59 protein-coding genes, 1 tRNA gene and 1 pseudogene (2 of these 61 cut by a window edge) are annotated in these 54,904 nt (G+C 63.7%); 27 read left to right on the forward strand and 34 right to left on the reverse strand.

Annotated elements, in window-relative coordinates; translation table 11 throughout:
- On the reverse strand, nt 1–136 hold the start of the coding sequence (locus PCJ21_RS01345) for a DUF2059 domain-containing protein (RefSeq protein ID WP_269929579.1). 419 nt of this gene lie to the left of the window's left edge; 136 of the gene's 555 nt are visible here — the first part of the coding sequence; it begins with the start codon at nt 134–136; its stop codon lies beyond the left edge, outside the window.
- An 18-nt stretch (nt 137–154) separates the two neighbouring features.
- Nucleotides 155–853 (reverse strand): ribose-5-phosphate isomerase RpiA, encoded by a 699-nt coding sequence (rpiA, locus tag PCJ21_RS01350; protein ID WP_269929580.1) that lies wholly within the window; start codon nt 851–853, stop codon nt 155–157.
- A gap of 144 nt (nt 854–997) precedes the next feature.
- Here rpiA and PCJ21_RS01355 point away from each other — a divergent pair, with 144 nt between their 5' ends.
- The 4 genes from PCJ21_RS01355 (at nt 998) to PCJ21_RS01370 (ending at nt 2,562) form a co-directional block, all read left to right on the forward strand.
- Nucleotides 998–1,681: a phosphoglycolate phosphatase gene (locus PCJ21_RS01355; RefSeq protein ID WP_269929581.1), complete on the forward strand. Its 684-nt coding sequence runs from the start codon at nt 998–1,000 to the stop codon at nt 1,679–1,681.
- A 67-nt stretch (nt 1,682–1,748) separates the two neighbouring features.
- Nucleotides 1,749–1,823, forward strand: a tRNA-Val gene (locus PCJ21_RS01360).
- Between the two features lie 123 nt (nt 1,824–1,946).
- Nucleotides 1,947–2,228 (forward strand): DUF2218 domain-containing protein, encoded by a 282-nt coding sequence (locus PCJ21_RS01365; protein WP_269929582.1) that lies wholly within the window; start codon nt 1,947–1,949, stop codon nt 2,226–2,228.
- A gap of 136 nt (nt 2,229–2,364) precedes the next feature.
- Nucleotides 2,365–2,562, forward strand: a complete 198-nt coding sequence (locus tag PCJ21_RS01370) for a hypothetical protein (protein ID WP_269929583.1) — start codon at nt 2,365–2,367, stop codon at nt 2,560–2,562.
- Nucleotides 2,563–2,820: 258 nt separating this feature from the next.
- On the opposite strand, the gene PCJ21_RS01375 is transcribed toward PCJ21_RS01370, so the two are convergent.
- Entirely contained in the window at nt 2,821–4,692 is a 1,872-nt protein-coding gene (locus tag PCJ21_RS01375; RefSeq protein ID WP_269929584.1) for a L,D-transpeptidase family protein, read from the reverse strand.
- A gap of 270 nt (nt 4,693–4,962) precedes the next feature.
- Here PCJ21_RS01375 and PCJ21_RS01380 point away from each other — a divergent pair, with 270 nt between their 5' ends.
- A complete protein-coding gene (locus PCJ21_RS01380; RefSeq protein WP_269929585.1) occupies nt 4,963–5,358 on the forward strand; it encodes a rhodanese-like domain-containing protein in 396 nt (131 codons plus the stop codon).
- A gap of 6 nt (nt 5,359–5,364) precedes the next feature.
- On the opposite strand, the gene PCJ21_RS01385 is transcribed toward PCJ21_RS01380, so the two are convergent.
- Nucleotides 5,365–6,273, reverse strand: coding sequence for an alpha/beta hydrolase (locus PCJ21_RS01385; RefSeq protein ID WP_269929586.1), 909 nt, complete (start codon nt 6,271–6,273; stop codon nt 5,365–5,367).
- Between the two features lie 47 nt (nt 6,274–6,320).
- On the opposite strand from PCJ21_RS01385, the gene PCJ21_RS01390 reads away from it, so the two are divergent.
- Entirely contained in the window at nt 6,321–6,770 is a 450-nt protein-coding gene (locus tag PCJ21_RS01390) for a MarR family winged helix-turn-helix transcriptional regulator (protein ID WP_269929587.1), read from the forward strand.
- 51 nt (nt 6,771–6,821) lie between these two features.
- On the opposite strand, the gene PCJ21_RS01395 is transcribed toward PCJ21_RS01390, so the two are convergent.
- The 3 genes from PCJ21_RS01395 to PCJ21_RS01405 form a co-directional block, all read right to left on the reverse strand.
- Nucleotides 6,822–7,706: a sulfite oxidase heme-binding subunit YedZ gene (locus PCJ21_RS01395; RefSeq protein ID WP_269929588.1), complete on the reverse strand. Its 885-nt coding sequence runs from the start codon at nt 7,704–7,706 to the stop codon at nt 6,822–6,824.
- A 109-nt stretch (nt 7,707–7,815) separates the two neighbouring features.
- Nucleotides 7,816–8,427, reverse strand: a complete 612-nt coding sequence (locus PCJ21_RS01400) for a pyridoxamine 5'-phosphate oxidase family protein (protein WP_269929589.1) — start codon at nt 8,425–8,427, stop codon at nt 7,816–7,818.
- A 62-nt stretch (nt 8,428–8,489) separates the two neighbouring features.
- Entirely contained in the window at nt 8,490–8,843 is a 354-nt protein-coding gene (locus PCJ21_RS01405) for a DUF971 domain-containing protein (protein WP_269929590.1), read from the reverse strand.
- Between the two features lie 389 nt (nt 8,844–9,232).
- On the opposite strand from PCJ21_RS01405, the gene moaA reads away from it, so the two are divergent.
- From moaA to PCJ21_RS01455, 10 genes and pseudogenes are all read left to right on the forward strand, one after another.
- Complete coding sequence (gene moaA / locus PCJ21_RS01410) at nt 9,233–10,243, forward strand: GTP 3',8-cyclase MoaA (RefSeq protein WP_269929812.1); 1,011 nt, start codon at nt 9,233–9,235, stop codon at nt 10,241–10,243.
- A 52-nt stretch (nt 10,244–10,295) separates the two neighbouring features.
- Nucleotides 10,296–10,766, forward strand: coding sequence for a hypothetical protein (locus PCJ21_RS01415; RefSeq protein ID WP_269929591.1), 471 nt, complete (start codon nt 10,296–10,298; stop codon nt 10,764–10,766).
- A 93-nt stretch (nt 10,767–10,859) separates the two neighbouring features.
- Nucleotides 10,860–11,780, forward strand: coding sequence for a DMT family transporter (locus tag PCJ21_RS01420; RefSeq protein WP_269929592.1), 921 nt, complete (start codon nt 10,860–10,862; stop codon nt 11,778–11,780).
- On the forward strand, nt 11,780–12,391 hold the full coding sequence (gene mobA, locus PCJ21_RS01425) for a molybdenum cofactor guanylyltransferase MobA (protein WP_269929593.1): 612 nt from the start codon (nt 11,780–11,782) through the stop codon (nt 12,389–12,391). The genes PCJ21_RS01420 and mobA overlap by 1 nt, the downstream gene beginning before the upstream one ends.
- Nucleotides 12,391–12,948 carry a molybdopterin-guanine dinucleotide biosynthesis protein B gene (gene mobB / locus PCJ21_RS01430; RefSeq protein WP_269929594.1) on the forward strand — a complete coding sequence of 186 codons (558 nt, stop codon included), beginning with the start codon at nt 12,391–12,393 and terminating at the stop codon, nt 12,946–12,948. Before mobA ends, mobB begins: the two co-directional genes overlap by 1 nt.
- 118 nt (nt 12,949–13,066) lie before the next feature.
- A complete protein-coding gene (locus tag PCJ21_RS01435) occupies nt 13,067–13,843 on the forward strand; it encodes an ABC transporter substrate-binding protein (protein ID WP_269929595.1) in 777 nt (258 codons plus the stop codon).
- 133 nt (nt 13,844–13,976) lie between these two features.
- Complete coding sequence (locus PCJ21_RS01440; protein WP_269929596.1) at nt 13,977–14,690, forward strand: ABC transporter permease; 714 nt, start codon at nt 13,977–13,979, stop codon at nt 14,688–14,690.
- Nucleotides 14,687–15,517, forward strand: coding sequence for an ABC transporter permease (locus PCJ21_RS01445; protein WP_269929597.1), 831 nt, complete (start codon nt 14,687–14,689; stop codon nt 15,515–15,517). Before PCJ21_RS01440 ends, PCJ21_RS01445 begins: the two co-directional genes overlap by 4 nt.
- An 89-nt stretch (nt 15,518–15,606) precedes the next feature.
- Nucleotides 15,607–16,479 (forward strand): annotated as a pseudogene (locus PCJ21_RS01450) (NAD(P)-dependent oxidoreductase); the annotation flags it as partial.
- 6 nt (nt 16,480–16,485) lie between these two features.
- Nucleotides 16,486–17,184, forward strand: coding sequence for a DNA alkylation repair protein (locus PCJ21_RS01455; RefSeq protein ID WP_269929598.1), 699 nt, complete (start codon nt 16,486–16,488; stop codon nt 17,182–17,184).
- Here the strand turns inward: PCJ21_RS01455 and PCJ21_RS01460 are convergent, their stop codons facing one another.
- The 4 genes from PCJ21_RS01460 to PCJ21_RS01475 form a co-directional block, all read right to left on the reverse strand.
- The gene (locus tag PCJ21_RS01460; protein ID WP_067961212.1) at nt 17,185–17,676 is read right to left on the reverse strand and encodes an Lrp/AsnC family transcriptional regulator; all 492 of its coding nucleotides are present in this window, start codon (nt 17,674–17,676) and stop codon (nt 17,185–17,187) included.
- A gap of 110 nt (nt 17,677–17,786) precedes the next feature.
- Nucleotides 17,787–18,404, reverse strand: a complete 618-nt coding sequence (locus PCJ21_RS01465; RefSeq protein WP_442865945.1) for a uracil-DNA glycosylase family protein — start codon at nt 18,402–18,404, stop codon at nt 17,787–17,789.
- Entirely contained in the window at nt 18,404–19,015 is a 612-nt protein-coding gene (locus PCJ21_RS01470; protein WP_269929600.1) for a glutathione S-transferase, read from the reverse strand. Before PCJ21_RS01470 ends, PCJ21_RS01465 begins: the two co-directional genes overlap by 1 nt.
- Nucleotides 19,016–19,059: 44 nt before the next feature.
- A complete protein-coding gene (locus PCJ21_RS01475; RefSeq protein ID WP_269929601.1) occupies nt 19,060–19,677 on the reverse strand; it encodes a thermonuclease family protein in 618 nt (205 codons plus the stop codon).
- A 75-nt stretch (nt 19,678–19,752) separates the two neighbouring features.
- On the opposite strand from PCJ21_RS01475, the gene PCJ21_RS01480 reads away from it, so the two are divergent.
- Nucleotides 19,753–21,270, forward strand: coding sequence for a sensor histidine kinase (locus PCJ21_RS01480; RefSeq protein WP_269929602.1), 1,518 nt, complete (start codon nt 19,753–19,755; stop codon nt 21,268–21,270).
- Nucleotides 21,271–21,317: 47 nt separating this feature from the next.
- On the opposite strand, the gene PCJ21_RS01485 is transcribed toward PCJ21_RS01480, so the two are convergent.
- The gene (locus PCJ21_RS01485; protein ID WP_269929603.1) at nt 21,318–22,313 is read right to left on the reverse strand and encodes a nicotinate-nucleotide--dimethylbenzimidazole phosphoribosyltransferase; all 996 of its coding nucleotides are present in this window, start codon (nt 22,311–22,313) and stop codon (nt 21,318–21,320) included.
- A 187-nt stretch (nt 22,314–22,500) separates the two neighbouring features.
- Between PCJ21_RS01485 and PCJ21_RS01490 the strand changes: the two genes are divergently transcribed.
- The 3 genes from PCJ21_RS01490 (at nt 22,501) to PCJ21_RS01500 (ending at nt 24,270) form a co-directional block, all read left to right on the forward strand.
- On the forward strand, nt 22,501–22,731 hold the full coding sequence (locus PCJ21_RS01490) for a DUF1289 domain-containing protein (protein ID WP_269929604.1): 231 nt from the start codon (nt 22,501–22,503) through the stop codon (nt 22,729–22,731).
- Nucleotides 22,732–22,746: 15 nt separating this feature from the next.
- Nucleotides 22,747–23,448 (forward strand): TIGR02281 family clan AA aspartic protease, encoded by a 702-nt coding sequence (locus tag PCJ21_RS01495; protein WP_269929605.1) that lies wholly within the window; start codon nt 22,747–22,749, stop codon nt 23,446–23,448.
- 58 nt (nt 23,449–23,506) lie between these two features.
- Nucleotides 23,507–24,270, forward strand: a protein-coding gene (locus PCJ21_RS01500) for an IS5 family transposase (protein WP_269929606.1) whose coding sequence is annotated in 2 segments (ribosomal slippage) — nt 23,507–23,840 and nt 23,840–24,270 — 765 coding nt in all. Because the reading frame shifts where the segments join, the coding sequence is not laid out codon by codon here.
- A 53-nt stretch (nt 24,271–24,323) separates the two neighbouring features.
- Here PCJ21_RS01500 and dusA read toward each other — a convergent pair.
- The 7 genes from dusA to PCJ21_RS01535 form a co-directional block, all read right to left on the reverse strand.
- Nucleotides 24,324–25,328, reverse strand: a complete 1,005-nt coding sequence (gene dusA / locus PCJ21_RS01505; protein ID WP_269929607.1) for a tRNA dihydrouridine(20/20a) synthase DusA — start codon at nt 25,326–25,328, stop codon at nt 24,324–24,326.
- Nucleotides 25,329–25,457: 129 nt separating this feature from the next.
- Nucleotides 25,458–25,898: a YbaN family protein gene (locus PCJ21_RS01510; protein WP_269929608.1), complete on the reverse strand. Its 441-nt coding sequence runs from the start codon at nt 25,896–25,898 to the stop codon at nt 25,458–25,460.
- A gap of 76 nt (nt 25,899–25,974) precedes the next feature.
- Entirely contained in the window at nt 25,975–27,117 is a 1,143-nt protein-coding gene (locus PCJ21_RS01515; protein ID WP_269929609.1) for an alpha-hydroxy acid oxidase, read from the reverse strand.
- A 120-nt stretch (nt 27,118–27,237) separates the two neighbouring features.
- Entirely contained in the window at nt 27,238–27,591 is a 354-nt protein-coding gene (locus PCJ21_RS01520; RefSeq protein ID WP_269929610.1) for a VOC family protein, read from the reverse strand.
- Between the two features lie 83 nt (nt 27,592–27,674).
- Nucleotides 27,675–28,472 (reverse strand): FAD binding domain-containing protein, encoded by a 798-nt coding sequence (locus PCJ21_RS01525; protein WP_269929611.1) that lies wholly within the window; start codon nt 28,470–28,472, stop codon nt 27,675–27,677.
- Nucleotides 28,473–28,484: 12 nt separating this feature from the next.
- On the reverse strand, nt 28,485–30,836 hold the full coding sequence (locus PCJ21_RS01530) for a xanthine dehydrogenase family protein molybdopterin-binding subunit (protein WP_269929612.1): 2,352 nt from the start codon (nt 30,834–30,836) through the stop codon (nt 28,485–28,487).
- 115 nt (nt 30,837–30,951) lie between these two features.
- Entirely contained in the window at nt 30,952–31,452 is a 501-nt protein-coding gene (locus PCJ21_RS01535) for a (2Fe-2S)-binding protein (protein WP_269929613.1), read from the reverse strand.
- 263 nt (nt 31,453–31,715) lie between these two features.
- Here PCJ21_RS01535 and PCJ21_RS01540 point away from each other — a divergent pair, with 263 nt between their 5' ends.
- Nucleotides 31,716–32,414: a fumarylacetoacetate hydrolase family protein gene (locus PCJ21_RS01540; protein WP_442865936.1), complete on the forward strand. Its 699-nt coding sequence runs from the start codon at nt 31,716–31,718 to the stop codon at nt 32,412–32,414.
- A gap of 19 nt (nt 32,415–32,433) precedes the next feature.
- Here PCJ21_RS01540 and PCJ21_RS01545 read toward each other — a convergent pair whose 3' ends face one another.
- From PCJ21_RS01545 to PCJ21_RS01565, 5 genes are all read right to left on the reverse strand, one after another.
- Nucleotides 32,434–32,925, reverse strand: coding sequence for a MaoC family dehydratase (locus tag PCJ21_RS01545; RefSeq protein ID WP_269929614.1), 492 nt, complete (start codon nt 32,923–32,925; stop codon nt 32,434–32,436).
- Nucleotides 32,926–33,007: 82 nt separating this feature from the next.
- Nucleotides 33,008–34,516, reverse strand: a complete 1,509-nt coding sequence (locus tag PCJ21_RS01550) for an ATP-binding protein (protein ID WP_269929615.1) — start codon at nt 34,514–34,516, stop codon at nt 33,008–33,010.
- Nucleotides 34,517–34,749: 233 nt separating this feature from the next.
- The gene (locus PCJ21_RS01555) at nt 34,750–35,181 is read right to left on the reverse strand and encodes a phasin family protein (RefSeq protein WP_269929616.1); all 432 of its coding nucleotides are present in this window, start codon (nt 35,179–35,181) and stop codon (nt 34,750–34,752) included.
- Nucleotides 35,182–35,247: 66 nt separating this feature from the next.
- On the reverse strand, nt 35,248–36,570 hold the full coding sequence (locus PCJ21_RS01560) for a DUF445 domain-containing protein (RefSeq protein WP_269929617.1): 1,323 nt from the start codon (nt 36,568–36,570) through the stop codon (nt 35,248–35,250).
- Between the two features lie 88 nt (nt 36,571–36,658).
- Entirely contained in the window at nt 36,659–37,231 is a 573-nt protein-coding gene (locus PCJ21_RS01565; protein ID WP_269929618.1) for a GNAT family N-acetyltransferase, read from the reverse strand.
- A 245-nt stretch (nt 37,232–37,476) separates the two neighbouring features.
- Between PCJ21_RS01565 and rirA the strand changes: the two genes are divergently transcribed.
- Entirely contained in the window at nt 37,477–37,935 is a 459-nt protein-coding gene (gene rirA, locus PCJ21_RS01570; RefSeq protein WP_269929619.1) for an iron-responsive transcriptional regulator RirA, read from the forward strand.
- A 69-nt stretch (nt 37,936–38,004) separates the two neighbouring features.
- Here rirA and PCJ21_RS01575 read toward each other — a convergent pair whose 3' ends face one another.
- From PCJ21_RS01575 to hemP, 5 genes are read right to left on the reverse strand one after another with little or no spacing between them, the layout of a single operon-like run.
- The gene (locus tag PCJ21_RS01575) at nt 38,005–38,796 is read right to left on the reverse strand and encodes a heme ABC transporter ATP-binding protein (RefSeq protein ID WP_269929620.1); all 792 of its coding nucleotides are present in this window, start codon (nt 38,794–38,796) and stop codon (nt 38,005–38,007) included.
- Nucleotides 38,797–38,825: 29 nt separating this feature from the next.
- Nucleotides 38,826–39,956 (reverse strand): FecCD family ABC transporter permease, encoded by a 1,131-nt coding sequence (locus tag PCJ21_RS01580; RefSeq protein WP_442865937.1) that lies wholly within the window; start codon nt 39,954–39,956, stop codon nt 38,826–38,828.
- Nucleotides 39,940–40,839 (reverse strand): heme/hemin ABC transporter substrate-binding protein, encoded by a 900-nt coding sequence (locus tag PCJ21_RS01585; protein ID WP_269929622.1) that lies wholly within the window; start codon nt 40,837–40,839, stop codon nt 39,940–39,942. The genes PCJ21_RS01580 and PCJ21_RS01585 overlap by 17 nt, the downstream gene beginning before the upstream one ends.
- Before the next feature lie 11 nt (nt 40,840–40,850).
- On the reverse strand, nt 40,851–41,906 hold the full coding sequence (locus tag PCJ21_RS01590) for a hemin-degrading factor (RefSeq protein WP_269929623.1): 1,056 nt from the start codon (nt 41,904–41,906) through the stop codon (nt 40,851–40,853).
- Nucleotides 41,907–41,916: 10 nt separating this feature from the next.
- Nucleotides 41,917–42,141, reverse strand: coding sequence for a hemin uptake protein HemP (hemP, locus tag PCJ21_RS01595; RefSeq protein WP_269929624.1), 225 nt, complete (start codon nt 42,139–42,141; stop codon nt 41,917–41,919).
- Between the two features lie 206 nt (nt 42,142–42,347).
- On the opposite strand from hemP, the gene PCJ21_RS01600 reads away from it, so the two are divergent.
- Both PCJ21_RS01600 and PCJ21_RS01605 read left to right on the forward strand, forming a co-directional pair.
- Entirely contained in the window at nt 42,348–44,513 is a 2,166-nt protein-coding gene (locus PCJ21_RS01600; RefSeq protein WP_269929625.1) for a TonB-dependent hemoglobin/transferrin/lactoferrin family receptor, read from the forward strand.
- Nucleotides 44,514–44,767: 254 nt separating this feature from the next.
- The gene (locus PCJ21_RS01605; RefSeq protein WP_269929626.1) at nt 44,768–45,082 is read left to right on the forward strand and encodes an antibiotic biosynthesis monooxygenase family protein; all 315 of its coding nucleotides are present in this window, start codon (nt 44,768–44,770) and stop codon (nt 45,080–45,082) included.
- An 89-nt stretch (nt 45,083–45,171) separates the two neighbouring features.
- Here the strand turns inward: PCJ21_RS01605 and putA are convergent, their stop codons facing one another.
- The gene (gene putA, locus PCJ21_RS01610) at nt 45,172–48,777 is read right to left on the reverse strand and encodes a bifunctional proline dehydrogenase/L-glutamate gamma-semialdehyde dehydrogenase PutA (protein WP_269929627.1); all 3,606 of its coding nucleotides are present in this window, start codon (nt 48,775–48,777) and stop codon (nt 45,172–45,174) included.
- A 168-nt stretch (nt 48,778–48,945) separates the two neighbouring features.
- Here putA and PCJ21_RS01615 point away from each other — a divergent pair, with 168 nt between their 5' ends.
- On the forward strand, nt 48,946–49,398 hold the full coding sequence (locus tag PCJ21_RS01615; protein ID WP_269929628.1) for an Lrp/AsnC ligand binding domain-containing protein: 453 nt from the start codon (nt 48,946–48,948) through the stop codon (nt 49,396–49,398).
- A 3-nt stretch (nt 49,399–49,401) separates the two neighbouring features.
- Here PCJ21_RS01615 and PCJ21_RS01620 read toward each other — a convergent pair whose 3' ends face one another.
- From PCJ21_RS01620 to PCJ21_RS01635, 4 genes are all read right to left on the reverse strand, one after another.
- A complete protein-coding gene (locus PCJ21_RS01620; protein ID WP_269929814.1) occupies nt 49,402–50,595 on the reverse strand; it encodes a cytochrome-c peroxidase in 1,194 nt (397 codons plus the stop codon).
- A 19-nt stretch (nt 50,596–50,614) separates the two neighbouring features.
- Entirely contained in the window at nt 50,615–51,055 is a 441-nt protein-coding gene (locus PCJ21_RS01625) for a FixH family protein (protein WP_269929629.1), read from the reverse strand.
- 240 nt (nt 51,056–51,295) lie between these two features.
- Entirely contained in the window at nt 51,296–52,753 is a 1,458-nt protein-coding gene (locus PCJ21_RS01630; RefSeq protein WP_269929630.1) for an NAD-dependent succinate-semialdehyde dehydrogenase, read from the reverse strand.
- Nucleotides 52,754–52,937: 184 nt separating this feature from the next.
- Entirely contained in the window at nt 52,938–53,888 is a 951-nt protein-coding gene (locus tag PCJ21_RS01635; protein WP_269929631.1) for an AEC family transporter, read from the reverse strand.
- A gap of 167 nt (nt 53,889–54,055) precedes the next feature.
- Here PCJ21_RS01635 and PCJ21_RS01640 point away from each other — a divergent pair, with 167 nt between their 5' ends.
- Both PCJ21_RS01640 and PCJ21_RS01645 read left to right on the forward strand, forming a co-directional pair.
- Nucleotides 54,056–54,601 (forward strand): histidine phosphatase family protein, encoded by a 546-nt coding sequence (locus tag PCJ21_RS01640; RefSeq protein WP_269929632.1) that lies wholly within the window; start codon nt 54,056–54,058, stop codon nt 54,599–54,601.
- Between the two features lie 161 nt (nt 54,602–54,762).
- Nucleotides 54,763–54,904 carry the 5' portion of an acyl carrier protein gene (locus PCJ21_RS01645; protein ID WP_269929633.1) on the forward strand. 140 nt of this gene lie beyond the right edge of the window, so 142 of the gene's 282 nt are visible here — the first part of the coding sequence; the start codon lies at nt 54,763–54,765; the stop codon falls past the right edge of the window.

Consider the following 54,904-nt stretch of genomic DNA (forward strand, 5'->3'; position numbering starts at 1 on the left):
TCGCGGCGATCGCGTCATGCGCAGCCTTCAGGTGGGATGCGCCGATTTCCTGCGCCTGGGCCGAGAATGCGGTAAGCGCGAAAGCCGAAGCCGCCACCATGACGGAGAAGCCGCGAAGCCGGTTTGTCAAAATCATGATGAGTAAAACTCCTGTTTAGCGGGCCGGGTGAACGGTTGCGACACCGTCGGAGCCGGCAATGACGGCAACGGTGGCCAACCCCAGAAAGAGACCATGCTCTACGACGCCGGGAATGGCGTGCAGGGCATCCGAAAGCGCTCTTGTATCGGGAATACGGCCAAAAGATGCATCGATAATGAAATGTCCACCGTCCGTTACGAAGGTTTCGCCGCCGCTCTTGCGCAGCACAAGCGGACCGCTGAGACCGAGATCTTCAGCAGCCTTGGCAATGGCGATTTCAGTGGCCTTCAAACCGAACGGATTGACCTCGATCGGCAGCGGAAAACGCCCCAGCGTCTCCACCATCTTGGTCTGGTCGGCGATGACGACCATGCGCGTCGAGGCAGCCGCGACGATCTTCTCGCGCAGCAGCGCGCCGCCACCGCCCTTGACCAGGGAAAGTGCTGGATCGATCTCGTCGGCGCCATCGATGGTGAGGTCGAGTTCAGGCGTTTCGTCGAGCGTCGACAGCGGCACGCCGAGTTCACGGCACAGCGTAGCCGTGCGCTCGGACGTCGGCACGCCGATGACCTGCATGCCGGCGGCGACCTTCTCGGCCAGCAGGCGAACGAACTCCTCGGCGGTCGAACCCGTGCCGATGCCCAGGCGCATTCCGCTTTCGACATATTCCAAGGCGGCGCGCGCCGCCTCGATCTTCAAAGCCTTGGCATCCATGTTTGGTCGTAAAATCCTCGAATATCAGGCTTGGCTCCTAGCATTTTTGCCCGTTGGGTCAAAGGCTTTATGGCTGCCTGCTTGCGCCGCCCGCCCCCCGGGGCTATCGCCTGACGCAACATCTGAACGTTGGAAAGCAGAGCCATGGCCAAGCCGATCGTCGTTTTCGACCTTGACGGAACCCTCGTCGACACAGCCCCCGATCTGCTCGACAGCCTGAACCACACGCTCGTCGCCGGCGGCATGGCAAAAGTCGACGATACGGCGTTCCGCCGCTTCGTCGGCCAGGGCGGCAAGATCATGATCGAACGCGCCTATCTGGCGCAACAGCGGCAGCTTGCGGCTGCGGAGCACGAGCGCCTGCACGATGCCTTCCTCGAGCACTATACGCTCAACATTCCCGGCCGCTCGCAGCCCTACCCCGGCGTCATCGCCGCCATGGACCGGCTGGCAGCTGCCGGCTACACGCTTGCCATCTGCACCAACAAGTATGAAAGCCTCGCCCGCAACCTGATCCAGGGCCTGGGCCTCTCCGACCGCTTCGCCGCGATCACCGGTCCGGAAACCTTCGGCATTCGCAAGCCCGACCCCCGCCATCTCACCGAAACCATCGCGCTCGCCGGCGGCGATGTCGCGCGCGCCGTGATGGTCGGCGATTCGGTCACCGACATCGACACCGCCAAGGCTGCCGGCATTCCGGTCGTCGCCGTCGATTTCGGCTACACGGATCGCCACGTCCGCGAATTCGAACCGTCGGCGATCATCTCGCACTATGACGAACTGACGCTGGACCTCGCACAAAAGCTTATTGATGCGGCAAGTCGCTAAAGCCGCCTTGACACCGCCGCTCGGGCTCCACTATATCGCCGCTACGTTCGGCCTGCGGGCCTCGGACGGGCGATTAGCTCAGCGGGAGAGCACACCCTTCACACGGGTGGGGTCATAGGTTCAATCCCTATATCGCCCACCATTCTTTTCAAAGACTTAGCCAGATTTCTTAAGCAAAAAGCGCGGGCGCCTGGAATCCCGAACTGGAAATCTCCAGACAAGCCGAAGCGCGACAAGAGACAGCCAGATCCATCGGAGCAGCACCATGCCCAGGTCAAGAGCTACAGTCGCAACCGAACACGGCAGCCGCTATCTCCAGCAACTTTGCAAGCACTGGGGGCACAAGTTCGCGGTCGACTTCACGCCGACTGAAGGACGCATCGACCTCGGCGAAGGCCGGATCGTCGAACTGTCCGCAGATGACAAGGCACTGATGCTTGAGCTTGAGGCCGACGACATCGAGCGCCTGCAGCAGGTCGTGGTCGATCACATCGTCCGCTTCGCCTTCCGCGAAGAACTGGCCTTCGACTGGCGTCCCGCAGGCTGACCGTCGGCGCCACAGCCAACCGACAGCCGACATCCTTGATTCGACAGGGCCTTGGGTCCGCGAGTCATCGCGTGCCTGCTATCAACTTTGCTTCCCGGCCACTTGAAACGCCGTAGAACGAGAATAATTGAGGCGCATGGCTGTCGATGCGACCACATCAGCAATCATTGCCGAACTCTACACGGCCCTGGAAGAACTCGGCGCCGAGCCCGAGCTTCTGGCGACAGTACGCGAATGGGGGAAGACGCTCAGCGACGACGACGTCCTGACGCAACTCAGGGCGTTCAACCGCACAGGCACCATTTTCGAACGGATCATCTGGGATCTCGACTGATTCTTGCGATCGATCCCAGGCCAACAGGCGCAGTGTTCCAGAACGGTCACTCGACAAGTTTCCGCCCTCTCGAACTACCAGAATCACGAGTCGGCGGATTTCGGCTTCTACATCCAAAAAGGCACGTTCGAGGAATACGCCACCTTCGGTCGAGGCCACGGCCATGACCTTGGCGAGTTCGACCGCTATCACAAAGACCGGGACTTGGCCGGTGGTCAACGGCACCGACGAAAGCTCGCGGACGCCGATGCTGTAGGCTCAGATGCTCGGCGCGCGCACCGCTTCGGTCCTGGCGATCGCATCTTTCAGCCTGGCGTCGCGGTCGTAGACGTCGCCAAAATACTCGACCTTGCCGCCGAGTTCCGGCCAGGCCGTAAAGTAGGCGACGTAGACCGGGATCTTGCGCGATACCTTTTCGGACGAATGGCCCTGCTTGAGCTTGTCGGCGATGTGAGCGACGTCCGTGCCAAGAACCGCAGCAGCCATGCCGCGCGGATCGGACAGGCGGATGCAGCCATGACTGAAGGCGCGGCTGTCGCGGTCGAAAAGCGCCTTCTGCGGCGTGTCGTGCATGTAGATGGCGTGCTTGTTGGGGAACAGGATCTTGAGTTCGCCCAGCGCATTGGCCTCGCTCGGTGCCTGGCGCACGCTGTAGGGAACCTTGGCCCCGTACTGCCCCCAGTCGATCGCCGAGGACGGAATGCGCTTGCCACGCGAATCGGTGACCTCGTAGCCGGCCCGGTCGAGATAGCTGGGATCATTGCGCAGGCGCGGCAGCATCTCGTTGACGATGATCGACTGCGGCACGCCCCAATAGGGGTTGTAGTCGACCTGCTCGATTTCGTCCTGGAAGAAGCTGGTCTGGTTGGTGGTCTTGCCGATCACCGTTTTCATCTTCAGCTTCTCTGTACCGCCGTCGATGAAACTCGCGGTGTAGGCCGGCTGGTTGATGAACACCCGTGGACTGCCGAGATCCGATGGCAGCCAGCGGATCTGCTCGAGCGCCACCAGAACCTTGTCGAGCCTGTCGGCCCTCGACGTGCCGGCGAGCGTCGCCACCGTGCGCGGGCCGATGACGCCGTCCGGCTTCAGCCCTGCCCGCTTCTGTACCGCCTCCATCAGCGGCACGAGATCAGCGGTATAGACCTCGCTGTCGACCTGACGCGCCAGGAGTTCGCCGAACTCCCCGCCCAGCTCGTCATCGAGGTCGCGCGCGATCAGATGCAGCAGCTTGGGCAGCTCGGCGCTTGTCTCGCCCGGCTTCAGCAGCAGCTTCGGGTCGACGACGATATCGTTTTCCTCGCTCGCCCGCAGCGCCTCGAGTTCGACGCGCAGCGCCTGGTATTCCGGGTTCTTCGGGTGAAGGCCTTCAAGTGTGGCGCGCGCGTCCGAAGCAGCGCCCAACCCCTTCAGCAGCCCCACCATGTCGAGCGGCTTGGGCGCGAAGTCGTAGTAGCCGGAGATGCGGTTGGGGTCGATCCGGCCGTCCTGCGCGTCATGCGCGTAGCGCAGCACGCGCGCCGACAGGGCCATCTCGAAACGGATCAGCGCCTTCATGCGCGCAGTGGTATCGGCCATGTCGTAGCCGGCCGGCGGCACCGCAACGGCATAGTCGGCGCTGTGCAGACCGTGGCTCGCCGCGTCGCCCAGCACGCGGACGGAGTCTTCCGCGCGGCTGTTGGCCGACTGGCCGGTCACCCAGATGAAATCGGGGCTTGCCGAATAATGGTCGACAAGCGCCTTGGCGATGTCGCGCTCGGCAAGAAGGTCGAACTCTGTGAGCCCGGCCAGCGCCTCCCGAAATGCGGTGCCGGAAAGCGATGGCTCGAGCGACACCGACTGGGCGGCGGCGTTCAGCTTGGAAAAATCGACCGGCACCAGTTGGTCTGTCTTGTAGGTGTAGTAGGACGGAGCACTGATCTTCGCCGGCGCCGCGCGCTTCGGCGCCTTTTTCGGCGCCGGCGGGAACTCGCCGTGCGGCTGGCGCATCGGCCTGGAATTGCGGCTGTTGCCGCCAAACAGGATATCGAAGAGGTTTTGCGCGCTCGCATCGGGCGCGCCCATCGCAAGGATCGCGGCAAGCGCCACCAAGGGCAGCGAAACCGGCTTCTTCAGGAAAGCACTTTTCATAAAAACACCCGTCCCCGTCGGAAACATGGTCTGGAATCTCCCCATGCGCCGATCGAGGATTTCCTGTCGCCGAATGGCGGATGTAAGGCGCGACTGCATCGATTCATACTGATAACGTTAAGCTTCCATAAATTTCCCGGTCGCTGTTGCAGAACAGTTTCACATCAGCGTGAACTTGTGGACCATGCTGGCACAATTCGCGAAGGGTGACACCAGCGGCCTGTTCATGCGAAAGCTTGGTCGGGCAAGACGAGATGACGCGAGGTCAAGTTGAAGAAGGGCTACAGGCAACTGCTCGATGAAGCCAACGCGGTGGTCGAGGTCGTCTCTCCCGAGGCGGCGGCAACGCTGCTCGACGATCCCGGAACGGTGTTCGTCGACCTGCGCGACCCGCGCGAACTGCAGCGCGACGGCGCAATTCCCGGTGCCCAGCATTGCCCGCGCGGCATGCTGGAATTCTGGATCGACCCTGACAGCCCCTACCACAAGGCGTTCTTTTCCAGCGGCAAGAGCTTCGTTTTCTTTTGCGCCGGTGGCTGGCGTTCGGCGCTTGCGGCCAAGACCGCCGGCGACATGGGACTGGAGCCGGTGAAGCACGTCCTCGGCGGCTTCTCCGCCTGGCGCGACGCTGGCCTTCCCATTGTGCCCGCATCGAAGAAGGCATGAAGGAGACTACTGCACGTATTCAGGGACTAGCCGGTCGGTGACGAAATCGATGGCCGTGCGCACGACTGTCGCGTCGGACAGAATGCGCCGATGCCCGAGCCCGTCGGCCCAGAACATCCTGACATGATTGCCCGCAGCTGCCATCGCATGCGCCTCGGCCGCAGGCACCTCATGGTCGTCGGGCGCATGCATCACCATGACGGGGATCGGCAAGCGCGCCAGCAGGCGCGAACTGACGAACTGCGCGAGCGGTCGGCCGGTGACGCGCTCGACCTGCTGCTCCATCGCCTTCTGCGTGCGCGCGCCGAGATCGAGATAGCGGCCGAACTCCTCAAACAGCCGGGGCATCGAATTGGGCGCGGCGATCAGCACCAGCCGCTCGGCTGGAACAGCCGCGAAACCGCTCACGGTTCCGGCCGCCGCATTGACGGCGATGGCTCCGCCGAACGAATGGCCGACAATCGCTGCGAACGGTCCGAACCATTGCCCGGCGAGGCTGACGGCTTCGACGGCCTTGCCCATGTCCAGCGCCCTGCCCGGCGAGCCGCCATGGCCTGGCAGGTCGAGCGAAACAACCTTATGTCCGGCGCTGACATATCCCTCGATCAGTGCGCGCATGTACTCGGTTCGAGAGCGCCAGCCATGTATCATCAGGACGGTGCCCTTCGAGCGCATCTGCCGGGGCCGGAATTCGTGCACCGCGACACAACCGGCGGACGTCTTGATTCGGTGATGACGGGCCTCCGACATGAAGGCGGAGGCGCGACCGATGGCGCGCCTTTCGCCGTCCGACAGGCTTCGCTGCGGCGGCGTGCGTCGGAACAATTCGAATGCCGCCCGCCCGGCAAGCCGCGGCGAAACAACCTCGCCAACGCCGACAAGGCCGCGGATGACCTTAAGCCCGATTGATGCCATAGTGATCGTCCATCCATCAGTTCAATCATGAACATAATAGTTCAATCATGAACAATAAGCAAGATTTGTCGTGGGACAACCCGCGGTTCCGGAATTGGGTTGCGGTCGCGAAAGCGTGCCATTCGATGGAGCGCGCGCTGGCGCAGGCGCTGCAGCCCTTTGATCTCAAGCCGGCGCAGCTCGACGTGCTGATGAACCTCTACCGCCACCCCGACATGTCGCAGCACGACCTTGCCCGCAAGCTGCTGGTCGGGCGCTCGAACATCACCATGCTCCTGCCTCAACTCGAAAAGCGGGCGCTCGTCCACCGCGAGGCCGATGCCAAGGATCGACGTGTCATGCGGCTCAGGCTGAGCGCCGATGGCGAAGCGCTGCTCCTGCGGGCGCTGAAGGCCTATGGCGGGCTAATCGAAAAAGCGATGAGCGCTTCGACACCGGAACAATGCGACATGATTGGTGCGCATATGCAGCGCGTCGCCGAGGCGCTGAAGGAATAGGCCGCAATCGCCGCGAGCGACCTATCCAACGCCTTGAGAGCCAACGCTGCGCTAGGCCGTGACGTTGGCCGTCCGCCTGCCCCGCTGCGGCGCGGGCTTGGCAAGCGACCTGACGTAGCCGAGCGCGGCAGCGCCCAGGCCAGTAGCCAGCACCCACCACGCCGGGCGGATGGAGTAGGAAAACTGCAGATTGGCGTTGAGGACCCGGCTGACGGGAACGCCCGTCGCCAGGCCGTACCACGCAGCCTCCACGAGCACCGTCGCCAACGCCGCGCCAACCGCAAGCGCCACAAGGACCAGCGGCGAGGTCAGCGCATAGCCGCGCCAGTGCGCGAGACGATAGAGCATCAACAGCACGAACAAGCCGGCCATCAGCGTCGGCTGGTAGACATCGGCCTTGGATTGCATGAAGAAATGCAGCGCGGCCAGGATGCCGATGGCGTAGACGACCTTGTGCAGCCTGTTCCAGTTCGCGCCGAGCTTTCTGATCGCCGCATCGGTCGAGGTGGCGCCAAGCACGCCAAGGCCGAGCAGCGCAACGAAACCGATGGTCAGGTAAATGCGCAGGACGATCTCGCTCGCCACCCGGAGCACGTCCCAGTTCATGTCGAAAAAATACAGGGTCAGGTGCGCCAGCGCGTAGCAGAGCGCGGCGATGCCCAGCATGCGGCGGACCTGGATCAGCTTCGGCCATTGCCCGATGCGCCGCAGCGGCGTCACCGCCAGCGACAACAGCACGAACCGGATAGCCCAGTCGCCGGTGAAATGGATGGCGGCCGAATAAGGCCGCGGCCCGAGGATTCCGCCGGTCGGCGCCACCGATGGGAATCCTGTCGCGGCGTAATAGGCAAGCAAAAGCGCCGGCGTCAGCGTGCCCACCAGCACGGCAGCTTTCAGCGGCGAGAATTTTCCGGCGCGGTCAGTCCAGGGCTTCATGCGAAAACGGCTCCCAACTCTGTGCTGGTATACGTCGCCATCGCTGCCGAAGTTACATCGCGGCAATCACTTTGTTTTGAGGCCAGCGGCATCGACCGGTGGCCTGAGCCTACCACATCGATGTCTTGGCGCGCTCAGGCCACTCGCGGTCATAGGCCCCGCCATCGATATTGGCTCGGCTGGTCACGGCAAGGATTTGTCCTGGCGTCGGCAACGACTTTGGATCGGCGTGGCGTTCCGGGTTCCACAGTTCGGATCGGATGATGGCGCGGGCGCACTGGAAATAGACCGCGTCGACCTCGATCACCGTGACCGAGCGCGCCGGCTTGCCTTCGACGCTGAACGATGCACACAGCTCGGGGTCGACGGTGATATGAGCGCGCCCGTTGACGCGCAGCGTCGTACCCGACCCCGGCACCAGGAACAGAAGCGCCACCCTCGGATCCCTGATGATGTTCTTGAGCGAATCGGCCCGGTTGTTGCCGCGGCGGTCCGGCATCATCAACGTGCGTGGATCGTCGATGCGGACGAAACCGGCGAGATCGCCGCGCGGCGAGCAGTCCAGCCCTTCCGGGCCGCTGGTCGCCAGCGACACGAATGGCGATGCCTCGATGAAAGCCGCATATTCGGGAATGATGTGGTCGAGTTCCTTCACCAGCGACGTTTCGCCGGGAAGACCATAGAGCGCCTCGAGCTGTTCAACCGTCTCAATCACCGCCATCGTCCTGCCTTTCGCTGTTTGCGCGGTTCTTAGCCGACAAGTGTGAACTGGCGACGACGGCTCTATTTGTCGCGGGAAAGGCCTTTCTCAGCCAACTCGTCAAGATAACCCTGCCAGCGCACGCCTTGCTCGTGACCGAGCGTATGCAGGTAGTTCCAGGTGAAGATGCCGGTGTCGTGGAAATCGTCAAAGGTGATGCGCACGGCGTAGTTGCCCACCGGCTCGATCTTGAGGATCGCGACGTTGCGCTTGCCAGGCACCGTCACCCGCTGTTCGGGCGAATGACCCTGCACTTCCGCCGACGGCGACAGCACGCGAAGCAGCTCCGCCGGCAGCTCGAACGGAGCGTGGTTCGGGAAGGTCACAGTTAACAGCTTGCGATCCTTGGAGACCCTGAGTTCCTTTGGCGCCGACATATCCGCTCCCCTTGAAGACATCTCCGGTTACGCCGAAACCGCGCCAAATGGCAAGCATGCCCTGCCCTCGCCAGCGTATGGCCTGTGCCTCGCGGCGAGGACTCCCCTGCAGTGTCAGCGCTGGCGCTTGCGGCAATGACCGGCGCGCGCCATCGACGATTGCTCCAATGCCAGCAACTCGAATGCGACGGAGGCGACACCAGGTGCCCGGTTCCGGCCGCAAACTGACAGGCGCTCCGGTTCTGAAAAATGCAATACTGCTGACAATGAGGACGCGCATTGTCCAAATGTTGCCTGAAATCGCCCTTCGGGCTTGAAGGGGAAGGTTTTTTGAACGACATGAAAGAGTGCGGTCCGGGAAACCGCCTGCGGGAGTGAGCAAAGGCGAAATGGAAAAGCACGGCAGCAACATGATCGACCCGTTCGGGCGTGCGATTTCTTATCTGCGCGTGTCGGTGACCGACCGCTGCGATTTCCGCTGCACCTATTGCATGGCCGAGGACATGGCCTTCCTACCCAAGAAGGACCTGCTGTCGCTGGAAGAGCTCGACCGCCTCTGCACCGTGTTCATCGAAAAGGGCGTCAGGAAGCTGCGCCTCACTGGCGGCGAGCCACTGGTCCGCAAGAACATCATGCACCTGGTGCGCCAAATTTCCCGGCATCTCGACAGCGGCGCGCTGGAAGAGCTGACGCTGACGACCAACGGCTCGCAGCTGTCGCGTTTCGCGCGGGAATTGGCCGATTGCGGCGTCAAGCGCATCAACGTTTCGCTCGACACCCTCGACCCCGAGAAGTTTCACGCGATCACCCGCTGGGGTCAGCTTGCAAAGGTGCTGGAAGGCATCGACGCCGCCCAGGCAGCAGGGCTCCACGTCAAGATCAATGCGGTTGCCCTTAAGGGCTTCAACGACGCCGAAATCCCGGAAATGCTGCGCTGGGCTAACGGCCGCGGCATGGACCTGACCGTCATCGAAACCATGCCGATGGGTGAGATCGACGCCGATCGCACCGACCAGTACCTGCCGTTGTCGCTGCTCAGGGCCAGTCTCGAACGCCAGTTCACCCTCACCGATATTCCATTCAAGACGGGCGGGCCAGCGCGTTATGTCGATGTCGCCGAGACCGGCGGCAAGCTCGGCTTCATCACGCCGATGACGCATAATTTCTGCGAGAGCTGCAATCGCGTCCGCCTGACCTGCACCGGCACGCTCTACATGTGCCTCGGCCAGGACGATGCCGCCGATCTCAGAACGCCCTTGCGCGTCTCGGAAGGCAACGAACTGCTGGCAGCAGCGATCGACGAGGCGATCGGCCGCAAGCCCAAGGGACATGATTTCGTCATCGACCGCCGCACGAACCGACCGTCCGTGTCACGCCATATGAGCGTCACGGGAGGCTGAACGAAGCTGTTTTCGTTCGGCGGCCATGGCAGGATACCCAAGGAGGACTGGCATGGCTTATCGGCCTAGCATGTTTTTGCCCGCTGCAGTGCTCCTGTTGGCGATTGCCGCGCCTGCGGCGGCCAAGCCGTTCATCTACACCAATGCGCGCTTTGGCACTTCGGTGACCTTCCCCGCGGAAGTGTTCACCGGCAAGGCCGACGAACCGGCCAATGGCGACGGACTGACCTGGCTTGCGCCCGACGGTGCGAGCCTTGCGGCATACGGCTCCTACAACGCCCTCGAACAAACACCCGAACAGCTGGCGGATTTCAGTTCCGAAGGCTTGGACGTGAGCTTTCGCAAGGTGGGCAAGAATTGGGTGGTGCTGTCAGGTCGCGACGGCGCGAACATCTTCTATCAGCGTTTCGAATATGGCAGAAACGGCGTGATCCATGCCTTTCTGCTCAAGTATCCCGCGACGGCCAAGGCGAAATACGATCCACTTGTCCGCAGCATCGCCGAAAGCCTCAACGGCCCCTGAAGCGGAACGAGCAACGCTGGTCCATGCAATTGGGATTGCTGTTTTCGGCAGCCCTGCTTAAGCCTTGGGCAACACGCAGCATGGGATGCTCAATTGCCCCTTTCTTCCAACGTACGCGGCGCGATGTTCATGGTCGTCGCGATGGCAGCATTCACGTTCAATGACACGCTGAGCAAGCTGGCGTCACAAGCGATCAATCCGGGTCAGTTGATGCTCGTGCGCGGCCTGTTCGCGACCGTCCTGATTTGCCTCCTGGCCTGGCAGCAGGGCGCGTTCACGAACGCGCGCCAGAACATGCATCCCATGGTGTTCCTGCGCCTGTTTGGCGAAATCGGCGGAACCGTAACCTTCCTCGCCTCCTTGCCTCACCTGCCGCTGGCCAACATATCGGCGGTGCTGCAGGCGCTGCCCCTGGCGGTGACGATGGGAGCCGCCCTCTTCCTTGGCGAAGGTGTCGGCTGGCGGCGCTGGCTTGCCATTGCGATTGGCTTCAGCGGCGTGTTGATCATCGTGCGGCCGGGCATGGACGGGTTCAATGCGTTTTCCGTGCTCGCGCTGGTCTCGGTCGCATTTTGTGCGCTGCGCGACCTGGCAACCCGCAAGATCCCGAGCCACATCCCCTCGTTGTTCGTCTCCGCCGTAACGACCGTCATCATCACCCTGACCGGCGCCCTGACAGTCGTGCCCTTCGGCGGATGGCAGCCATTGTCGCTCGAGCTCATCTTCTACCTCGCCGGCGCAGCCGTTCTGGTATTGTTTGGCTATCAGTTCGTCATCATGGCGATGCGCGAGGGCGACGTCTCCTTCATCGCGCCGTTCCGCTACACGTCGTTGCTATGGGCCATCGCCATGACCATCGTTGTGTTCCATGACTTCCCCGACCTGGTGATGCTGGGCGGCGCAGCGATCATCGTCGCCTCCGGCCTCTATTCGCTGTACCGCGAGAGGGTCGTCGGCAAGGACCGGCCGGCGGCGGAAAGCACCAGCCCCTCGATGGCTCCGGACGGCGTGTGATGACGGTCGCCGGGCTCATTCTGGCTGGCGGGCGCTCAAGTCGCATGGCGGGCGCCGACAAGACGCTGATGCCGCTCGCGGGAAAACCTCTTGTGCGGCACGTGCTTGAACGTCTCGCACCCCAGGCTTCGCCCATCGCCATCAACACCAACGCCGCCGCCGCTTTGTTCTCGGGTTTCGGCGTCGCTGTCATCGGCGACACCATCGCCGGCTTTCAGGGCCCCCTTGCAGGCGTTCTCGCCGGACTGGAATGGGCGCCCCCGGGGGCAACGCATGTGTTCAGCGTCGCCGCCGACACACCATTCTTCCCCCTCGACCTGCGCCAGCGCCTGGAACTTGGCGCGAAACCCGGACGCATCACGGTAGCCGCTTCCGGTGGCCGGATACATCCGACATTTGCGCTCTGGCCTGTCGGTCTGCGCCAGGAGCTTGCGAGGTTTCTGGAAAGCGGCGATACCCGAAGGGTCATGACTTTCATTGAGCAGGCAGGCATGGACGTGGTTGAATTTCCAACGCAGCGCGTTGGCCGGACGGCGGTCGATCCGTTCTTCAATATCAACAGGCGCGAGGACCTGGCTGCCGCCGAAGACATGCTTGGCGGGGCAGACTGATGGCGCACCGCGTTTTTGGCATCACCGGCTGGAAGAACTCCGGCAAGACCACGCTGACCGAACGGCTGGTCACCGAACTGGTCGGGCGCGGCTGGCGCATTTCGACCATCAAGCATGCCCACCACGATTTCGACATCGACAAGCCGGGCGCCGACAGCTTTCGCCATCGCGAGGCCGGCGCCAGCGAAGTGGCGATCGTTTCGGGCCGACGCTGGGCGCTGATGCACGAATTGCGCGGCGAGGACGAACCGACGCTGCAGGACGTGCTGGGACGCATCGCCCCTTGCGATCTCGTGCTTGTCGAGGGCTACAAGCGCGAGGGCCACGCCAAGATCGAAGCGCGACGCCTCGAGGCCAAGGACCGTTCTCCACTGGCCGCCAACGATCCCGCAATCGTGGCGATTGCCTCCGACCATCCGATCGCGGGAGAGCGTCTGCCGGTCTTCGGCATAGACGACGTCGCCGCCATTGCCGACTTCATCGAGTTGCAGACGGGCATGAAAAACAATGACGCAGCGTCACCCGAAGGTGGCCGAAGCATCTCTGCAAAAAACTGAATCCCGATTGATTTCCAATGGAAAACAGTGGGAGTATCGCCGTCAGCAACGGGAGGAAACCTTCCGTCAGCCAGCCGACCTGAGAGGAATTGGCTGGTAGCCAACAGAGAGGAACACGATGAAGATTTCAACCCGTATCGCCCTCGCCGCGACGACGGCCCTGGCGCTGACCATCGGCGTGGCGCAGGCGCAGGAAAAGACGCTCAAGATCGCCACCGAAGGCGCTTACCCTCCCTACAACAACCTGACCTCCGACGGTAAGCTCGTGGGCTTCGACGTCGACATCGCCAACGCGCTTTGCGAAGAGATGAAGGCCAAGTGCGAAATCGTCGCCCAGGAATGGGACGGCATGATCCCGGCGCTTCAGGCCGGCAAGTTCGACGCCATCATCGCCCAGATGTCGATCACGCCGGAGCGCAAGGAGAAGATCGACTTCTCGAATAAGTACATCAACACGCCCGCCGTGATCGCCGCTGCAAAGGACAGCGACATCAAGGGCGTGACCAAGGAAGACCTCGCCGGCAAGACAATCGGCGTGCAGGGCTCGACCATCCACTACAACTACGCCGAGAAGGTCTTCACCGACAGCGAGATCAAGTCTTATCCGACCGCTGACGAATACAAGCTCGACATGGCCAACGGCCGTCTCGACGCGGTCAGCGACGACGCCGTGACCATGGGCGCCTGGCTGGAAACGGCTGATGGTGCGTGCTGCAAGATCGTCGGCATCATTCCGAACATGCCGGAAATCCACGGCGACGGCGCTGGCGTCGGCGTGCGCAAGGGCGATGCCCTGGCAGGCGAATTCACCGCTGCCATCGCGGCCATCCGCGCCAACGGCAAATACAAGGAAATCAACGACAGGTACTTCAAGTTCGACGCCTACGGCGAGTAAGCCCGTCAAGGCCCGAGCGATGCACAGGCGGCGGGACAAGTTCCCGCCGCCTGTCTAAAGTAGAAAGACAACGATAAGCCGCCACCAAGGCCGGCAGCCTCCGCAACGAGGGGCGAAAGGGGACAGGCGACCGATGCAGAGCATCTGGGGGCTTTTGAGTTTCGGACCTGACGGCTGGGGCGACGACCTGTTGCGCGGGGTGTTCGTTACCGTTTCCCTGGCCCTGGTGACACTGCCGCTGGGGTTGCTGATCGGCTTCTTCGTCGCGCTTTCCAAGCAATCCAGCGAGCCCTCGCTGCGGCTTGCCGGCAACATCTACACCACCATCTTTCGCGGCCTGCCCGAACTGCTGACGCTGTTCCTGGTCTTTTACGGCGCGCAGATCGGCATCCAGCAAGTCGTACGGTTCATAAGCCCGGACGCGACTGTCGAGATCAACAGCTTCGTCGCCGGTATGATTGCCTTGGGCGTGGTGTTTTCGTCCTACGCCAGCGAGGTGTTCCTGTCGGCCTTCCGCGCCATCCCAAAGGGCCAGTATGAAGGCGGCTACTCCGTTGGCCTGTCGCCGCGCCAGACGATGCGGCTCATCATCCTGCCCCAACTGGTGCGCATCGCCCTGCCCGGCCTTTCCAATCTCTGGCTGATCCTGCTCAAGGACACCGCGCTGGTCTCGGCCATCGGCTTGACCGACATCGTGCGCCAGGCAAGCATCGCGGCACGGGTGACCAAGCAGGCCTTCCTCTTCTTCGGCGTCGCCTGCCTGATCTATCTGGCCCTCGCCATCATTTCTTCATTCGGCATCGCGGCCATCGAGCGCCGGGTCGGCAAGCGCGAGGCAACACGATGAACGCCTCGGTGGAAACGGCGCAGAAGGCACAGCGCCCACCGGCCCCGCCACGTGGCTGGCCGCGCGCGCGCATTTTCGGCTCGGCCCTGGTCGCCTTCTGGATCTTGTTCGGCATCGGCATCGTCGCCTATCTGTTCAGCGCCTGGAACCCCGAGCTTTTCGCCAAGTACGCGCCCTCCTATATCTCCGGGCTGGGCGTCACGCTGTCGCTGGTCGCGATCTCGATCGTGCTTGGCGCGATCCTGTCGATACCGATCTGCTACGCGCGCATGTCGAGCAACCGCGTTCTCAACGCGATCTCCTACGGCTACGTCTATTTCTTCCGCGGCACGCCGCTCTTGGCGCAAACGTTCCTGATCTATTACGGCTTCGGCTCGTTCAAGCCGCAGATCGAGATGGTCGGCCTTTGGGGCTTCTTCCGCGAAGCCTGGTATTGCGCCATTTTCGCCTTTGCCCTCAACACGGCCGCCTATCAGGCGGAAATCCTGCGCGGCGCCATCGAAAGCGTCGGCAAGGGCCAGTGGGAGGCGGCTTCGGCGCTTGGCCTGACCAAACTCCAGACCATGTACAAGGTGATCCTGCCGCAGGCGCTGGTGGTTGCGCTGCGCCCTTACGGCAACGAGATCATCCTGATGATCAAGGGTTCGGCCATCGTCGCCATCATCACCGTCTACGACCTGATGGGCGAGACGCGCCGTGCCTTCTCGCGCACCTTCGACTTCCAGACCTACATCTGGGCAGCCCTGCTCTATCTCGCCCTGGTCGAAACGCTGCGCCACTTCGTCGACTGGATCGAACGCCGCATTACCCGCCACATGCATCGCTGATCCCGGTCCGGGATTGGTCACCGCGAAGCTTGACGAATCCGCTCCATGGCATAGACCTCTGACAACGATTTTCGGCGTTCAAAGGGTTTGCAATGGCATCTGTCGCGTTTCTGGGCCTCGGCGTCATGGGCTACCCCATGGCCGGCCATCTCAAGATCAAGGGCGGCCACGACGTCACCGTCTACAACCGGACCACGGCAAAGGCCGAGAAATGGGCGACAGAGCACGGCGGCAGCCGCGCCCCGACACCGGCCGAGGCGGTCCGGGGCAAGGACTTCGTCTTCGCCTGCGTCGGCAATGACGATGACCTGCGCGCCGTCACAATCGGCTCGGACGGCGCCTTCCAGACGATGAAGAAAGGCGCGATTTTCATCGACAACACCACCGCATCCGCCGAAGTCGCGCGTGAACTCGCCGCTGAGGCAGCCACACGCGGCATCCATTTCCTCGACGCGCCCGTCTCCGGTGGCCAGGCCGGCGCCGAAAATGGCGTTCTGACGGTCATGGTCGGTGGCGAGCAGGCTGTTTTCGACCAGGCACGGCCGGTCATCGACGCGTTTGCCCGCATGGTCGGCCTGATGGGGCCGACGGGCGCCGGCCAGCTCACCAAGATGATCAACCAAATCTGCATCGCCGGCCTCGTCCAGGGACTGGCTGAAGGCATCCATTTCGGCAAGAAGGCGGGGCTCGACATCGAAAAGGTCGTCGAGGTCATCTCCAAGGGAGCCGCCGGCTCCTGGCAGATGGAAAACCGCCACAAGACGATGAACGCGGGCAAATACGACTTCGGCTTCGCCATCGACTGGATGCGCAAGGATCTCGGCATCTGCCTCGCCGAGGCCGACCGCAATGGCGCCAAGCTGCCGGTGACCGCCCTTGTCGACCAGTTCTACAAGGACGTGCAGTCGATGGGCGGCAACCGCTGGGACACGTCGTCCCTGCTCGCCCGGCTGGAAAGGTAGCACGACATGGTCCTGGCGCCGGCATCGACCGCCGAGGAGATTGTCGCGCATCTGCGCACGCTTGCCTCGGACGAGAGCCGCGCCGGCATGGCCAGGTTCGGCATCGCCACCGATCGGGCGCTCGGCATCCCCAATGCGGTGATCAACCCGATCGCTCGGCAGGTGAAGCGCGATCACGGCAGGGCCCTGGCGCTGTGGGCGACCGGCATCCGCGAAGCGCGCCTTCTGGCGATCCTCACCGACGAACCGGCGAAAGTGAAGCGGGCGCAGATCGACGCCATGGCGGTGGACTTCGACAGCTGGGAAATCGTCGACCACGCGGCCCACCTGATCATCGGCGCCAAGCTGGCGCACGAGGTCGTCCCCGCCTATGCCGCCGACGAGCGCGAATTCGTCCGGCGCGAGGCGTTCGCGATCATCGCCACGGGCGCCGTGCACCTCAAGAAAGAACCGGACGAGACCTTCATCGCCTGGCTCGACCTGGTCGAGGCCCATGCCGAAGATGACAGGAACTTTGTCAAGAAGGCGGTCAACTGGGCACTGAGGCAGGTGGGCAAGCGCTCGCTTGCGCTTCATGGCCCTGCCCTCAGCTTGGCTGACAAGCTGGCCGCCTCGGACAGCAAGGCGGCGCGGTGGATCGGCAAGGACGCATCCCGCGAACTCGCCGATCCGAAGACGCTTGCGCGCCTTGAAGCCAAGCGATGATCAGGCGGCGCTGGCGCCGCTTTCCTTGTCGAGGATCATGTAGTCGAGCGGCATTTCGGTCGTGTACTTGATCTGCTCCATGGCGAACGAAGACGACACGTCGCGGATTTCGATCTTGGCGATCAGCCGCTTGTAGAAGGCGTCATAAGCGCCGATATCGGGCACCACCACGCGGAGCAGGTAATCGACATCGCCGCTCATGCGGTAGAACTCGATGACCTCGGGGAATTCCTGGATCACTTCGGAAAAGCGGCGCAGCCATTCGTGGCTATGCGAATTGGTGCGGATAGCCACGAAGACGGTGACGCGCGCATTGATCTTCTCGGGGTCGAGCAACGCCACGCGACGCTTGATCACGCCCTCTTCCTCGAGCTTCTGTATCCGCCGCCAGCAGGGCGTCGTGGAAAGCCCGACTTTCTTGGCGACATCGGCAACGGCCAGCGTTGCATCCTCCTGAAGGAGGCGAAGTATTTTCCTGTCGAGGCGGTCCATTTTTGGCTCCGTTAGAAAAGGTTCGCCATAATCCTGATATTGCCCCGACCATACAAGAAAGGAATTCTCCGCGCACCACGCATCTTCGGTATGGAATTCCAAATCGCCAGCTAGAGGCGATGCCGGATTTCTGCCTTGAGAAAAGGCAGCAATTCCATTTCGAACCAGGGATTGCGCTTGATCCAGCCGGTGTTGCGCCACGATGGATGCGGGAGGGGCAGCACATGCGGCGCAGATGAGCGCGCCCACACGGCGCGCCAGCCGGCCACGGTGTCTGTCAGCGACCCGGCCATGGCCGCCCCCATGTGCCATCGCTGCGCGTACTGGCCAACCGCCAAAACAAGGTCGATCTGCGGCATCGCGGCCATCAGCCCGGCGCGCCAGGCTGGCGCGCATTCGCGGCGCGGCGGCAGGTCGCCGCCCTTGGCGTCCTGCCCGGGAAAACAGAAGCCCATCGGCACGATGGCGAATTTCGACGGATCGTAAAACACGTCCGGCGTCACGCCGAGCCAGTCACGCAACCGATCGCCGGACGGATCGGTGAAGGGCGCGCCGCTGAGATGCACCCTGGTTCCGGGCGCCTGCCCGGCAATCAGGATGCGGGCCGTCCTCGACGGAACCACGACAGGCCGCGGCTCGTGCGGCAACGGCCTGCCCAGCGGGCGCTCGACGCAGATTCGGCACGCTTTGATTTCCTCCGCGAGCCTGTCGAGGTCATCGGCAATCATCAGGCGGCTGCACTCGGCCGCGACGACAGGTTGCGGTGCCATTCGAGCACGTTGGAAAATTCCTCAGGCACGACGATCTTGGCCGGCTTCATGAAGTCGAGAGCGATCAGCCCGGTGATGTCGGCAATGGAGAAATCGTCGCCGGCGACAAATTCCCGCAAGGCGAGTTCGCCGTCCAGGAAGTTCAGGAATTCGAGCGCCTTGGGGCGGTTGACCTCGCCCCACTCCGGCACCTGAGGCACTTCCCATTCCTTCATGGCAGGGTGCGTGTGGCGGAAGGCGAAGGCGACGGGCTGAAACAGGTTGAACTCGATCCGCCGCTGCCACATCTCGACCTTGGCCTTGCCGAGCCCGCCTCGGCCGAAAAGCGCTGGCTCCGGATAAAGCTCCTCGAAATAGCGGCAGATAGCGACGGATTCCGTCAGGATGGTGCCGTCGTCGAGTTCGAGCACCGGCAAGCGCCGCAACGGGTTGCGCAGGGCCACATCGCCGCCCTTGTGCTCAAGCGCGCCCATGTCGACGCTGACGATCGGCACATCGATGCCCTTTTCGGCGAGAAATACCCGAACACGTCGCGGATTGGGCGCGCGGCCGCCGTCAAACAGCTTCATGATGCCTCCTCGATCATTTCGTTGCTCAAAACATAGACCGCAAGCTACGAGAAACGAAAGATTTCTCGTAGCCAGTTGAGAATGCGGCCATATCCGTCATGCGGCGTCTCGCCCATGTCACCATGGGTGGCGCGCCAGTCGCGCGGCCTTTCGAATTCGCCCGCCCACATGCCGCTGCCGGCGCGGCGGGCGGCGAGTTCCTCGACCTGATAGCCTCCATACGAAACGGCCCAGCCGGCCTCGACCTGGGCACGATTGAGATCGATGTTGCCGGCCCTGCATTCGCCGAGCAAGCGATTGTATTTGTCGCGCTCCCGGCCGCTGCACACGACCGGCCGGCGGCCCACCAGCTTCGACAACGCTTCCCGCGACCGGCGCCCACACGGATAGTCTTCCCCATCCTTGCGGCAAGTCTGCGAGAACTCGGGCGCGTCGATACCGACGAGGCGTATGCGCTCGCCTCCGAGCGTGATGGAATCGCCGTCGTTGATGATTGCTGAGCCTTCGGTCGTACGCGTCTCGAAACGGTCGAGGCGCACCGACACCAGAACCAGAAGGCCAAAGATCGTAGCGGTGAGGAGATAGTCGAAGAACCTGCGCCAACCGCTGCGCGATCGTCGAATTCTCCGCTGTCGCGGCCTGCCCGACCACGAACGGCTCATATGGCAAACAATCCCTTAATCATTCGGACGTAGCGTGCAGGTGTAAGTAAAGCGCGCGCGAAATCGAAATATCACATGCCGTTGCAACGCTCTAATACGGCGGACAAGATCATTGTGGACCGCAGGAAACGCCATCGCAACAGCGATGTCGCCCGCGCTGTCCGCAAGACCCGCGACCAGCTGGCGCAACAGCCCGGCGGGATTGCGTTCGAGCGCGAGTTGCTCAAGCTCCATGCTCGCTCGATCGTCACCAATTCGGCCACCCTGCCGCTGCTGATCGTCATCTTCGCGGGCATCGGGGTCACGCTCGGCGCGAACAGCGAGATACTGATCTGGGCGCTGATTGCAATACTCGGCTATGTCGGGCTCGCCATCCTTGCCCGCCGCACCGACGGGGCCAGGCCGGAAACCGTCAAACCGCCCGCAATGCGCCGCAACTTCCTCGTCGGCCATTTCACCACGGGCCTGGCATGGGCATATCTGGCTGCCATGACTTGCGCCGGATGCGAACCGGCGCTGCTCTCGGTGATGAAGGGCATCTTCCTGCTGGTGGCCATGGCAACGACCGCGATCGTGGCTTCGTCGCTCAGCGGTTCGCTGCTCATCACCTTCGTGGTTCCGGTCGCGGCCTATGCCGCATTCGGCGCAAACCTGAACCAGCCGCTTGGCCTTGCCATGGTCGCGCTGCTGGTCGCGGCACTGCCGTTCTTTTCCGAGGTGGCGCGGATCAAGAACCGCTCGGCACTGATGCTGATGTCGTTTCGTTCCGAGATGGACGCCCTCATCGCCGAACTCGAAACGGCAAAGTCGATGTCCGACGAGGCACGGCGACGCGCCGAAGATGCCAATCTCGCCAAATCGCGCTTTCTCGCCACGATGAGCCACGAACTGCGCACGCCACTCAACGCGATCCTCGGGTTTTCCGAGGTGATGGCCGGTGAAGTTCTCGGGCCGATGAACAGCCCGACCTACCGCGAATACTCGCGCGACATTCACGAATCCGGCCAGCACCTGCTCGACCTGATCAACGAAATTCTCGATCTCTCGCGTATCGAGGCGGGCCGTTACCAGCTCAACGAAGAACCGCAATCGCTGCTCTCCATCGTCGAGGACTGTTGCCACATGATGGAGCTTAAGGCGCGCAACAAGGACCTGCGCATCGTCGAGCAATTCGAGCCGGGCCTGCCACGCCTTTTGGGCGACGAGCGCGCGATCCGCCAGATCACGCTCAACCTGTTGTCGAATGCGATCAAGTTTTCGCCGACAGGCGGCGAAATTCGCGTCCGGGTCGGCTGGACGGCCGGCGGCGGCCAGTACCTCTCGGTCAAGGACAACGGACCCGGTATTCCGCCGGAAGAAATCCCGATCGTGCTTTCCGCATTCGGACAGGGCTCGATAGCCATCAAGAGCGCCGAACAGGGAACGGGGCTTGGCCTGCCGATCGTCCAGGGCCTGCTAGCGCTGCATGGCGGCGAGTTCGATTTGCGTTCGAAGCTGCGCGAGGGCACCGAGGCCATTGGCATCTTTCCCGCCTCTCGTGTCATCGACGGCTTGTCCGAAGCGCCACTGCGCAGCGCTGGCGGCGGCCGCTAGCTCCGACCACACCGCCAATTCGACGCCTTTGGCCCCGAGCCGCAGCTTCACTTGACGGCGGCGGCCATGCCCGAGCTGATCTGCGCGGCTGTCTTGACCAGACCGGCGGCGATGCCGGCCCCCACCGCTTCGCCATGATCGATGCCCAATCCGAGCAGCGGGCGTACGCCGAGCTTGGCGAGCAGGCGAGCGTGACCCGGCTCGGTCGAGATGTGCGAGAACATGCAATGGTCGAGCGCGGTCGGGTTGATGGCATAGAGCACGGCCGCGGCCGCACTTGTCGAGTAGCCGTCGAGCAGGACCGGAATCTTCTCCATGCGGGCTGCCAGGATGGCGCCGGCGATCGCCGCGAACTCGCGGCCGCCGACGCGGCGCAGGGCCTCGAACGGATCCTTGAGATGATCGCCATGCAGCGCCAGCGCCTGATCGACGCAAGCCGCCTTGCACGCCTGCATGGCGGCGTCGGCCCCCGACCCTGGACCAACCCAGTCCGCGCCCTTGCCGCCGAACAGGGCGGCGCACAGGGCAGCCGCGATGGTGGTGTTGCCGACGCCAAGGTCGCCAATGCAAAACAGGTCGGTGCCGCCGGCGATCGCTTCCATGCCGAACGCCATCGTGGCCGCGCAGCCGCGCTCGTCCAACGCCGCCTCGACCGTGATGTCGGCGGTCGGCAGATGCAGGGCGAGATCGAACACCTTGAGCCCGAGATCGTTGGCGACGCAGACCTGGTTGATCGCGGCCCCGCCAGCTGCGCAAAGCTCGACCCGGGCCGCCGTTGCCTCCATGCCGCGCGGCGAAACGCCGTGAACGGCAACACCATGGTTGCCGGCGAAGATCGCCACCAGCGGCTTCAGCACGGACGGCGGCGCGCGGCCGGTCCAGCGCGCCAGCCAGGCGGCGATGTCCTCGATGCGGCCGAGCGACCCTTGCCGCTTGTCCGCCTTGGCCAGCAGCGACCAGACCTTGCCGGCCTGGGCCACGTCGCCCTCGGGCAAATGGGCAAATAGGTTGCGGAAATCGTCAAAGGGAGATGCGCTGGTCATGGGGGCCTGCCGTTCGAAATCGATGCCTGCGGCATACCCTCCCCGCGCCATGATGACAATCGCAGCGCAGCGCTCTTGGCCGAGACGAGAGGTCGCGGGAAAGCGCTTGCAATGACGCCTGCGCTACATCATCTGTGGTTGGCCCGGCATATACATCGCAGCTAAGCATAGCGGCCACGGACGACAGATGGACAAGATAGAAACACCCTGCATCATGGTGTGCTCGATTGACGACAAGAGCGGCTATTGTTTCGGCTGCGGCCGCACCCGCGACGAAGTATGGGCCTGGATCAAGATGACCCCGCAGGAGCGTCGCGCCGTCATGGCAATGCTTCCCGCCCGCCTCGAAACCGTCGAGCGCAAGCCGCGCCGCGAAACCCGGCGTGCGCGCATGGCGCGCGAATCCGCCTCGAACTGAAGGTATCCAGCCGACATGAGCCGCCTCTACTGGGTCGTCATTGCCTTGATGGGCGGCGGGCTGCTGCTGCTCTTGTTCAACAATTCCGACGGCCAGACATTCGGGCTTGCCAACGACCAGTTCGGCAGCCTGATTTATCTCGGCGCCCTGGTGCTTGTCGTCGGCGCCGGAGTGCTGGGCCGCCGGGCTTCCTGGGGCAACGGCCTGCGCAATTTCGCGCTGTGGCTGCTGATCATCCTGGTGCTCGTTGCCGGCTACCAGTATCGCTATGAGTTGCAGGACGTCGCCAGCCGGGTGACGGCCGGGCTCATTCCGGGCAGCCCGATGTCTTCGCTGGATGGCGACGGGCGCGCCACCGTCACGCTCGACAAGCTGTCGAACGGCCATTTCGGCGCCCGCCTGCTGATCAATGGCGCGCCGATCCAGGCCATGGTCGACACCGGCGCAACGACAACGGTGCTAACCAAGGCCGACGCCATCAAGGCGGGCTTCGACCCCGACAAGCTCAGTTTCACCATTCCGGTTTCGACGGCGAATGGCGTCGCCCATGCGGCCCGCATCACCGCCGGCACGATCCATCTTGGCGCAATCGAGCGCAAGAACATGCCGATGCTAGTCGCCGACCAGGGTCTGCAGCAGAGCCTGCTCGGCATGAACTTCATGGGATCGCTGTCGGGATACGACGTGCGCGGCGACCGGATGATTCTCCGCGACTAGGGTCAGGACCTATTAATCTGGATTGATTTGTGATTCAGATTCTCGCCTGGAGGATCTGATGGATGATTTGTTTTTGCTGAGCCCGTCCCAGATGGCGCGGCTGTCGCCTCATTTTCCGTTGGCCCATGGCGTGCCACGGGTCGATGACCGCCGCGTCGTGAGCGGAATTGTCTACGTGATCCGCAACGGCTTGCAGTGGAAGGATGCGCCCAAGGCCTATGGCCCGCACAAGACGCTCTACAACCGCTTCATGCGCTGGAGCCGATTGGGCGTGTTCGACAAAATCTTCGTCGCGCTCAGTCAGGCCGGTCCCAGACCGGAGCGGATCATGATCGATGCCACCCACCTGAAGGCCCACCGTACCGCGGCGAGCCTGCTTAAAAAGGGGATGTTCCCCGCCATATCGGACGCACCAAGGGCGGATTGAACTCCAAGCTCCATGCTGTCTGCGATCAAGCCGGGCGACCAATCATCCTCAAGCTCAGCGCCGGACAGGTCAGCGATCACAAGGGCGCAGCCATGGTGATCGATGCGCTGCCAATTGCCACCCACCTCATCGCCGACCGGGGCTATGACAGTGCCTGGTTCCGGCAGGCGCTCACCGACAGGGGCATCACCCCGTGTATCCCTTCAAGCCGAAGCCGGAAAATCCCCTTCGCCTACGACAAAGACATCTATCGGCAGCGCCACAAGGTCGAGAACCTGTTCGCCAAGCTCAAGGACTGGCGGCGCATCGCAACCAGATACGACCGATGCGCCCACACCTTCTTCTCGGCAATCTGCATCGCCGCAACCGTCATCTTCTGGATTAATGAGTCCTGACCCTAGGCGCCAAAGTCTCAGCGGACGCGCCGCTGTGGCTCCGGGATACCCCCCTAGGCCGCTTCGCTTTCATGGGCGGCCCCGACGGCTGCGAATGCAGTCCGCAAAACATCCGAACGGGCGCCAGGCTTGTTGGCGTCGGTCGACAATATCTGCCGGTAGCGCCGCGCTCCTGACAGGCCATGGAACAACCCGACCATGTGGCGGGTAATGTGTCCGAGACGACCGCCGGCAGCGATGTGGGCATCGGAATAGTCGGCCATCGCATCGATCAGGCCGGCGTGGTCGAGCTCCCCGGCCTCCTCGCCGCGCAGCAGCGCGTCCGCGCCCGCCAGCACCGCAGGCGTGTGATAGGCGGCCCGCCCGAGCATCACGCCATCGACATGGCGGAGATGACCGCGCGCCTCGTCCAGCGTCTGGACGCCGCCATTGATGCCGATGAAACGATGCGGCAAGCGCGCCTTCAGGCGATAGACGCGATCATAGTCGAGCGGTGGAATTTCGCGGTTTTCCTTGGGGCTGAGCCCTTCCAGCCAGGCCTTGCGGGCATGTACCCAGAGGGCATCCGTGCCGGCGGCGAAGACCTGGTCGGCCAGCGTGTCGAGCGCCGGCTCCGGATCCTGGTGGTCGACGCCGATCCGGCACTTCACCGTCACCGGAATCCTGACTGCGGCCTTCATCGCCGAAACGCAGTCGGCGACCAGTTCGGGCGTCTTCATCAGGCAGGCACCGAAGGTGCCAGACTGCACCCTGTCCGACGGACAGCCGACATTGAGGTTGATCTCGTCGTAGCCGTAGTCCTCGCCGATGCGCGCAGCCGCAGCCAGCTTGACCGGATCCGAACCGCCAAGCTGCAACGCGACAGGATGCTCGCAGGCATCGAAGCCGAGCAGCCGCTCGCGCGCGCCATGGATCACCGCATCAGCCACCACCATTTCGGTGTACAGCAGCGAATCCCGCGTGATCTGCCGGTGAAAATAACGGCAGCAACGGTCAGTCCAGTCCATCATCGGGGCTACGGCAAGGACTTGCGCGCCATCGGCGTAAAGCTTCGTCATGGTCTTTTCGGTGTGCGTGGATCGTGGTGGCCTTCAGATAGGCCCGCTCCCTAGCACGACAAGCCCGACCAGGCCAAATCGGCTCAGCGTCGACGCGGCAGGTGCTTTTGGCCGATTGCCGGCACCGCCTCAACCATAGTCCCGGCGCTGGTCACGTGCCGGTTTCGGCCTCGGATCAGGTCGCGTCGCCACATACAGAGCGCCGGCACCAACGAAAACCGCAGCCGAGATCGCAGGCAACGCACCCGGCCTTCCGAACAGGAACAGGCCATAGCCGAGCGCCATGCCCGCATATGCCGCCAGCTTCGCCTGGCGCGGAATGGCCCCTTGTTCACGCCAGTCACGCAGCGTTGGGCCAAATCGGGGATGGCCGAGCAACCAACTCTCCGCGCGCGGCGACGAGCGGCCAAAGCACCACGCCGCGGCGATCAGGAAGATGGTCGTCGGCATCAGCGGCAGGAAAGCGCCAATGACACCGAGCGCCAGCATCAACCAGCCCAACAGCAGGTAGCCCGCCCGCCTGGTGCCCTGACTGGCCTTGCCGGCTGCGCGGCGAACGTGCCGTTTCATCGAATCCACACCAATCGCGGCCGATTGGCTGGCCCATGCGGCGTCTCCGGCACCGTCCCTGGATGGCTACCCGATTTCACCGCCTTGCGATGATGCGGCTGTCGACGTCCTTGATGTCGCGCAAGCCGCAGAACGCCATGGTGATGTCGAGTTCGTTGCGGATGATGTTGAGGCAGGTGGTTACGCCAGCCTCGCCGCCCGCGCCGAGCCCATAGAGAAAGGCGCGGCCGATGAAGACGCCCCTGGCTCCAAACGCCAGGGCCTTGATGACATCCTGCCCGGAGCGGATGCCGCCGTCCATGAACACCTCGATGCGGTCGCCGACCGCATCGACGATCGCCGGCAGCGCCGAGATCGACGAGACGGCGCCGTCGAGCTGGCGGCCGCCATGGTTGGAGACGATCAGCGCGTCCGCGCCGCTCGCAACCGCCTTCTCGGCGTCCTCGGGGTCGAGGATGCCCTTGAGGATCAGCTTGCCGCCCCACTGCTCCTTGATCCACTTGACGTCGTCCCAGCTCAGGGCCGGATCGAACTGTTCGGCGGTCCACGACGACAGCGAGCGCAGGTCGGTCACGCCCTTTGCGTGGCCCGCGATGTTGCGGAAGGTGCGGCGGCTGGTGCCGAGCATGTTGAGGCACCAGCGCGGCTTGGTCGCCAGGTTGATGATGTTGGCCACGGTCATGCGCGGCGGCGTCGACAGGCCGTTGATGATGTCCTTGTGGCGCTGGCCGAGGATCTGCAGGTCGAGCGTCAGCACCAGGGCCGAGCATTTGGCCGCTTTTGCGCGCCGGATGAGATTGGAGACGAACTCGCGGTCGCGCATCACATAGAGCTGAAACCAGAACGGTTTCGACGTGTTTTCGGCGATGTCCTCGATCGAGCAGATGCTCATCGTCGACAGCGTGAACGGGATGCCGGCCTTTTCGGCGGCGCGCGCGGCATGGATTTCGCCGTCGGCATGCTGCATGCCGGTAAGCCCGGTCGGTGCGATCGCCACCGGCATCGACACCTTTTCGCCGACCATCGTCGTTTCGAGCGTGCGGTTGCGCATGTCGACAGCGACGCGCTGGCGCAGCTTGATCGGCACGAAATCGCTTTCGTTCTCGCGATATGTGCTCTCGGTCCAGGCACCGGAATCGCAATAGTCATAGAACATCCGGGGCACGCGCCGCTTGGCGATTGCGCGAAGGTCGGCGATCGAAGTTATCGGACGCGCCATTCCACTAATGCTCCAGACTGCTCGGTTGTTGCGACATGCCGGCGGCATGTAAGCCGCCTTCGCTGGTGATGCCAAGAGGCGGCCGGCGAAATGCCGCCGCCCGACCGGCAGACTTTCGTCCTATTCCTTGTGCGACAGGATGTTGACGACATTGCCGAAGGGATCGCGCAGGTAGAACCGCCTGACGCCCCAGGGTTCGTCGGCGATCTCATAGGCGATGTCGCAGCCGGCAGTCTGCGCGCGCCGATAGGCCTCGTCGACGTCGTCAACCTCGATTGACAGCGTTGGCACCGGCGTCCCTGAGCCGCCCTCGCTCGCGACGCTGAGTTGCGGCGTCATTTTGCCCTCTGCGGCAAAGGTCAGTATCCAGCCGTGATCCATGACGACGTCGAGGCCGAGCAACTCGCTGTAGAAGGTCCGCGCCTCTGCCGGGTTGTCGGCGCGCAGATTGGCGACGATGCGACGGACGACCATGAAGCCTCCTTGTCCTGCAAACCAGCGTTGTCGTGCAAACCAGAAAGGGGCCCGAAGGCCCCTTCCCTTGTAAAGTTCCAAGCTCAGGCGTTGGCGGCAGCGACCGCGCGCCTGGCCATCACCACGACCAGATTGGCCCGGTATTCCGGAGAGGCATGGATGTCGCCCATCAGGTTCTTCGACGGTACAGAAATGCCCTCGAGCGCCGACGCCTCGAACTTCTTGGAAAGTGCCGCCTCTACTTCCTTCGAGCGGAACACGCCGTCGTCACCCGCACCGGTGACCGCCGCCCGCACGCCGTCCTTGCCCTTGGTCACGAACACGCCGGTCATGGCGTAGCGCGAGGCGGGATTCGGGAACTTGGCGTACCCCGCCTTTGCCGGCGCGGTGAAGGTGACCGCCGTGACGATCTCGTCGTCCTTGAGCGCCGTTTCGAACAGGCCCTTGAAGAACTTGTCCGCAGCCAGTTCGCGCTTGTTTGTGACAATCGTCGCCCCCAGCGCCAGCAGCGCCGAGGGGTAGTCGGCAGCCGGATCGTTGTTGGCGATCGATCCGCCGATGGTGCCGCGGTGGCGTACGGCCGGATCGCCAATGAGGCCCGCCAGATAGCTGATGGCTGGACACACCTTCTTGAGCTTTTCGTCGTTGGCGACGTCGAAATGCGTCGTCCCCGCCCCGATTGTCACTGTCTTGCCTGACACCTTGATGCCCTTCAGATCGGCGATGTGGCTCAGGTCGACCAGGTCGGACGGTGCCGCAAGCCTGGTTTTCATGGCCGGAATGAGCGTCATCCCGCCCGACAGGAACTTGGCATCACCAGCCTTGATCTTCTTGACTGCGTCCGCGACCGAGGTGGCGCGATGATAGTTGACGGAATACATGTTGCGTCCTCCTCAGTGCTTCGTGCCGGCGCGCAGCGCTGTCCAGACTTTCTGGGGCGTCGCCGGCATCGTCAGGTTCTCGTGGCCGAGCGCATCGGTGATGGCGTTGATGACTGCCGGCGGCGAACCGATGGCGCCGGCCTCGCCACAGCCCTTGATGCCGAGCGGATTGCCCGGGCAAGGCGTGTTCGACGTCGATATCTGGAACGACGGCAGGTCGTCGGCGCGCGGCATGGTGTAGTCCATGTAGCTGGCGGTCAGCAGTTGCCCCGCGCCGTCGTAGACTGCGCCCTCCAGCAGCGCCTGGCCGACGCCCTGAGCGATGCCGCCATGCACCTGGCCCTCGACGATCATCGGATTGATGATGTTGCCGAAATCATCGGCCGCGACGAACTGCACGATGTCGGTCTTGCCGGTTTCCGGATCGATCTCGACCTCGCAGATGTAGCAACCCGCCGGGAAAGTGAAGTTTGACGGATCGTAGAACGCCGTCTCCTTCAGGCCCGGCTCCATGCCCTGGGGCAGGTTGTGGGCGGTGTAGGCGGCAAGCGCCATCTGGAACCACGGCACGTTCTTGTCGGTGCCGGCCACCTTGAGCTGGCCGTTCTCGATGACGATGTCGCCCTCGTCGGCCTCGAGCAGGTGGGCCGCGATCTTCTTGGCCTTGGCTTCCACCTTGTCGAGCGCCTTGACGATGGCCGACATGCCGACCGCACCGGAACGCGAGCCGTAAGTGCCCATGCCCATCTGCACCTTGTCGGTGTCGCCATGCACGATCGAGACGCTGTCGAGCGGCACGCCGAAGCGCGAGTTGACCAGCTGAGCGAAGGTCGTCTCGTGGCCCTGGCCATGGCTGTGCGAGCCGGTCAACACCTCGATGGTGCCGACGGCGTTGACGCGGACCTCGGCCGATTCCCACAGGCCGACACCGGCGCCGAGCGAACCGACCGCCGCCGACGGCGCGATGCCGCAGGCCTCGATGTAGCAGCTCATGCCGATGCCGCGCAGCTTGCCCTTCTTGGCCGCTGCCGCCTTGCGCTTGGCGAAGCCGGCATAGTCGGCCTGCTTCATCGCGGCGTCGAGCGAGGTGCCATAGTCGCCGGCGTCGTAGCACATGATGACCGGCGTCTGATGCGGGAACTGCGTGACGAAGTTGCTGCGCCTGAGCTCTGCCGGTGAAACGCCGAGCTCACGCGCGGCGATCTCCATCGTGCGCTCGAGCACATAGGTGGCTTCAGGCCGCCCGGCGCCGCGATAGGCATCGACAGGCGCGGTGTTGGTGTAGACGGTGCGCACGTTGCCGTAGATCGCCGGGATGTTGTACTGGCCAGACAAAAGCGTGGCGTAAAGGTAGGTCGGCGTCGCCGAGGAGAACAGCGACATGTAGGCGCCGAGATTGGCGATGGTGTCGACCTTCAGCCCGACGATCCTGTTGTTCTTGTCGAAGCCCATTTCGACTGTCGTGTGGTGGTCGCGGCCGTGGGCGTCGGTGAGGAAGCTCTCGGTGCGGTCGGCAACCCATTTGACCGGGACGCCGGTCTTCTTGGAGGCCCACAGGCAGACGATCTCTTCCGGATAGATGTAGATCTTGGAACCGAAACCGCCCCCCACGTCGGGCGCGATGACACGCAGCTTGTTTTCCGGCGCGACGTTGTAGAACGCGCTCATCACCAGCCGCGCCACATGCGGGTTCTGCGAGGTGGTCCAGCAGGTGTAGTGATCCTCGGCCTTGTCGTAGTGGCCAAGCGCGGCGCGCGGCTCCATGGCGTTCGGAACCAGGCGATTGTTGACGATGTTGACGCGGGTAATATGGGCAGCGCCTTTCAGGGCGGCGTCAGCGGCCTTTTCATCGCCGATGCCCCAGTCGAAGATCAGGTTGCCATCTGCTTCGGGATGCAACTGCGGCGCGCCCTTGGCCAGCGCCTCGACGGCATCCGCCACCGATTTGCGCTCCTTGTAGGTGATCTCGACGGCCTCGGCGGCGTCGCGCGCCTGCCCCTTGGTGTCGGCCACGACGATGACGACCGCATCGCCGACGTAGCGGACCCGGTCGACGGCCAGCGGCGACCACGCCCCCATCTTCATCGGCGAGCCGTCCTTGGAGTGGATCATCCAGCCGCAGATCAGGTTGCCGATGCCGTCGGCCTTGAGCTGTTTGCCGGTCAGCACGCCGATCACGCCCGGCATGGCCTCCGCCTTCCTGACGTCGATCTTCTTGATATCGGCATGCGCGTGCGGACTGCGCACGAACGCGGCGTGCTTCATGCCGGGCACGACCATGTCGTCGACATAGCGACCCGCGCCGGTGATGAACCTCTTGTCTTCCTTGCGCGCAACACGCGCGCCAACGCCTTCCATTCCCATTGCAGTTCCTCCCGAACCTCAAGTAGCGAATAGCGAATAGTGAGTAGCGAAGAGGGGACCGCGTTTGCTTTCGGGGAGAGTTCCCTACTCGCTATTCGCTACTCCCCATTCGCTTCTACGCCGCCTTCTTCGCCTTGTTCTTGGATGCCTTGGCCATCGTCTTCGAAGCGGCGAGGATCGCCTTGACGATGTTGTGGTATCCGGTGCAGCGGCAGATGTTGCCTTCAAGTTCGGCGCGCACGGTGGCCTCGTCGAGGCCTTCGGGATGCCGGCGGATCATGTCGGTCGCCGTCATGATCATGCCTGGCGTGCAGAAGCCGCATTGCAGGCCGTGATGTTCCTTGAACGCCGCCTGCACGGGGTGCAGGTCGGCTCCGTCAGCGAGACCCTCGATCGTGGTAATGGTCGAGCCGGAGGCCTGTGCCGCAAGCATCGTGCATGACTTCATCGCCTTGCCATCGACATGGACGACGCAGGCGCCGCATTGCGACGTGTCGCAACCGACATGCGTGCCGGTCAGGCCCAAGTGCTCGCGCAGGAAATGAACTAGAAGCGTGCGGTCCTCCACCGCGCCGCTGACCTTTCGGCCGTTCACGACCAAAGTAACCTCTGACATGAAACCTCCCACTGTTGCCGCGACCGGCCAGGCAGACCCCGCACCCGTCAGGTGAGCAAATCCTATCCTTGCAAATTGCGGCTGCAAGCGCCTTTTTGATTCCAGACACGCATTGCGTGCAGGACAGCCAGAAAAACGACTGTCGCTCGACTTGCGACGACTTGGCTCGTCCAACAAAAAGCGATGGCCGCTGATCCGATTGGAAGTGGAATGCGCACGCGGATCATGCGAAAAGCCTGCATCATTTTCACGGGAGGCTGCCCTTGGCCACTTTCGTCATCACGCCGCCGGATCCGGCTTCCGTCGCCGTTGCAGGTTCGCCGGACAGGTTTCCGGTACGCCGCATCTTCTGCGTCGGCCGCAACTATGCCGCACACGCCCGCGAGATGGGCAACGATCCCGACCGCGAGCCGCCGTTCTTTTTCGGCAAACCCGCAGACGCCGTGGTCGACAGCGGCACAATCATCCCCTATCCGCCCTTGACCGAAAGCCTGCACTACGAGGTCGAACTGGTCGTGGCCATCGGCCGGGGCGGCGTGAACATCGACGCCACCGACGCGCTTGGCCATGTCTGGGGCTATGGCGTGGGCATCGACTTCACCCGCCGCGATCTGCAGGACACCGCCAAGAAGATGGGCAGGCCGTGGGACTGGGCCAAGGGCTTCGACCGCTCCGCGCCATGCGGGCCGCTCGTCCGCGCCGCCGACATCGGCCATCCATCCGCCGGGCGCATCTGGCTTTCAGTCAATGGCGAGAGCAGGCAGCAAGGCGACCTCGCTGAGCTCATCTGGACGATCCCGGAGGTCATCGCGATCTGCAGCCAGTCGATGGAACTCAAGGCCGGCGACCTGATCTACACCGGCACCCCTGCCGGCGTTGGCGCGGTGACGCCTGGCGACCGCATCGCCGCCGGCGTCGACGGCGTCGGCGAAATTGCAATCGCTATTGCCAATCCGCGTTGAAACAAAACCGGGCGGCGGCTCAGGCCGTCGCCTTCTTGCGCCGCTCGTAGAGCATGACGAGCGTTTCCGCCACGAGCGCCGGCTTGGCCTCGCCCTCGATCTCGATGGTGTTTTCGGCCTTGAGCAGATATTGCCCCGGCCCCTTGTCCTCCATCGACATCAGCACGGTGCGCATGCGCACCTGCGAGCCGACCTTGACCGGCGAGACAAAGCGGACCCTGTCGAGCCCGTAGTTGAAAGCGGCCTGGGTACTCACCGGGACGACGCCCATTTCCTGGATCAGCGCGCCAATCAGCGACAGCGTCAGAAAGCCGTGGGCGATGGTGGTGCGGAATGGACTCTGGCGCCGCGCCCGCTCGGGATCGACATGGATCCACTGGTGGTCGCCGGTGCATTCGGCGAAGCCGTCGATACGCGACTGGTCGATTGTCACCCATTCGGAAACGCCGATTTCCTGCCCGATCTTGCAGCGCAGCTCCTCAAAGGTCTCGATCGGTTCGGCCAGGCTCATTCGTTCCCCCGTCTGATGGCGCAGCATCTACCGGGGACCATGAACCGCACGCGATTGTCAACCTCCACAGGCGGTCAGCGGCCTATTCGGCAGCCTGGCGCTCGGCCAGATCGTCGGTTCGTTCCGGATCGCCCGGGGCCGTCTCGCAGCCCAACTCGGGAAACGCAACCGAACGCTTGCCGTGGAAATCGGTACGCACGACAGCCAGCCCCTGCTCTTCGAAATAGGTGAGGAGCCGCCGCGCCCGCCGCGCCGAGTGACTGCCGTAGGCGTGCGCGATGGCTGCGTCCGATGGACAAGGCGCGCCCTTGACGGCCGCCTGGGCAACGATCAGGAACACCGCCTGCAGATCCTCCGGCAGCGATGCCGACATGCCAAGCGCCTGCTGCCAGGTGTCGCTCGACGCCGTCTCGTCGTCGATGCCCGAGCGGGCCACGGCGTAGCGGCGACGAAAGATGGACAGCGGCGGCGGCTCGCCCTGCATGCGCTTGATGCGGCAGCGGACAAGGAAATCCTGGTAGAGCACGGCGTCGGTACGGAAAGCCGCATCGGGATCGTCGACCATCTCGCGCACGATGGTGTCGATCAGCGCTTCGCGTTCAGCCTCGTCGAACAGCGGGAAGATCGGCTCGGCAACGGGCGCCGAAGCTTCCGCCCTCACCTGCGAAAGCTGGGCGATGATGTCTGCGGTCGGCGTCGGGGTCGGCGCGGGCGGACGCCTGACCGGCTGGCGCGCCTCGAGCGGCGCCGGCGCAAAGATCAGGTCGCGCGTGTCGTCGTTGGCGTCGGGCAGCGGCATCAGCTTGGGGCTGACCGACCGCGCCGACGTTTCGACCGAACCGATGGCGATCGGCAGCGGCCGCCGCGACATCGCCGGTCCGAGCGCCACGAAATTGCCGCGCGCCAGATCGCGGAACATTTCCGCCTGCCGCCGCTCCATGCCGAGCAGGTCGGCGGCGCGCGCCATGTCGATGTCGAGAAAGGTGCGCCCCATCAGGAAGTTGGACGCTTCGGCGGCAACGTTCTTGGCGAGCTTGGCGAGGCGCTGGGTGGCAATGACGCCGGCCAGCCCGCGCTTGCGGCCGCGGCACATCAGGTTGGTCATCGCCCCGAGCGAGATCTTGCGGGCATCGTCCGACACCTCGCCGGCAACGGCGGGCGCGAAAAGCTGGGCTTCGTCGACGACCACCAGCACAGGATACCAGTGGTCGCGGTCCGCATCGAACATGCCATTGAGGAAGGCTGCCGCGCCGCGCATCTGCTGCTCGACGTCCAGCCCCTCGAGATTGAGCACGACGGAGACGCGATGCTGGCGGATACGTCCGGCAATGCGGGTAAGCTCCGCCTCGGTGCGCTGGGCGTCGACCACGACGTGATTGAAGCGGTCGGCAAGCGTGACGAAATCGCCTTCGGGATCGATCACGCACTGCTGTACCCATGGCGCGCTCTGTTCGAGCAAGCGGCGCAACAGATGTGACTTCCCCGAGCCCGAGTTGCCTTGAACCAGCAATCGGGTCGCAAGAAGTTCTTCGAGATCAAGCTGGGCCTTCGTCCCGCCGGACGCCGCCCCCATCTCGATGGCTACCTTCATCCTCTTCCCCAGTTGAATCCCAAAGCGACAGCCCAAGAATCGACCGCGATTCTCCGACGGCACAATAGCCGGATTCAAAATGTTTCAGTGACTTTGTGAGCCCGAATGGACACACGGCGCGTCAGTGGTGATCGGCCTTGCTTAGCATCGACGGGCCGGCAATGCGCGGCCCGTCTCCGGTAACCCACAAGAGAGCGGCAGGTGCCGTGGCGGCACTCGTTTGGCGATAGCGGTTACTTCTTCTTGTCGTAGCTGTCGCGAATTTCCTGCATCGATTCACGGATGCGCTCGCGCAGCACCTCTATCGATTCCGTGCTCGACTTGCGCGCGATCTCGGCCATCTCGCCAGCATTCCTGAGCGCGGCCTCGAACGAACGCTTGGCGAATTCTGCCTGCTTGCCGACCAGTTCCCCGGGGTTGCCCGGCGCCCGCAGTCCCTGCACCGCCTCGGTGATTTCGCGCAACGCCTCGTGCATCATCTCGCGCTGCTTGGCGGCAAGCGAGGAGGCGCCGGATGCGCCCGCCTTGACCGACTTTTCCAGCGCCTCGAGGTTCTTGCGGTGATGGCTGACGATGGCGTCGACGTCGACCGCCGGCAGCTTCAGATCGCGTCCGAACTTCGCAAACATGTCCATGAAGGATTCCGATTCCGGCTGCTTGGCCATGGCTCGCTCCTGTCTGGCCCGGGCCTTCCCAGGCATGCAACGAGAATAGACCGACAGTGGTCCCGGTCAATTCGCCAGGAACAGCAGTTCCGCCGAATACAGCGCAAGCCCGGCGAGACCGCCGATCACCATGCCGTTGAAGCGTATATATTGCAGGTCACGGCCGATATTGATCTCCATAAGCCTGGTCAGTTGGCCGAGGTCCCAGCGCTTGACCTGCTCGGCGATGAAACCTGAAACACCGCTCTTCTGGTTCTCGACGAACGACGCCAGGGCCACGACGAAACCTTCGTTCATATCGGACCTGATCTGCGGATCGCGCGCCAGGTTCTGGCCGATCTCCACGAACATGGCGGACAGGTGCCTGCGCGTCATCGACTCCTGGGCCGCCACATCCTGCTCGATGAAGCGGCGCATGCTCGACCAGATGTCGTTGGCCAGGCCCCGCAGTTCCGGCCGCGCCAGGAAATTGCGCTTCAGCTGGTCGGCGCGCCGGGCGTAGTCGGGCGAATGGCGCAGCTTGTCGACGAAACCGTAGACGAAGCGGTCGAATTCGCCGCGCAGCGGATGATCCGGGTCCGCCCTCACCTCCTCGAGCAGCGTCGCCGCCGACGAGACGATGCGCTTCAGAAGATAGGCGTCGGCACGGAACAGATTGAACACGGACGGCAGCTCTTCCCGGATCTTCTCGCGCAGCACGGCGAGCGCCTGCTCGTCGTTGAGGAAATTGCCGATAATCTTGGTGAACTCGTCGAAAAGGCGCTGATGGCGGCGGTCCTCGGTCAGCGCCGACAGCAATTCGGCCGCCAGCGGCGCGACATCGACCTTGGCAGCGCGTTCGAGCAGGCGGCGGGTGGCAAATTCGCGCAAGCCGGTGTCTTCGACGGCCTGGAGCATTTTCGGCATCAGGCGCCCGACGAATACCGACAGGTCCTCGGCACGAGCGCGGTCCGACAGCCAGTCGGCCACGAGCGCTGCGAAATCCACCTCTTTCAGCTTTTGCCGAACAGGCTCCGGTGCCAGAAAATTGGTCTCGATGAAGCGGCCGAGGTTGTCGGCAATGCGCTCCTGATTGGACGGGACGATCGCCGTGTGGGGGATGGGCAGGCCGAGCGGGCGCTTGAACAGGGCGACGACCGCGTACCAGTCGGCCAACCCGCCAATGGTCGCGGCCTCGGCGAAGGCGGCGACAAAACCCAGCCAAGGCCAGCTGCCTTCGAGGGACTTGGCGACAGCGAACACGCAAACGCAGAGCGCCAGCGTCGCCGTCGCAGCAAACTTCGTCCGCCGCAACGCCTTGAGCTTCTCGGTGTCAATCGCCTTTGCGGCAGTCGTTTCACTCGACAAGACACGGCCAGCCGCTGCGGACTGGCTTTGCGACGAAGACATCGGCGGAATTCCCTGTTTGCTACAGGAACTATATCGGCAACGCCGCCTGACGCTTCAATTCGAAATGCAGTTCAGGTCGAAATGCCGGTCAGGCTGCCATCGCCTTGCCGACGCTGCGCTGACCGAGATCGGACTGCGTCGCGTATCCCGGTTCGGTATCGGCCGGGTCGCCGGCTTCCAACTCGATGACCCCATTGGTTTCGCCCAGTTCGAAGCTGAGTTTGGCATTGAACCGGCGGGCCAGCGCCTTCATCGCCAGATTGCTCGAATGGGTCGTCACCTGCAGGCGGCTGTATCCGAGCCCGCGCGCCTGGGCGATCAGCCGCCGAAACAGGCGGGCGCCGATGCCGCGGTGCTGGATCTTGCGTTCGACGCTGAAGGCTATCTCTGCGGTCGGCTCTTGTTCTTCGGGGCGCTCATGCAACTCGGCCGCGCCCAAAACCTTGTCGCCCTCGACATAACCGACGACCGTCACGCCTTCGTGAAAACAGCGCTCGGCATACGCTCGCAGGAAATCGTCGTCGGCGATGCCGTTGAAGCGGTCGCGCCTGCTCTGACCGTCCAACCTCAGGAGATGTTCGGCAAAGCGGTGCAGATCGGACGGCCTGAGCTGGCGGATGGTGCCTACCAGCGGCCGCTGAGAATATATGATCTGTTCCATGTCGCAGTCCTCATGGGTTCCTCCCAGAGTCTTATCCGACGTCGCCAATATTGTGCATTGCAGCATCATTTTCAACCCTGCGAGCTGCCCGCTCCTGCAAAGCTGGCTTGCGTTTCCGGAGGGACCGACACAGATTGTTGAATATTCTCATCATGAATTATTAACGTGGCTTGTCTGGAATTGTTCTAAGGTGTAGGCCATATGAACGGGCAACAACTTGTCCACGCCACTGCGAGGAATCGTTCATGCGCCTGACCCGCCAGACCAACTACGCAATGCGCATCCTGATGTATTGTGCGGCGAATGACGGAAGGCTGAGCCGGGTTCCGGAAATCGCTGCCGCCTATGCGGTTTCCGAGCTTTTCCTGTTCAAGATCCTGCAGCCGCTGGTCGAGGCAAAGCTCGTCGAGACCGTTCGCGGCCGCAACGGCGGCGTACGGCTTGCCAAGCCGGCCGACAAGATCTCGCTGTTCGACGTGGTCCGCGTGACGGAAGAAAATTTCGCCATGGCCGAATGCTTCGAGGCCGACGCCGATTGCCCGCTGATGGACAGCTGCGGCCTGAACTCGGCGCTGCGCGAAGCGCTGAACGCCTTCTTCGAAGTGCTTGGCCGCTACACCATCGCCGACCTGGTTGCCGCGCGTCCCAACATGCGCGACGTGCTCGGCATCGATCTGCTGACACCGCGCGCGCTGGCAAGCTGACGCGTCCCTCGAGCCTCTGAAAAAGCTGCCGGGACTGAGGCCGCGCCGCTGGCGCAGTCTCCTGGTGTTTCAGGCCACCGCCGACTGCGGCAAGACGAAGGGCACGTTTGCCGCCGGCAATGCGCCGACCCGCAGCCTGCAGCCGAACACCTTTTCGATCAGCTCGTCTTTCAACACATCCTGCGGCGTGCCCGTTGCCGCAAGCCGGCCGCGGTGCATGACGCCGATCCGGTCGGCATACATCGCCGTCAGGTTGAGGTCGTGCAGGATGGCGATCACGCCGCCTCCCCGCCGGGCAAAATCGCGGGCGATGTTCATGATGATGAGCTGGTGCTTGATGTCGAGGCTGGAAACCGGTTCGTCGAGGAACAGGTAGCGCGCCTGGCCATCAAGCACCGGCGCCCACACCTGGCACAGCACCCGCGCCAATTGCACGCGCTGCTGCTCGCCGCCCGAGAGTTCCTGATAGAACCGCCCGGCGAAGCCTTCCAGGTCGACGCGCGCCAATGCCCGCTCCGGCAGACGGTCGCCCTCCCCGGCCAGCGCGCCGGTCCGGCCGCCGGTAATGCCGAGCTTGACGATCTCGCGCACCGTGAAAGGAAACGACAGCGCGGTCGACTGCGGCAGCACAGCGCGCATGCCCGCCGCCTCCCACGGCTTGAGCGCTGCGATATCGCGGCCGTTGAGCGAGATCGAACCGGTGTAGCCCAGCTCACCGGTCATCGCCTTCAGGAAGGTGGTTTTGCCCGAACCGTTGGGGCCGACGATCGCCGCGAATTCTCCAGGACGGACGATCAGATCGACGTCGCTGACGATGCGCTTGCTGCCGATCGACACGGAAACCTGACGGGCTTCGATCATGTTGTCCTCTCAGTTCGCGGCGAATGCCGTCACAGGTCGACGACGCCGCGCTTGCGCAGCAGTATCCACAGGAAGAACGGTCCGCCGACAGCGGCGGTGACGATGCCGATCGGCAGCTCCGCCGGGGCAACGATGGTGCGGCTCACCGCATCGGCGAGCAGCAGCAGGCATCCGCCCAACAGCGCCGACGCCGGCAGCAGGTAGCGGTTGTCCGGACCGATGGCGAGGCGCAGCAGGTGCGGCACCACGATGCCGACGAAGCCAATGCCGCCGCTGACCGCGACCGAAGCGCCGATGGCGCCGGAAACGGCCACGATGGCCACGTATTTCAGCCGCTGCACAGGAACGCCAAGATGATTGGCGGTGGCCTCGCCGAGCGACAGGGCGTTGAGCCCCTTTGCCAGGAAGGGGGTGACGGCAAGCGCCAGGACGATGATCGGGCCAGACGCCGCGATCTTGCCCCAGGTCGCGCCGGCCAGCGAGCCCAGCTGCCAGAAGGTCAGGTCGCGCAGCTGCCGGTCGTCGGCCATGTAGACCAGGATACCGGTCAGCGCGACCGCCATGGCGCCGAGCGCGATACCGGCCAGCAGCATGGTGGCGATGGAAGTGCGGCCCTGCCGCGTCGCGACATTGTAGAGAGTGACGGTCGTCACCAGGCCGCCGCCAAAGGCTGCCAGCGGCAACGCAAAACTTCCGAGCAAGGCGGTGAACGGCGCAAGCACAGTCGAGCCCAGCACGATGACCGACACGGCACCGAGCCCGGAGCCTGCAGAAACGCCGATCAGGCCGGGATCGGCAAGCGGATTGCGAAACAGCCCCTGCATCACCGCACCGGAGACGGCAAGTGCCGCACCAATCAGGATGCCGAGGATCACCCGTGGCAAGCGAATGTCGTAGATGATGATGCTGTCACGGGCCGAAAGCGCTTCCTGGCCGGGAGTGGCGCCAAACAACCAATCCTTGACCAGCCCCCATGCCGAAGCATCCGAAGCCCCCCATGTCAGGCTGAACAGCGCCGTCAACGCCAGCATCACGGCCAGCACGCCAACGACCAGCAACGCCCGCGCCGAGCGGTCGCCGCTATCATGACGGGAGGCTTCGCCGGCCGTGCCGGCGAATGTTTCGTCTGTCACTGGCCTGGCCTTACTTCTTGGCAGCATCGCCGTAGAAGGCGATGGCGAGAGCCTTGACGGCGCCGGCAGTGCGCGGACCGAAGCCGAGCAGGTAGGCGGCATCCATGCGGATGAGGTTCTTGGCCTGGCCCGCCGGCGTCGAGGCAATCGCCGGATGGCCGTAGAGATCGCTGTCATCGACAGCGAGCCCTCCGTCCCGGTCCATCATCAGGATGACGTCAGGCTTGGCGGTGATCGCAGCCTCGTCGGTCAGTTGCTTGTAGCCGGAAAAGCCCTCGACCGCGTTGACCCCGCCGGCAAGGGCGATGATGCCGGCTGCCGCGGTATCGCTCCCCGAAGAAAGGATCTTGCCGCCCTGCATGCTCAGGATGAACAGGACCCGCTTGCGCTCGCCCGCCGGGATCGCCGTGGTCAGGGCTTCGGCCTCGCCAAGCTGCTTGTCGACTTCCGCCGCCAGTGTTTCGGCCTTGGCGTCGGCGCCGAGCGCCTTGCCGACGACGCGGATCTTGTCGAGGATGCCCTGGTGGGAAAACCCGTCGGGCACGACGATGAACGGAATGCTCGCCTTCTTGAGCACGTCGATGGCTTCCTTGGGCCCGCTGCCCTGCAAGGCCAGGATGCCTGACGGATTGACCGACAGCACGCCTTCTGGCGACAGCGCCCGCAAGTAGCCGACGTCGGGCAACTTGAAAGCCGCCTCCGGATAGACACTGGTCGAGTCGCGGGCAACGAGCTTGCCCTCCTCGCCCAGTGCATAGACGATCTCGGTGATCGAGCCGCCGACAGACGCGACGCGCGACTTGTCGGCAAGGACGCTTGCGCCTTCTTCGGCGAAACCGACCGCGGTGGCTGAAAGCATGACCGACAGGCCTAATGCGGCTGCGCGTGCCAGCCGTTGGGTAGTCGACATCATCGTTCTCCTTATGCCGCGTCCTGCTGCGGGGCGCTTGGCAGTGCCTCGACCAGGCCGCGCCAGTCGTCGCGTTCGCTCTGGCCTTCCTTCCGCTTGCCGAAGAACTGGATGATCATCTCGCCGTTGGCGTCATAAGCCTCGATCGAAGTGACATGGCCGTCCGTGTTCGGCTTGCGCACCGCCCACAACTCGGCGACGTGGTCGAGGCGCAGATGCAGGTGGAAGGTCTCGTCCATCACGTTGATCCACGGCCCCATCGGCTTGACGTTTTCGATCGGGCCGGAATGGATCTGGATACAGCCGTGATTGCCGACAAAACACATGATCGGCTGCCCGCTCTCGGCCGCCTGATGGAACACGGTTGCAAGCGCGTCGTTTGCCAGCGTCCAGGCATAGTCGCGGCCGACCATCCGCATCGCCTGCTGGCGACCGAGCTTGAGCGAACGCAAGATGCCGAAGAACTGGTGCACGTCGGTCATCGTGCTCCAACGCTGGCGAAGCTCCGCGACATCGACGCCTTCTTCAGCGGCAGGCTTTTCAACGACCGGATGCACGATGGCGATAGCCGGGTCCTGGTTTTCGCTGACAAGCGATTCGACCAGCTTCTGGTAGGCGGAAAGATTGGACGCCGGACGCAGATGGATCTTGTGAACGGCAGTGCCTGCGGCGTCGAAGAACTGCAGGCTGCGGCGGATTTCCGCGCCGTCGCTCTTTTCGACGGCAAAGCCATGGATCCAGTTGCTCGGGAAGATGCGCAGGTCGATCTGCTCGCCCAGAACCATGGCATTGTGCTTGCCCGGCACCACCTTGTCGTAGACGCCGATCTTTTCATGGACAGCGCTGTCGTTGCGCGTCAGCGCCATGACTTCGCCGACCGCCTCAATGCCGGCGAGCAGGTCATTGACGCGCGGCTCGATGCGAACGACACCCTCGCCGCAATGCGCGGCGACCAGTTCGGCTTCAGAGATGCCGAGCTGGCTGGCGAGATCGCGCTCGCGCATTTTCGGGTTGTCGATTCGCGCCCGCCTGATTTCGTGTGGGTTGGGCCTTACGCGCTGGTCCATTTCGAAACACCTATTTGTTGAGAATGAGCTTGCCCTGACGGGTAATCTTGAGGCGGTAGAGGGCGCCGCCGTGGTCGATGCCGATCTCGAAATCGCCGAGGAACAGCGACTCGCTGGCCAGCGTCCTGACGGCCAGCGTGCCGGCCGTAGGACGTGGTGCAATCTGGCCTTCCGGGCGCCGGTAACCCTGCCGGAATTGGCCTGAACGGAAATGGTTCGGATTGTGCGAATTCATTTCATTCCACTCCTTGTTCCATTTTCCCGCACCGGCTCAGCCGATCGGGCCCGTTTTGTTCAAATCAATTAGTTGACTCAAACATTCATGTTTATTAGTCAGTGCAATACCGGAGCAATCGAGTCAACATTTAACACGCACCGGGCAGACGAAAAATTGCCAGCGAGCACCACGCGAGCCAGCGCAGGGACATTTGGAGTTGGGACATGGGGCTGTTTGCTCGGAACAAGGCTGCTCTGTTGGGCGGAGCGGCTGCACTGGTATTGGCTGGAACTTTGGCAGCGAGCGCACAACAGGCTGCGACCGCGACTGGCAGCGGAACTCAGGCGGGTCAGCCGCTGAACCAGACACCGGTAGATGCGAGTTCGGTGACACTGCTGGACAGGCTTGTTTTCATCACACGCACGGGCGAAGCCCCGATCGACACCATGGCTTCGGTGAGCCACATCGGCGGCGAGCCGCTTGAACGCCGCATGGCGACGACCCCGCAGGACATCTTTTTCGGCGTGCCCGGCGTCGTCACGCAGACCGACTCCAAGCGATCGCTGTCCACGATCAACATCCGCGGCCTGCAGGATTTCGGTCGCGTGGCTGTGATCGTCGACGGCGCGCGCCAGAACTTCCAGCGCTCGGGCCACGGGACTCAGAGCGTGTTCTGGATCGATCCGGATCTGGTGCAGCAGGTCGACATCATTCGCGGCCCGGTCTCCAACACCTATGGTTCCGGAGCCATCGGCGGCGTCGTCACCTTCGAAACCAAGGATGCCGAGGATTTCCTCAAGGATGGCGAGACCTGGGCAGCGTCGACCACCGGCAGGTATGAGTCCAACGGCAACGGCTGGACCACAAGCACGACCGGCGCGTACAAGTTCAATGAGGCGTTCGATGTTCTGGGCAACATCGTCTATCGCGACTACGGCAACTACACCGATGGCGGCGGCAAGGAAGTTCGCGGCAGCGGCTTCGACGTGCTGAGTGGGCAGCTCAAGTCGACCATCCGCCCGACCGACAACAGCGAACTCAAGCTCGGCTGGGTCGGCGCCGACAATGAATGGACCGAAGGCCTCGACGCCTACAATTCCAAGCTCAAGCAGAACACGCTGACAGCCCGCTACAACGTCACCGACGAGGACAACAGCTGGCTCGACCTGCACATCAACGGTTCGCTCAACATGGCGAATCTCGACCAGACCTTTCTCAAGGACACGCCGCAGTTCGATGCCAGTACCGGCGCTCCAGTCATCGTGCCGGCAGGATCGACGGCCGCCTATGACCTCAAGACCCACGGCCTCGACATCTGGAACACATCGCGCTTCGACACCGGCGCGCTCTATCACGAGCTGACCTACGGCGGCGACTGGGTCTCCGACGACGTCGAGACGGTCTCTGGCAACGGCGGCGCCAACGTCTACACGCCTTCGGGCAAGCGCTCGCTCTGGGGCCTGCATGTCCAGGACAAGATTTCATATGACGAATGGCTGGAGGTCATTGGCGGGCTTCGCTACGACAGCTACAGCCTCGATGGCAAAAGCGCCGAAAGCTCGGGAGATCGCGTCTCGCCACGCATCACCGTTGGCGTGTCGCCATTCAGCGCCGACGCCTTCAAGGGCCTGCAGCTGTACGGCACCTACGCCGAAGGCTATCGTTCGCCGAGCATCACCGAAACATTGATGAGCGGCATCCACCCGAACGGCGTTGCCTTCCCCTTCCTGCCCAACCCCAATCTCAAGCCGGAAACGAGCAAGACCTGGGAATTCGGCGTCAACTACAAGCGTGATGGCCTGTTTTATGAAGACGACAGCCTGCGCCTGAAGGCGGCCTACTTCAACAACGACGTCAGCGACTACATCGGCAGCCGGACGCTGTCCGCGCACGTGCCCGGCAGCGGTTGCCCGATGTTCAATCCGATGGTGCCGATCTGCTCGCAGTACCAGAACTTCGCCAACGCCAAGATCGACGGCGTCGAGCTCGAGGCCATGTACGACGCCGGACACTTCTTCACCGGCCTGAGCGCTTCGGTCACCGACGGCTACACCGTGACATATGCCGGCGTACGCGCCGGTCTGGTCTCGAACCCGTCGTCGCAGGTTACCGCGAGCCTTGGTTTCCGCATGCTCGAGAACAAGGCGCTCACCTTCGGCGGCGAGGTCCAGTACAATGGCGCGCCCGATGGCGCTCGCTACGCCGAGGACTACACCCTTGTGAACGTCTTCGCCAACTACCAGGTCAACGACAACTTCCGTCTCGACTTCCGCGCCGACAACCTGTTCGACGTCAAGTATGCGAACCCGCTCAACGCGACCACCACGTCGATCGTCTATGAACCCGGCCTGACGCTGAAGTTCGGCGCAACCATGCGCTTCGGAGGCTGATCGAAATGGCCAGGACAGCGTCATTGCTCCGTTCTCTGACCGCGGCGATGGCGATGTAGCTAGCGGGTGAAGCAGGAGCGCAAAATGCTCCTGCCTCCCCTGCCCTTGTGCCGATATGGCAGACTATCGGGGTCGCTCCGTCTCGCAAGCGGGACCGAACCCATCCGCAGACAGCGCCGGGGACAATGTCATACCCTACGCAGGGCTCGGACACAGATGACAGCGCAACGCAAGATCCGTTGAGAGGAAATGCCATGTACATCGCCATGAACCGCTTCAAGGTACAGAACGGCTCCGAGACCGCCTTTGAGGACGTCTGGAAGAACCGCGACTCCTCGCTCAACGAGATGAAGGGCTTTCGTGAGTTCCACCTGCTGCGCGGCCCTGCGAACGAAGCCGAGGGCTACACGCTCTACGCTTCGCACACGGTCTGGGCCAGCCAGGACGATTTTGTCGCCTGGACCAAGTCGGAGAATTTCCGCAACGCGCACAAGAATGCCGGCTCCTCCAAGGCCTCCTATGTCGGCCATCCGCAGTTCGAGGGTTTCTCGGTCGTCGAAGGCGCCTGAACGGCATGACCGACCTCGCCCGCAGTTGCGCTTCGGTTGCGCACCGGAAGAAATCGAGTAAGGGGCAGGTCTGACCTGCCCCTTTTCTCTTAGGCGGACGCCAGCAGGCTGGCGTTGCCACCGGCTGCGGTCGTGTCGACGCAGACCGCGCGCTCATGCGCGTAGGCGACAGGATAGATCACTTCGCTGACCAGCGGCACGATCGGCCCCTTGCGCTCGGCAATCACCTTGCGGACGATACGCATGCTCTCGTCCGTCCCCGAATAAGCGACCACATCGACATCGAGCGACCGCGCCTCCACCGGATCGGGTCGGCCGTCAATGGCGGCGATCGGCAAGTTCTTGCCCAAAAGGGCATGAACGGCTGCCGGTGCGCCGGGAGCGACCGCAAGCACCGAGTTTCCGGCGGCAAGCGCCTGAATCGCCTGGGCGAGCATCGTCTCCGCATCCGGTCCAAGGCACAGCACGCGACCGCGCGGATTGAGCGACAGCGTGTTTGCCTCGCCCGTCGGCCCGGGAAGGTCGACCTGGCCGAAGTCGATGCCCGCCGCAGCCGCGATCGCCGCGGCACCCTTGCCGCGCAGATGCTTGCGCAGGACGGCGATACGGTCCGGCCGCGTCGCCCATTCGCCGGCATCGACGAGATTGTCGACCAGCTCGGTCGCGGTGACCTTGCGGCCTTCAGGCAACACCGCGCTCGCCTCGGGCGACTTGCGGAAACGACGGAGGTAGTGCGGTCCGCCGGCCTTGGGCCCGGTGCCCGACAGCCCCTCGCCGCCAAAAGGCTGCGAGCCGACGACGGCGCCGATCTGGTTGCGGTTGACGTAGATGTTGCCGGCATGGATGCCGTCGACGATGTGCTGGACGCGGCCCTCGATGCGGGTGTGCAGGCCGAAGGTCAGGCCGTAGCCCTTGCGGTTGACCGCCGCAATGACGTTGTCGAGTTCGTCGGCCTCGAAGGTCGCCACATGCAGCACCGGCCCGAACACCTCGCGCTCCATCTCTTCGATACCCTTGACGCGGAAGACGTGCGGAGCGACGAAACGGCCGTCCACGGGCGCCTCAAGCTTGGCAACCAGCTTGCCCTTGGCTTCCATCTTTTCGCAATACTCGCGGATCGAGGCCTGCGCGTCTTCGTCGATGACCGGGCCGACGTCGGTCGACAGCAGCCACGGGTCGCCAATGGAGAGCGCATCCATCGCCCCCTTCAGCATGTCGATCATCTTCTTTTCGACATCGGTCTGGACATACAGCACGCGCAGCGCCGAGCAGCGCTGGCCAGCACTCTGGAACGACGAGGCCAGCACGTCGCGGATCGCCTGCTCGGGCAGCGCAGTGGAATCGACGATCATGGCATTCAGACCGCCTGTCTCGGCGATCAGCATCGCGTCGGGCGCGGCCGTCTCGGCCAGCTGCTTTTCGATCAGCTTGGCAACTTCCGTCGAGCCGGTGAAGCAGACACCGCCGATGCGCGGATCGGCCGTCAGCGGCGCGCCGACAGTCGGGCCGTCGCCCGGCAGGAGCTGGATCACGTCCTCGGGCACGCCGGCCTCGCGCATCATCTCGACCGCACGTGCTGCAATCAGCGGTGTCTGTTCGGCGGGCTTGGCGATCACCGAGTTGCCGGTGACGAGTGCCGCCGCGATCTGCCCGGTGAAGATGGCGAGCGGAAAGTTCCACGGCGAGATGCAGACGATGGCGCCGCGCGCTTGGGTACCTGCCTCGGCCTTCTCGGCTTCGGCAGCATAGTAGCGCAGGAAGTCGACCGCCTCGCGGACTTCGGCGACGCCGTCGGCCAGCGACTTGCCGGCTTCGCGGGTGGCAAGGGCGAAGAACTCGGCCGCATTCGCTTCATAGAGGTCGGCGATGCGGCGCAGGATGGCGGCCCGCTCGGCGACCGGCTTCCTTGCCCAGGCCGGCTGCGCCTCGACGGCGATGCGCACGGCGGTGTCCACCTGCTTGGCCGCAGCCTCGGTGACCGTGCCGACGATGTCGGAAGGCTTGGCCGGGTTGACCACCTTGCGCGAGGCGCCGTAGCCGGCAGCGCGGGTGATCGGCTTGGCCGTCCACCTGTCGGCGCCCTTGAAGTTGTCCTTGGCCTTGTCGAGCGCGTCCAGCGTCACCGGATCGGTGATGTCCCAGCCCCTGGCGTTCTTGCGTCCGGCGCCGAAGATCGCCGAAGGCACAGGGATCGACGGATTGGAGGCGGAACCCTGCGTTTCGACGGTTTCAAGCGGGTCGCGGGCGATATCCTCGGGGGCCACGTCCTCATCGGTCAACTGGTGGACGAAGGACGAGTTGGCGCCATTCTCAAGCAGCCGGCGAACCAGATAGGCAAGCAGATCGGAATGCGCGCCGACGGGCGCATAGATGCGGCAGCGCGTTCCCTCGGCCTTGCGCACCGTCTCGTGCAGGGCTTCGCCCATGCCATGCAGGCGCTGGAACTCGAACGAAGTGCGGTCCGTAGCCATCGACAGGATGGCGGCGACCGTATGCGCGTTGTGGGTGGCGAACTGCGGGTAGATACGGTCGGTCATCGACAGCAGCTTGCGGGCGCAGGCCATGTAGGAGACGTCGGTGTTGGCCTTGCGCGTGAAGACGGGATAGCCTGGCAGGCCGAGCGTCTGCGCGCGCTTGATCTCGGTATCCCAATAGGCACCCTTGACCAGCCGCACCATGATGTTGCGGTCGAGCTTGTTGGCCAGCGCATAAAGCCAGTCGATGGCGAACGCCGTGCGTGGGCCGTAAGCCTGCACGACCACGCCGAAACCGTTCCAGCCTTCGAGCTGCGGGTCGGCCAGTACACGCTCGATGACGTCGAGCGACAGATCGAGCCGGTCGGCTTCCTCGGCATCGATGTTGAGCCCCATGCGCGCCTGCTTGGCGGCCAGGCACAGCGACAGCAGGCGCTCGGCCATGACCGGCAGCATCTCGTCCTTGTGCGAGACCTCGTAGCGCGGATGCAGGGCAGACAGCTTGACCGAGATGCCGTGATTGTAGCGAATGTCCGGGCCGTTGGTGCCATTGTCGAGCGAGGAGATCGCCTCGGCATAGGCGCGATGGTAGCGCAGGGCATCGGCTTCGGTGCGGGCGGCCTCGCCCAGCATGTCGAAGGAATAGAGATAACCCTTCTGGATCATCGAACGGCCGCGCTTGACCGCTTCGGTGATGGTGCGGCCGAGCACGAACTGTTCGCCCATTTCGCGCATCGCGGCAGCCACCGCCTTGCGGATGACCGGTTCGCCAAGACGGCGAACCATCGAACGCAGCGTGCGCTCGATCGAACCCTCGCCTTCGTCGAGCACGCGACCGGTCAGCATCAGCGCCCAGGTCGAGGCGTTGACAAAGATCGAGCTCGAACCGCCCGAATGCGCCGACCAGTCGTGCGGCGCGATCTTGTCGGCGATGAGGTCATCCATGGTTTCGGTGTCGGGCACGCGCAAAAGCGCTTCGGCCAGGCACATCAGCGCCACGCCTTCCTTGGTCGACAGGCCGTAGGCCGAGAGGAAGACTTCCATCAGCCGGGGGTCGGTCTCGCCGCGCACAGCGCGTACCAGATCCGCCGCACGGGCGGAAATCGCCTTGCGGTCATCGGGGGAAAGGGCAGCCGTCGCGGCCAGCCTCTGCACGGCTTCGGCCTCGTCTGGCAGATAGTTTGCACGAATTTCCTTGCGGATGGAGTCGAGCGCGGGCATGGCAGTCCTGTGGAGCGGGTTGAGGCTACGCCCGGCGCAACTCGCCGCCGAGCCTTTGGTCGAGAACTAGCACGGGGACCGAAATATAGCCGGCCCAAAGAATTCGACTTGGCAACTCAATTGGACTACGATATCCGCAAATAAGCACCCATCTGAGCTGCCACACTCATGAATGAAGACCATTTAGACCGCATCGACCGGAACATCATGTTCGCGCTTTCGCGCGACGGGCGTCTGTCGATGGCAGAGCTTGCCACAAAAGTCGGACTTTCCAAGACCCCTGTGCAGGCGCGGGTCAAACGGCTGGAAAAGGACGGCTTCATCAAGGGCTACCAGGCGGTCATCGACAGCGAGCGCATGGGCGAAGGACACGTCGCCTTCGTTCAGGTCAAGCTTTCCGACACCCGCTCGGCGGCACTCGAAGAGTTCAACCGGGCGATTCATGCAGTTCGTGAAATCGAACAGTGCCACATGATGGCCGCGAGCTTCGACTACCTGCTCAAGGTCCGCACCAAGGACATCGCCGCCTACCGGCGCGTGCTCGGCGAGCGCATATCCGCCCTGCCCCATGTCGCCCAGACATCGACCTTCGTGGCGATGGAGACGGTCAAGGACAGGTGAGCGCTATTCGCTCAGCGTCTTGAGGAACGCCACCAGGGCCCCGCGCTCGCGCTCGGACAAAGCCACCGGATGTATCTCGGTCTCGCCTTCAACGCTGGCTGGCGCGCCGACATAGTGATCGAGCACCTTTTCGAGTGTCGCGAACTGGCCGGCATGCATGAAGGGCGCCCGGTCGGCCACACCACGCAATGACGGGGTCTTGTAAGCGCGCACCAGTTCCGGCGCGCTCTTTTGCATGAAACGCAGCTCGCCGCAGGCTTCTTCACCGCCATCGCGGAGCTTGCCGAAACAGTTGAACGGATCGGCCAGAACCTCCTCGACGACTGCAATCCGACCCCGATCGGCCGGCAGCCCGGCAACAGGCGGCACGCCGGTGTTGTGGAAATGATTGTCGGTGAAGCGCGGCCCGGTATGGCAGGTCGAGCAGTTCGCCCGACCGATGAAGAGCCTGAGGCCGGCCTGCTCTTCTTCCGACAGCGCCGCGTCGCCGGCCGGAGCGGCGCCCTTGGCGAGGGCATCTGCAAAGCGGTCGAAGCGTGTTGGCGGATGCACCAGCGCACGCTCGAAGGCGGCGATCGCCTTGCCTATGTCGGCGAAAGCCATATTGACGCCGTCCCGCTGGGTGTCGCTCAAGGCAGCCCATGCGGCCTGCTCGGCCGGCGTACCGAACGGCCCGGCATTGGCCGGCACACCCGTCAGATCGGGCAGAGGCCGGAAAATCCGTTCGTAGCGTTCGCCGAAGCGGCGCTTGAGATAGTGGACATAGGCGGCGCGGTTGCCGGCGTGCTCCAGCGGGTTTTCGAGCGGCGCCAACGCCTGTGACCACAGGCTGTCGCGCCGCCCGTCCCAGAACAAGAACGGATCACGTGCGACGCCCGCCAGCGGCATGGTTCGCCGGTTGGTTTCGCCGACACCCACGCCGCGCGGCAGATCATCCTGGAACTGCCGGTCGATCTTGTGGCAGGTGCCGCAGGCGACATTGCCGTCGCGGCTCATGCCGGTGTCGAAGAACAGCGTCGCCCCGAGCGCGGCGGCGCCCGGATCGTCGGCGAAGCGATTGGTCGGATCCAGCGGCAGCGGCGCCAGTGCCGACAGCGACATCGACGCGATCGTCCGCTTTTCGGCCTCGGTGAATTCCTGTCGCCCGCAGCCGGCCATAGCCGCCGCAAACGCCAATGCGACGGCCAGGCGCCTGATCGGGCCGCGCGTCATCGCCTCACAGCACCAGATTGAACGTGGCTTCATCGACGCCGGAGGGCGCTGCGATGGCAAGCTTGAGTTGCCACCAGCCAGTCATGGAGAACTTCATGCCCTCGATGCGGTAGCGGCCGTCGCCGAGATAGGCTGTCGCCTCGGGACTGGTCGGCAGGCCATGCGCATGCTCGGGCATGCCGCCGCCGACGGTGATCGCAGCCCCTTCGACCGGCGCGCCCTGCCGCGTCTTGACCGTCACCACCCACGCATGCAGGTCCCCTTGCCTGGGCTCCCCTGCCTCGGGCGCGATGGACACCGCAAAAAGGCCCTTGGCCGAACTCCTGGAGCGCGCGAGGTCGGGCTCGGGGCTTGCCGGCGCGGTCATATAGACTATCGCCAGGAAAGCGACCGACAGGGCTACCAGCCCGATCGCCCCGACAACCATGCGCCACGTCGAACTCATGTTTTCTCCTCACGCCTGCCGACAACGTTTTTCTGGCGGCGAAGCTTCCCGTCGCATCCGACTGAAGGGACCCGCAAGCCGGTTCTCCCGCACCCGTCACACAAGCACATGACGTGCCGCCACGCGTTCACAACAACTACCGCAGGTTACACCCATTTCTGGAATCACCCTCTCAGCAGCCAAAGAAAACGCGCGGCCCGTGCAGGACCGCGCGTTCTGTTCGCACAGCGATGGGGCTCCTTAGAACCCCAGCCCGCCGATGCAGACATATTTGGTGTCGAGATAGTCCTCGATGCCCTGGTGCCCGCCCTCGCGGCCGAGGCCGGATTCCTTGACGCCTCCAAATGGCGCTTCGGGCGTGGTGATCAGGCCTTCGTTGACGCCGACCATGCCGTACTTCAGCCCTTCCATGACACGGAAGGCACGGCCGAGGTCGCCGGTGTAGAAGTAGCTGGCAAGGCCGAACTCGGTGTCGTTGGCGAGGGCGATCGCCTCCTCTTCGGTCTCGAATTTGAAGACCGGAGCAACCGGGCCGAAGATCTCGTCCTTCATGAACAGCATTGCGGGCGTCGCGCCCGAAATGACCGTCGGCTCGAAGAACGAGCCACCCAACGCATGGCGCTTGCCGCCGGCAACCACCTTGCCACCCTTTGCGGTTGCGTCGGCAATGAATTCCTCGACCTTCTCCACGGCCTTTTCGTCGATCAGCGGGCCCTGCTGCACGCCGGCATCCAGGCCGGAACCGACCTTGAGCTTTTTCGACGCCTCGGCCAGCCTGGCCACGAACTTGTCGTAGATGCCTGCCTGGGCGAAGAAGCGGTTGGTGCAGACGCAGGTCTGGCCGGAATTGCGGAATTTCGCGGTGATGGCGCCCTCGACGGCGCGATCAATATCGGCGTCGTCGAAGACCAGGAACGGCGCGTTGCCGCCGAGCTCCATCGATACCTTCTTCACGGTCGAAGCCGACTTTTCGATCAGCATCTTGCCGACCTCGGTCGAGCCGGTGAAGGTGATCTTCTTGACCAGCGGGTTTACGCAAATCTCGTCGCCGATTTCGCCGGCCGAACCGGTCAGGACGTTAACCACACCCTTAGGGAAGCCGACCTCCTCGCACAGCGCACCCCAGGCGAGGCCTGAGTATGGCGTCTGCGATGCCGGCTTGACCACGGCCGTGCAGCCGGCGGCGAGTGCTGGTCCGAGCTTGCGCGACAGCATCGACGACGGGAAATTCCATGGCGTGATCGCGGCGATGACGCCAACAGGCTCCTTGGTGACAAGGATGCGGCGGTCGGCCCATGGCGACGGCACGACATCGCCATAGGCGCGGCGGGCTTCCTCGGCGAACCACAGCACATAGGCGGCGGACGAGCCGATCTCGCCCTTGGCCTCGGTCAGCGACTTGCCCTGCTCGATGGTGAGCAGCTCGGCCAACGCGTCCTGGTTGTCCATGATCGCGTCGTGCAGCTTGCGCAGCAGCTTCGAGCGCTCGAGTGCGGAGGTCTTGCGGTACGTCTTGAACGCCTCGTTGGCCGCCTCGATGGCCCGGCGCGTCTCGGCGCCGCCCGAGCGTGGGACGGTTCCAATCTTCAGTCCGGTCGCCGGATTGATGACGTCGATTGTCTTGCCCGAATCGGCCTGGACCCATTCGCCGTTAATGAGATTGGCCTGCCGCATGAAATGGCTGGTTTTCTGAAGCATGGCTTGCCTCCTTGTTTGGCGCGCCTGACGGTTCGCAGGCTGGACATGAAAATCGCAGAAAAGCACTGGCGCAGACACGCTCGATGCCTCGTCACCGCAGGCAAACTAGTAGCTTGCCGCAGGGGCACCGATCAACTGCATTATGGCACAGATGGTTTGGTCCAGCGCCCCGAAACCAGGGCTTCTATCCGAATACCATGGTGGCGACTGTCAGCCAGAATGCCAGCGTCACCACCGCACAGGCGGTGGCGATGGTCATCTGGTTGGACGCAAGCGCCTGGCCGGTGCCGAACTGCGTCGCGATCAGGTAGGAATTGACGCCGGACGGCAGGCCGGCGGCGGCAACCGCGACTTTCGCCGGCAAGGGCGGCAGCCCGAACAGCCAGGCGAGCAAAAGCGCAACCGCGGGCATCAGGAACAGCTTGATGCCAGTCAGCGCGATTGCTGGCCGGATGTTGCCGGAAATGCCGAACTTGCGCAGACCAAGCCCCATGGCAAACAACGCCACCGGCCCCGCCACATTGGCCAGAGCATCGACGAAGCGGCTGGCAATCGCCGGCAAAGGGATGCCGGTCGCGCGCCATGCCAGACCTGCCACGATGCCGATGATCAGCGGATTGGCGACGATCTTCCGAAGGAAATCGCTTATGAGGGCAATGGGATGCATCGGCTCGCTGCGCTTGGGCCCGAACAGCTGGAACAAGATGATCGAGGCCATCATCATCGTCGGCAAATGCACCGAGACGATCAGCGACAGGATTTCGAAGCCCTCCTGCCCGAACACGCCGAGCATGAACGGGATGCCAAGAAGCACGAGGTTGGAGAACGCCGACGACACGCCGCCGACCACGCCCGCCTGCCCGTCACGGCCGAAAATTCGCGTCGTGGTCAGATGACCGGCAGTCCAAGCCACGGTGACCGCGCTGAAATAGGTCGCCCACAGCGCCCATGGCGCCGAGCCTTGGAAATCCGCCCCCAGCATGGTGCGAAACAACAACAGGGGCAGCGCCACCCCGACTGCGAACGCCGACAGGGCATCGCCCGCCTCTACCCGAAGGTAGCCGGTCGCTCCCGCGAAATAGCCCAGCGCCACCAGGCCGAAGACAAAGAGCACGGTTTCGACAAGGGGGGACATCGGCGCTCTTGCATCGCGGGAATCGGCAGCCAGAGCATCGCCGTCATGACAGTGTTGTTCAAGGCCGCAGCCGGTCCAACACGGGCCAAGCTTGGCCGCTCCGCCCCTGCCTTGCCTTTCATTCGGCTTTGGCCTCCCTATATCCGCAACGCCGGCTAGGAATTTACATGCTCAGAATTGCCATTGCGGTCATGCTTTTGTCTTTCGCCCTGCCGGCCCGGGCCACCGAGGCCGGCTGGGCGCTGCTGCGCGATGGCGGGCACGTTGTCCTTTTGCGCAACGCCATGACGACCGGATCGGTCGAGCCGCCCAGTTTCGATCTCGAGAAGTGCTCAACCCAGCTCAACCTGTCGGATCGCGGTCGCCAGCAGGCGCGCAAGATCGGCGCGCTGTTCGAGGCGCGCGCGGCGCCGGTCGAGCGCGTGCTGGCCAGCCGCTATTGCCGGACGATGGAAACGGCGCGCCTTGCCTTCGACGACCAGAAGGTCGAGCCGAACGAAGCACTCGACAAGCCGACGGAAGCCACCGCCGAAGCGGACACCGCAGCGGTCATGGACATCATCCGCAACTACTCGGGCTCCGACAACATCGTGCTTGTCACGCACCTGGAGAACATCCAGGCATTGACGGGAATGTCGGCGCGCGAAGGCGAAGCGTTGATCGTCGGCCTGGAAGGAGAAAAGCTGCGCGTGCTCGGCCGCATCGTATTCTAAGCCTTTCGCATGGCGGCCTTCCCTTGGGTACGGCAGCGGATGCGTCAACCAAAGCACAGGATTTGGCCTTTTCCTGCCCGGAAAAACCGATTAGACAGCCCTCAAAACTATGCGCGCAGAATCTGTCCCGGATTCATGACAGCCCGATAAAAGGAAAAACCGTGTCCACGACCTTCGACAAAGTCGCCAAGATCATTGCCGAAACCAGCGAGATCGACCTCGACACCATCACGCCCGAAAGCCACACCATCGACGACCTGGGCATCGACAGCCTCGACTTCCTCGACATCGTCTTTGCGATCG

Source organism: Aminobacter sp. HY435, from assembly GCF_027568395.1.
Taxonomy (GTDB): domain Bacteria; phylum Pseudomonadota; class Alphaproteobacteria; order Rhizobiales; family Rhizobiaceae; genus Aminobacter.

Coding starts and splice junctions, on each gene's coding strand:
- rpiA (WP_269929580.1), bottom strand. CDS start 853: ATGGATGCCAAGGCTTTGAAGATCGAGGCGGCGCGCGCCGCCTTGGAA.
- PCJ21_RS01355 (WP_269929581.1), top strand. CDS start 998: ATGGCCAAGCCGATCGTCGTTTTCGACCTTGACGGAACCCTCGTCGAC.
- PCJ21_RS01365 (WP_269929582.1), top strand. CDS start 1,947: ATGCCCAGGTCAAGAGCTACAGTCGCAACCGAACACGGCAGCCGCTAT.
- PCJ21_RS01370 (WP_269929583.1), top strand. CDS start 2,365: ATGGCTGTCGATGCGACCACATCAGCAATCATTGCCGAACTCTACACG.
- PCJ21_RS01375 (WP_269929584.1), bottom strand. CDS start 4,692: ATGAAAAGTGCTTTCCTGAAGAAGCCGGTTTCGCTGCCCTTGGTGGCG.
- PCJ21_RS01385 (WP_269929586.1), bottom strand. CDS start 6,273: ATGGCATCAATCGGGCTTAAGGTCATCCGCGGCCTTGTCGGCGTTGGC.
- PCJ21_RS01390 (WP_269929587.1), top strand. CDS start 6,321: ATGAACAATAAGCAAGATTTGTCGTGGGACAACCCGCGGTTCCGGAAT.
- PCJ21_RS01395 (WP_269929588.1), bottom strand. CDS start 7,706: ATGAAGCCCTGGACTGACCGCGCCGGAAAATTCTCGCCGCTGAAAGCT.
- PCJ21_RS01400 (WP_269929589.1), bottom strand. CDS start 8,427: ATGGCGGTGATTGAGACGGTTGAACAGCTCGAGGCGCTCTATGGTCTT.
- PCJ21_RS01405 (WP_269929590.1), bottom strand. CDS start 8,843: ATGTCGGCGCCAAAGGAACTCAGGGTCTCCAAGGATCGCAAGCTGTTA.
- moaA (WP_269929812.1), top strand. CDS start 9,233: ATGGAAAAGCACGGCAGCAACATGATCGACCCGTTCGGGCGTGCGATT.
- PCJ21_RS01415 (WP_269929591.1), top strand. CDS start 10,296: ATGGCTTATCGGCCTAGCATGTTTTTGCCCGCTGCAGTGCTCCTGTTG.
- mobA (WP_269929593.1), top strand. CDS start 11,780: ATGACGGTCGCCGGGCTCATTCTGGCTGGCGGGCGCTCAAGTCGCATG.
- mobB (WP_269929594.1), top strand. CDS start 12,391: ATGGCGCACCGCGTTTTTGGCATCACCGGCTGGAAGAACTCCGGCAAG.
- PCJ21_RS01435 (WP_269929595.1), top strand. CDS start 13,067: ATGAAGATTTCAACCCGTATCGCCCTCGCCGCGACGACGGCCCTGGCG.
- PCJ21_RS01440 (WP_269929596.1), top strand. CDS start 13,977: ATGCAGAGCATCTGGGGGCTTTTGAGTTTCGGACCTGACGGCTGGGGC.
- PCJ21_RS01445 (WP_269929597.1), top strand. CDS start 14,687: ATGAACGCCTCGGTGGAAACGGCGCAGAAGGCACAGCGCCCACCGGCC.
- PCJ21_RS01455 (WP_269929598.1), top strand. CDS start 16,486: ATGGTCCTGGCGCCGGCATCGACCGCCGAGGAGATTGTCGCGCATCTG.
- PCJ21_RS01460 (WP_067961212.1), bottom strand. CDS start 17,676: ATGGACCGCCTCGACAGGAAAATACTTCGCCTCCTTCAGGAGGATGCA.
- PCJ21_RS01465 (WP_442865945.1), bottom strand. CDS start 18,404: ATGATTGCCGATGACCTCGACAGGCTCGCGGAGGAAATCAAAGCGTGC.
- PCJ21_RS01470 (WP_269929600.1), bottom strand. CDS start 19,015: ATGAAGCTGTTTGACGGCGGCCGCGCGCCCAATCCGCGACGTGTTCGG.
- PCJ21_RS01475 (WP_269929601.1), bottom strand. CDS start 19,677: ATGAGCCGTTCGTGGTCGGGCAGGCCGCGACAGCGGAGAATTCGACGA.
- PCJ21_RS01480 (WP_269929602.1), top strand. CDS start 19,753: ATGCCGTTGCAACGCTCTAATACGGCGGACAAGATCATTGTGGACCGC.
- PCJ21_RS01485 (WP_269929603.1), bottom strand. CDS start 22,313: ATGACCAGCGCATCTCCCTTTGACGATTTCCGCAACCTATTTGCCCAT.
- PCJ21_RS01490 (WP_269929604.1), top strand. CDS start 22,501: ATGGACAAGATAGAAACACCCTGCATCATGGTGTGCTCGATTGACGAC.
- PCJ21_RS01495 (WP_269929605.1), top strand. CDS start 22,747: ATGAGCCGCCTCTACTGGGTCGTCATTGCCTTGATGGGCGGCGGGCTG.
- dusA (WP_269929607.1), bottom strand. CDS start 25,328: ATGACGAAGCTTTACGCCGATGGCGCGCAAGTCCTTGCCGTAGCCCCG.
- PCJ21_RS01510 (WP_269929608.1), bottom strand. CDS start 25,898: ATGAAACGGCACGTTCGCCGCGCAGCCGGCAAGGCCAGTCAGGGCACC.
- PCJ21_RS01515 (WP_269929609.1), bottom strand. CDS start 27,117: ATGGCGCGTCCGATAACTTCGATCGCCGACCTTCGCGCAATCGCCAAG.
- PCJ21_RS01520 (WP_269929610.1), bottom strand. CDS start 27,591: ATGGTCGTCCGTCGCATCGTCGCCAATCTGCGCGCCGACAACCCGGCA.
- PCJ21_RS01525 (WP_269929611.1), bottom strand. CDS start 28,472: ATGTATTCCGTCAACTATCATCGCGCCACCTCGGTCGCGGACGCAGTC.
- PCJ21_RS01530 (WP_269929612.1), bottom strand. CDS start 30,836: ATGGGAATGGAAGGCGTTGGCGCGCGTGTTGCGCGCAAGGAAGACAAG.
- PCJ21_RS01535 (WP_269929613.1), bottom strand. CDS start 31,452: ATGTCAGAGGTTACTTTGGTCGTGAACGGCCGAAAGGTCAGCGGCGCG.
- PCJ21_RS01545 (WP_269929614.1), bottom strand. CDS start 32,925: ATGAGCCTGGCCGAACCGATCGAGACCTTTGAGGAGCTGCGCTGCAAG.
- PCJ21_RS01550 (WP_269929615.1), bottom strand. CDS start 34,516: ATGAAGGTAGCCATCGAGATGGGGGCGGCGTCCGGCGGGACGAAGGCC.
- PCJ21_RS01555 (WP_269929616.1), bottom strand. CDS start 35,181: ATGGCCAAGCAGCCGGAATCGGAATCCTTCATGGACATGTTTGCGAAG.
- PCJ21_RS01560 (WP_269929617.1), bottom strand. CDS start 36,570: ATGTCTTCGTCGCAAAGCCAGTCCGCAGCGGCTGGCCGTGTCTTGTCG.
- PCJ21_RS01565 (WP_269929618.1), bottom strand. CDS start 37,231: ATGGAACAGATCATATATTCTCAGCGGCCGCTGGTAGGCACCATCCGC.
- rirA (WP_269929619.1), top strand. CDS start 37,477: ATGCGCCTGACCCGCCAGACCAACTACGCAATGCGCATCCTGATGTAT.
- PCJ21_RS01575 (WP_269929620.1), bottom strand. CDS start 38,796: ATGATCGAAGCCCGTCAGGTTTCCGTGTCGATCGGCAGCAAGCGCATC.
- PCJ21_RS01580 (WP_442865937.1), bottom strand. CDS start 39,956: ATGCTGCCAAGAAGTAAGGCCAGGCCAGTGACAGACGAAACATTCGCC.
- PCJ21_RS01585 (WP_269929622.1), bottom strand. CDS start 40,839: ATGTCGACTACCCAACGGCTGGCACGCGCAGCCGCATTAGGCCTGTCG.
- PCJ21_RS01590 (WP_269929623.1), bottom strand. CDS start 41,906: ATGGACCAGCGCGTAAGGCCCAACCCACACGAAATCAGGCGGGCGCGA.
- hemP (WP_269929624.1), bottom strand. CDS start 42,141: ATGAATTCGCACAATCCGAACCATTTCCGTTCAGGCCAATTCCGGCAG.
- PCJ21_RS01600 (WP_269929625.1), top strand. CDS start 42,348: ATGGGGCTGTTTGCTCGGAACAAGGCTGCTCTGTTGGGCGGAGCGGCT.
- PCJ21_RS01605 (WP_269929626.1), top strand. CDS start 44,768: ATGTACATCGCCATGAACCGCTTCAAGGTACAGAACGGCTCCGAGACC.
- putA (WP_269929627.1), bottom strand. CDS start 48,777: ATGCCCGCGCTCGACTCCATCCGCAAGGAAATTCGTGCAAACTATCTG.
- PCJ21_RS01615 (WP_269929628.1), top strand. CDS start 48,946: ATGAATGAAGACCATTTAGACCGCATCGACCGGAACATCATGTTCGCG.
- PCJ21_RS01625 (WP_269929629.1), bottom strand. CDS start 51,055: ATGAGTTCGACGTGGCGCATGGTTGTCGGGGCGATCGGGCTGGTAGCC.
- PCJ21_RS01630 (WP_269929630.1), bottom strand. CDS start 52,753: ATGCTTCAGAAAACCAGCCATTTCATGCGGCAGGCCAATCTCATTAAC.
- PCJ21_RS01635 (WP_269929631.1), bottom strand. CDS start 53,888: ATGTCCCCCCTTGTCGAAACCGTGCTCTTTGTCTTCGGCCTGGTGGCG.
- PCJ21_RS01640 (WP_269929632.1), top strand. CDS start 54,056: ATGCTCAGAATTGCCATTGCGGTCATGCTTTTGTCTTTCGCCCTGCCG.